Origin of the sequence: Paraburkholderia sp. BCC1886, from assembly GCF_900996245.1 — a bacterium.
Classification (GTDB): domain Bacteria; phylum Pseudomonadota; class Gammaproteobacteria; order Burkholderiales; family Burkholderiaceae; genus Paraburkholderia.
Window position 1 is genome coordinate 1 of the sequence record NZ_CAAJGK010000041.1, and the last position, 57,671, is coordinate 57,671.

45 protein-coding genes and 1 pseudogene (1 of these 46 running past the window's edge) are annotated in these 57,671 nt (G+C 63.8%); 21 read left to right on the forward strand and 25 right to left on the reverse strand.

Annotated elements, in window-relative coordinates; genetic code table 11:
• Positions 1 to 10 precede the first annotated feature (10 nt).
• The 4 genes and pseudogenes from FQ746_RS35500 to FQ746_RS09885 all read left to right on the forward strand — a co-directional run.
• A pseudogene (locus FQ746_RS35500) lies at positions 11 to 5,662 on the forward strand (hemagglutinin repeat-containing protein); the annotation flags it as partial.
• Between the two features lie 6 nt (positions 5,663 to 5,668).
• Positions 5,669 to 5,977, forward strand: a complete 309-nt coding sequence (locus FQ746_RS09875; RefSeq protein WP_144108931.1) for a hypothetical protein — start codon at positions 5,669 to 5,671, stop codon at positions 5,975 to 5,977.
• Positions 5,978 to 6,395: 418 nt separating this feature from the next.
• A complete protein-coding gene (locus FQ746_RS09880; RefSeq protein ID WP_144108933.1) occupies positions 6,396 to 7,166 on the forward strand; it encodes a hypothetical protein in 771 nt (256 codons plus the stop codon).
• 100 nt (positions 7,167 to 7,266) lie between these two features.
• Positions 7,267 to 8,163: a helix-turn-helix transcriptional regulator gene (locus FQ746_RS09885; RefSeq protein ID WP_144108935.1), complete on the forward strand. Its 897-nt coding sequence runs from the start codon at positions 7,267 to 7,269 to the stop codon at positions 8,161 to 8,163.
• On the opposite strand, the gene FQ746_RS09890 is transcribed toward FQ746_RS09885, so the two are convergent.
• Positions 8,072 to 8,863: a TetR/AcrR family transcriptional regulator gene (locus tag FQ746_RS09890; RefSeq protein ID WP_144108937.1), complete on the reverse strand. Its 792-nt coding sequence runs from the start codon at positions 8,861 to 8,863 to the stop codon at positions 8,072 to 8,074. The two genes, FQ746_RS09885 and FQ746_RS09890, sit on opposite strands and share 92 nt — an antisense overlap.
• 229 nt (positions 8,864 to 9,092) lie before the next feature.
• On the opposite strand from FQ746_RS09890, the gene FQ746_RS09895 reads away from it, so the two are divergent.
• The 4 genes from FQ746_RS09895 to FQ746_RS09910 all read left to right on the forward strand — a co-directional run bounded on the left by FQ746_RS09895 (position 9,093) and on the right by FQ746_RS09910 (position 14,852).
• Positions 9,093 to 10,274 (forward strand): isovaleryl-CoA dehydrogenase, encoded by a 1,182-nt coding sequence (locus FQ746_RS09895; RefSeq protein WP_144108939.1) that lies wholly within the window; start codon positions 9,093 to 9,095, stop codon positions 10,272 to 10,274.
• A 67-nt stretch (positions 10,275 to 10,341) separates the two neighbouring features.
• On the forward strand, positions 10,342 to 11,949 hold the full coding sequence (locus FQ746_RS09900) for a carboxyl transferase domain-containing protein (protein ID WP_144108941.1): 1,608 nt from the start codon (positions 10,342 to 10,344) through the stop codon (positions 11,947 to 11,949).
• Between the two features lie 23 nt (positions 11,950 to 11,972).
• Positions 11,973 to 12,758, forward strand: a complete 786-nt coding sequence (locus FQ746_RS09905; protein WP_144108943.1) for an enoyl-CoA hydratase/isomerase family protein — start codon at positions 11,973 to 11,975, stop codon at positions 12,756 to 12,758.
• A 39-nt stretch (positions 12,759 to 12,797) separates the two neighbouring features.
• The gene (locus tag FQ746_RS09910) at positions 12,798 to 14,852 is read left to right on the forward strand and encodes an acetyl/propionyl/methylcrotonyl-CoA carboxylase subunit alpha (RefSeq protein WP_144108944.1); all 2,055 of its coding nucleotides are present in this window, start codon (positions 12,798 to 12,800) and stop codon (positions 14,850 to 14,852) included.
• A gap of 27 nt (positions 14,853 to 14,879) precedes the next feature.
• Here FQ746_RS09910 and FQ746_RS09915 read toward each other — a convergent pair whose 3' ends face one another.
• From FQ746_RS09915 to FQ746_RS09930, 4 genes are all read right to left on the reverse strand, one after another.
• Positions 14,880 to 15,683, reverse strand: coding sequence for a phosphate/phosphite/phosphonate ABC transporter substrate-binding protein (locus FQ746_RS09915; RefSeq protein WP_144108946.1), 804 nt, complete (start codon positions 15,681 to 15,683; stop codon positions 14,880 to 14,882).
• Positions 15,684 to 15,702: 19 nt separating this feature from the next.
• A complete protein-coding gene (locus FQ746_RS09920; RefSeq protein ID WP_144108948.1) occupies positions 15,703 to 15,981 on the reverse strand; it encodes a DUF1488 family protein in 279 nt (92 codons plus the stop codon).
• Positions 15,982 to 16,116: 135 nt separating this feature from the next.
• Positions 16,117 to 18,189, reverse strand: coding sequence for a pyridoxamine 5'-phosphate oxidase family protein (locus tag FQ746_RS09925; RefSeq protein ID WP_144108950.1), 2,073 nt, complete (start codon positions 18,187 to 18,189; stop codon positions 16,117 to 16,119).
• 62 nt (positions 18,190 to 18,251) lie between these two features.
• Positions 18,252 to 18,896 carry a glutathione S-transferase family protein gene (locus FQ746_RS09930; protein ID WP_144108952.1) on the reverse strand — a complete coding sequence of 215 codons (645 nt, stop codon included), beginning with the start codon at positions 18,894 to 18,896 and terminating at the stop codon, positions 18,252 to 18,254.
• A gap of 127 nt (positions 18,897 to 19,023) precedes the next feature.
• Here FQ746_RS09930 and FQ746_RS09935 point away from each other — a divergent pair, with 127 nt between their 5' ends.
• Positions 19,024 to 19,944, forward strand: a complete 921-nt coding sequence (locus tag FQ746_RS09935) for a LysR family transcriptional regulator (RefSeq protein WP_144108954.1) — start codon at positions 19,024 to 19,026, stop codon at positions 19,942 to 19,944.
• 4 nt (positions 19,945 to 19,948) lie between these two features.
• On the opposite strand, the gene gabD is transcribed toward FQ746_RS09935, so the two are convergent.
• Together gabD and FQ746_RS09945 are read right to left on the reverse strand one after the other, a co-directional pair.
• Complete coding sequence (gene gabD, locus FQ746_RS09940; protein ID WP_144108956.1) at positions 19,949 to 21,409, reverse strand: NADP-dependent succinate-semialdehyde dehydrogenase; 1,461 nt, start codon at positions 21,407 to 21,409, stop codon at positions 19,949 to 19,951.
• A gap of 127 nt (positions 21,410 to 21,536) precedes the next feature.
• Positions 21,537 to 22,826 (reverse strand): 4-aminobutyrate--2-oxoglutarate transaminase, encoded by a 1,290-nt coding sequence (locus FQ746_RS09945; protein ID WP_144108958.1) that lies wholly within the window; start codon positions 22,824 to 22,826, stop codon positions 21,537 to 21,539.
• Positions 22,827 to 22,958: 132 nt separating this feature from the next.
• Here FQ746_RS09945 and FQ746_RS09950 point away from each other — a divergent pair, with 132 nt between their 5' ends.
• Positions 22,959 to 24,476 (forward strand): PLP-dependent aminotransferase family protein, encoded by a 1,518-nt coding sequence (locus FQ746_RS09950; RefSeq protein ID WP_144108960.1) that lies wholly within the window; start codon positions 22,959 to 22,961, stop codon positions 24,474 to 24,476.
• An 84-nt stretch (positions 24,477 to 24,560) separates the two neighbouring features.
• Here the strand turns inward: FQ746_RS09950 and FQ746_RS09955 are convergent, their stop codons facing one another.
• Together FQ746_RS09955 and FQ746_RS09960 are read right to left on the reverse strand one after the other, a co-directional pair.
• Positions 24,561 to 26,141, reverse strand: a complete 1,581-nt coding sequence (locus FQ746_RS09955) for an isocitrate lyase (protein ID WP_144108962.1) — start codon at positions 26,139 to 26,141, stop codon at positions 24,561 to 24,563.
• A 275-nt stretch (positions 26,142 to 26,416) separates the two neighbouring features.
• Positions 26,417 to 27,361, reverse strand: a complete 945-nt coding sequence (locus FQ746_RS09960) for a LysR family transcriptional regulator (protein ID WP_144108964.1) — start codon at positions 27,359 to 27,361, stop codon at positions 26,417 to 26,419.
• Between the two features lie 112 nt (positions 27,362 to 27,473).
• On the opposite strand from FQ746_RS09960, the gene FQ746_RS09965 reads away from it, so the two are divergent.
• Both FQ746_RS09965 and FQ746_RS09970 read left to right on the forward strand, forming a co-directional pair.
• Positions 27,474 to 28,793: an MFS transporter gene (locus FQ746_RS09965; RefSeq protein WP_144108966.1), complete on the forward strand. Its 1,320-nt coding sequence runs from the start codon at positions 27,474 to 27,476 to the stop codon at positions 28,791 to 28,793.
• Positions 28,794 to 28,796: 3 nt separating this feature from the next.
• The gene (locus FQ746_RS09970) at positions 28,797 to 30,098 is read left to right on the forward strand and encodes an ArgE/DapE family deacylase (RefSeq protein ID WP_144108968.1); all 1,302 of its coding nucleotides are present in this window, start codon (positions 28,797 to 28,799) and stop codon (positions 30,096 to 30,098) included.
• A gap of 148 nt (positions 30,099 to 30,246) precedes the next feature.
• On the opposite strand, the gene FQ746_RS09975 is transcribed toward FQ746_RS09970, so the two are convergent.
• From FQ746_RS09975 to FQ746_RS10010, 8 genes are all read right to left on the reverse strand, one after another.
• A complete protein-coding gene (locus FQ746_RS09975; protein ID WP_144108970.1) occupies positions 30,247 to 30,999 on the reverse strand; it encodes a class II aldolase/adducin family protein in 753 nt (250 codons plus the stop codon).
• A 13-nt stretch (positions 31,000 to 31,012) separates the two neighbouring features.
• Positions 31,013 to 31,651 (reverse strand): FMN-binding negative transcriptional regulator, encoded by a 639-nt coding sequence (locus FQ746_RS09980; protein WP_144108972.1) that lies wholly within the window; start codon positions 31,649 to 31,651, stop codon positions 31,013 to 31,015.
• A gap of 59 nt (positions 31,652 to 31,710) precedes the next feature.
• Positions 31,711 to 32,706 (reverse strand): alpha/beta hydrolase, encoded by a 996-nt coding sequence (locus FQ746_RS09985; RefSeq protein ID WP_144108974.1) that lies wholly within the window; start codon positions 32,704 to 32,706, stop codon positions 31,711 to 31,713.
• Between the two features lie 72 nt (positions 32,707 to 32,778).
• Positions 32,779 to 33,822, reverse strand: coding sequence for a porin (locus FQ746_RS09990; RefSeq protein WP_186310683.1), 1,044 nt, complete (start codon positions 33,820 to 33,822; stop codon positions 32,779 to 32,781).
• 153 nt (positions 33,823 to 33,975) lie between these two features.
• Positions 33,976 to 35,688, reverse strand: a complete 1,713-nt coding sequence (locus tag FQ746_RS09995; protein ID WP_144108978.1) for an ABC transporter ATP-binding protein — start codon at positions 35,686 to 35,688, stop codon at positions 33,976 to 33,978.
• A complete protein-coding gene (locus tag FQ746_RS10000; protein ID WP_144108980.1) occupies positions 35,685 to 36,515 on the reverse strand; it encodes an ABC transporter permease in 831 nt (276 codons plus the stop codon). The genes FQ746_RS09995 and FQ746_RS10000 overlap by 4 nt, the downstream gene beginning before the upstream one ends.
• Positions 36,516 to 36,567: 52 nt before the next feature.
• Positions 36,568 to 37,548, reverse strand: coding sequence for an ABC transporter permease (locus FQ746_RS10005; protein ID WP_144109630.1), 981 nt, complete (start codon positions 37,546 to 37,548; stop codon positions 36,568 to 36,570).
• Positions 37,549 to 37,605: 57 nt separating this feature from the next.
• On the reverse strand, positions 37,606 to 39,195 hold the full coding sequence (locus FQ746_RS10010) for an ABC transporter substrate-binding protein (RefSeq protein WP_144108982.1): 1,590 nt from the start codon (positions 39,193 to 39,195) through the stop codon (positions 37,606 to 37,608).
• 173 nt (positions 39,196 to 39,368) lie between these two features.
• On the opposite strand from FQ746_RS10010, the gene FQ746_RS10015 reads away from it, so the two are divergent.
• The gene (locus FQ746_RS10015; RefSeq protein ID WP_260853968.1) at positions 39,369 to 40,316 is read left to right on the forward strand and encodes a LysR family transcriptional regulator; all 948 of its coding nucleotides are present in this window, start codon (positions 39,369 to 39,371) and stop codon (positions 40,314 to 40,316) included.
• Between the two features lie 12 nt (positions 40,317 to 40,328).
• Here the strand turns inward: FQ746_RS10015 and FQ746_RS10020 are convergent, their stop codons facing one another.
• From FQ746_RS10020 to FQ746_RS10050, 7 genes are all read right to left on the reverse strand, one after another.
• Positions 40,329 to 41,273 (reverse strand): 2-hydroxyacid dehydrogenase, encoded by a 945-nt coding sequence (locus FQ746_RS10020; protein WP_144108986.1) that lies wholly within the window; start codon positions 41,271 to 41,273, stop codon positions 40,329 to 40,331.
• A gap of 68 nt (positions 41,274 to 41,341) precedes the next feature.
• Positions 41,342 to 42,673, reverse strand: coding sequence for an ArgE/DapE family deacylase (locus tag FQ746_RS10025; RefSeq protein WP_260853969.1), 1,332 nt, complete (start codon positions 42,671 to 42,673; stop codon positions 41,342 to 41,344).
• Between the two features lie 160 nt (positions 42,674 to 42,833).
• Entirely contained in the window at positions 42,834 to 44,030 is a 1,197-nt protein-coding gene (locus FQ746_RS10030; RefSeq protein ID WP_144108988.1) for an acyl-CoA dehydrogenase family protein, read from the reverse strand.
• 46 nt (positions 44,031 to 44,076) lie between these two features.
• The gene (locus tag FQ746_RS10035) at positions 44,077 to 44,835 is read right to left on the reverse strand and encodes an ABC transporter ATP-binding protein (protein WP_144108991.1); all 759 of its coding nucleotides are present in this window, start codon (positions 44,833 to 44,835) and stop codon (positions 44,077 to 44,079) included.
• 3 nt (positions 44,836 to 44,838) lie between these two features.
• Positions 44,839 to 45,651: an ABC transporter permease gene (locus FQ746_RS10040; RefSeq protein WP_144108993.1), complete on the reverse strand. Its 813-nt coding sequence runs from the start codon at positions 45,649 to 45,651 to the stop codon at positions 44,839 to 44,841.
• Between the two features lie 68 nt (positions 45,652 to 45,719).
• Entirely contained in the window at positions 45,720 to 46,730 is a 1,011-nt protein-coding gene (locus tag FQ746_RS10045) for an aliphatic sulfonate ABC transporter substrate-binding protein (RefSeq protein WP_144108995.1), read from the reverse strand.
• Positions 46,731 to 46,793: 63 nt separating this feature from the next.
• Entirely contained in the window at positions 46,794 to 47,576 is a 783-nt protein-coding gene (locus tag FQ746_RS10050; protein ID WP_144108997.1) for a class II aldolase/adducin family protein, read from the reverse strand.
• Between the two features lie 286 nt (positions 47,577 to 47,862).
• Between FQ746_RS10050 and FQ746_RS10055 the strand changes: the two genes are divergently transcribed.
• From FQ746_RS10055 to FQ746_RS10090, 8 genes are all read left to right on the forward strand, one after another.
• Positions 47,863 to 48,618, forward strand: coding sequence for an SDR family NAD(P)-dependent oxidoreductase (locus FQ746_RS10055; protein WP_144108999.1), 756 nt, complete (start codon positions 47,863 to 47,865; stop codon positions 48,616 to 48,618).
• An 8-nt stretch (positions 48,619 to 48,626) separates the two neighbouring features.
• Positions 48,627 to 49,721, forward strand: a complete 1,095-nt coding sequence (locus tag FQ746_RS10060) for an ABC transporter ATP-binding protein (RefSeq protein WP_144109001.1) — start codon at positions 48,627 to 48,629, stop codon at positions 49,719 to 49,721.
• A 14-nt stretch (positions 49,722 to 49,735) separates the two neighbouring features.
• Entirely contained in the window at positions 49,736 to 50,632 is an 897-nt protein-coding gene (locus FQ746_RS10065) for an ABC transporter permease (RefSeq protein ID WP_186310685.1), read from the forward strand.
• Complete coding sequence (locus FQ746_RS10070; RefSeq protein WP_144109005.1) at positions 50,629 to 51,507, forward strand: ABC transporter permease; 879 nt, start codon at positions 50,629 to 50,631, stop codon at positions 51,505 to 51,507. The genes FQ746_RS10065 and FQ746_RS10070 overlap by 4 nt, the downstream gene beginning before the upstream one ends.
• A 44-nt stretch (positions 51,508 to 51,551) precedes the next feature.
• Positions 51,552 to 52,619, forward strand: a complete 1,068-nt coding sequence (locus tag FQ746_RS10075; protein ID WP_186310686.1) for an ABC transporter substrate-binding protein — start codon at positions 51,552 to 51,554, stop codon at positions 52,617 to 52,619.
• Positions 52,616 to 53,983 (forward strand): LLM class flavin-dependent oxidoreductase, encoded by a 1,368-nt coding sequence (locus FQ746_RS10080; RefSeq protein WP_144109009.1) that lies wholly within the window; start codon positions 52,616 to 52,618, stop codon positions 53,981 to 53,983. The genes FQ746_RS10075 and FQ746_RS10080 overlap by 4 nt, the downstream gene beginning before the upstream one ends.
• A 66-nt stretch (positions 53,984 to 54,049) precedes the next feature.
• Positions 54,050 to 55,300 carry an acyl-CoA dehydrogenase family protein gene (locus FQ746_RS10085; protein WP_144109011.1) on the forward strand — a complete coding sequence of 417 codons (1,251 nt, stop codon included), beginning with the start codon at positions 54,050 to 54,052 and terminating at the stop codon, positions 55,298 to 55,300.
• 59 nt (positions 55,301 to 55,359) lie between these two features.
• A complete protein-coding gene (locus FQ746_RS10090; protein WP_144109013.1) occupies positions 55,360 to 56,703 on the forward strand; it encodes an NtaA/DmoA family FMN-dependent monooxygenase in 1,344 nt (447 codons plus the stop codon).
• Between the two features lie 69 nt (positions 56,704 to 56,772).
• Here FQ746_RS10090 and FQ746_RS10095 read toward each other — a convergent pair whose 3' ends face one another.
• Positions 56,773 to 57,671: the 3' portion of a porin gene (locus FQ746_RS10095; protein ID WP_144109015.1), read on the reverse strand. 208 nt of this gene lie beyond the right edge of the window; only the last 899 of its 1,107 coding nucleotides appear in the window; the start codon falls outside the window, past its right edge; the stop codon is at positions 56,773 to 56,775.

A 57,671-nucleotide genomic window follows, 5' to 3' on the forward strand; every position in this document is an offset into this window, starting at 1 on the left:
GAGCGGGGTCGACGTCGTGAACACGGTGGGCGGCGACATCAATTCTTCGGCGACTACCGTCAATGCCGCGGGCACACTGATCAACGCTGGCCGGATCGAAGGCGACACCGTCACGACGAACAGCGCGAGCCTTGCCAATACCGGCACGGTCATCGGCAACGACGTAACCGTGAATGCAGCCAACGTGCAGAACACCGGTATTGCTGCGGTGATCGCAGGCGCAAACAGCGTCCACCTCTACGCGCAGGACTCTGTCACCAACGCCGACGGCGCGCTGATCTACAGCGCCGGGAATCTGGAAATCGCCCGCGACGGCACGCGCGACGCGTCCGGCCTGCTGGCTCACCAGACCGGCACGCTCACAAACCGCGCCGCAACCATCGGGGCAGAGGGCGATATCGACATCGCGGCCCACGGGGTCAGCAATGTCCGCACTGGCATCCTCACCGGGGCAGGCGCACCGCAAACCACCACAACCACACTCACCGCCTGGACCGCGGGCATCCCGATCGGCGATGCGCTCGGCAGTCACTTCAGCCTCACCTTCCCGCAATGGACCTGGAAACAGGATCAGGCGTCCTACAAGGAAGAGATCGTGGACGATCTGCGGGCACCCGTCACCGTGACGGTCCCGAAGGCTCAGGTGACGAACCTGGATACGACCGCGAACACGCTGACGCTCACCCAGGGCATCACCGAACAGTTCTACGACAGCACCCACACGACGATGACGTGTGACGCCAACGGCCTGAACTGCAATCCGTTACCGGTGCTGCAGACGCGTCAGATCGGCACGAACCCGGTGCAGTGGTACACGGACCTCACCGATAACGGCGACACCTACACGATCACCCTGTGGCCGGACTTCGATCCGGCGAAGAATATCCGTCCTGATCAGCTGATCGTGAACCACAGTCTCGGCGACGATTCCCACGACTACAGCGAGATCTCACGCACGGTCACGACGACGGCTTCGACTGACCGGCTCGTGGATGCCGGCCATGCGGCGACGATCCAGGCGCAGGGGGCGATCCGTATCAATGCAGATGGCGGCAGCATCCGCAACGGATCGTCGACGATCGCGGCCGGTGGCGATCTGGTGCGGCGCGCCGAAGGCGGAAGCGTTACCGATTCAGGGACGGTGCTGCAGCAGACCCTTACCCGGGAATCTGCGTCGACGTTCTACTGGCACCAGAAGACCGGCGGTGACAGCGACACGCAGACGGTGCCGGACGGCATCACGCAATCGCGAACGACCGTGGATGCCCTCCCCGCGATCGCGAGCTCGAACCAGACCGTGCAGACCGACGCCCGGACGATCACGATCGGTTCGGTGGACCGTCAGGGGCAGACGGTGGCGGGGTCGGGGGTGACGGGTGGTAGTGCTGACGGGATGCAGGCGGGGACAATTAATGACCAGCCAGACCGGCCGCAGACGATCGGCATCGCAAACCTGACACTCCCCACGAACGGGCTCTACACCTACAGCACTGAGCCCGAGGCGTCGTACCTGGTCGTCACCGATCCACGTTTCACGCAGTATTCAGGCTTCATCAGCAGCGATTACATGCTGGGTCAGCTAGGCATCGATCCGCAGAAGACGATCAAACGGCTGGGCGACGGCGTCTATGAGCAGATGCTGATCCGCAACCAGGTCACGCAACTGACCGGGCGCACCTTCCTCGATGGCTATTCCGACAGCCTGTCCGAATACACCGCGCTGATGAACAGCGGTGTCGCGTATGCGCAGGCGTTTGGTCTGGCGCCGGGTATTGCCTTGAGCGCGTCGCAGATGGCAGAGCTGACAACCAGCATGGTGTGGCTCGTCTCGCGGGACGTGACGCTGCCGGACGGCTCGCACCAGACGGTGCTGGTGCCACAGGTGTATCTCGCGAAGCCGGACACGGTCGATCTGACGCACAGCGGCGCGCTGGTTGCAGGGAATGCGGTGAGCCTGAAGGCGACGGATGACGTGAACAGCAGCGCTCATGTCGTGAGCAGTGTGGCGACGACTGTCGTGGGCAATACCATCGTGAACAGCGGAGTGATCGGCAGTGCGGGCACGACTGTCGTGGCGGCGGTTGAGGATGTGCGTAATCTGAGCGGCCGCATCGGTGGCGGTGATGTCCTCGTGCAGGCCGGTCGCGATGTGGTCAACGGGACGCAGACGTATGGCGTGTCGAAGGCGTTCGGGTCGGAAACTGTCACGGGCAGCATAACGGGCAGCATTACGGGCACCGGCATCGATGCGGTCGGGACGATCTCGGCGACGGGAAGCGCAACGATCTTCGCGGGTCGTGATGTCACCTTAACGGGCGCGACGATCCAGGCAGGCGGCGATGTAGCCCTCGCAGCAGGGCGAGATCTGAATGCCGGTACGGCAACGCTGGCTTCGACGCAGGACGTGCAGACGCACAATGGAATGAACGGCAGTCACACGGCGATCACGCAGAATCCGGGCAGCGCGATCACGGCGGGTGGCGATCTGGCCACGCTATCGGGTCGCGATACGACGCTCACGGGCGCCACGATAAAGTCAGGCGGCGACGCGACGATGGTCGCGAGCGGCAACCTGACGGTCACAGCGGCGAAGGATACGCAGACCCAAAGCGAGCGGTCGATGGGCGGCGAACTCTCGCATCACAGCAGTTCCAGCTACGACGAATCGGTGCGGGGGTCCGCTATCAGCGCGGGCGGGAACATGACGCTCGCCGCAGGTCAGGGTGGCTGCGGCAAGCTGGCGATCACCGGTTCGTCGGTTTCGGCGAATTCCGGTGGGGTGGCACTCGTTTCAACGGGCGATATCACGCTTGGCAGCGTGAGCGAGACGCACGATTCGCAGAGCTGGTCGCAGACCCGACATACGGGCTTCCTGTCGACGGAAACGACGACCGGGACGAGCAGTTCGCATCAGGTGCTTGCAAATGGTTCGACGGTGTCGGGCGATACGGTCACCGGCGTGGCGGGGCGTGACATGACGGTGAGCGGCTCGACGCTCGCCGCGACGCACGACGTGATGCTTGCGGCTGGCAACAGCCTCGTCATCGACGCGACGCAGGACAGCAGCGAGAGCAGTCACTTCCACCAGACCATAAAAACCGGCCTGGGCAGTGCTGGCGGGGTGGGCGCGTCGTACGGCACGGTCGACACGAAGGACATGGCCCACGACCGGATGGTGAGCAACACGGGCAGTCTTATTGGCAGCACGGACGGCAGCGTATCCCTCACGGCTGGGGCAGACCTCCACGTGACAGGCAGCCATCTGATTGCCGCACAGAACGTCGTGGGGACCGGTGCGAACGTAACTCTCGACGCCGCCACCGACACCGCCCATCACGACGAGACGCACGAAGTCAGCCGGAGCGGCTTCACGCTGGCGGTCAGGGCACCGGTGCTCGATGCGGTCTCGAATGCGGTCGACCAGACGCATGCGGCAAGCCACAGTCAGGATGATCGCGCAGCGGCGCTGCACGGCATGGCGGCCGCGAGCGGTGTGTATGACGCTTATGGCGCAGCCGGGTCCGCATTGAACGACCTCACCGGCGGCAACCGGCCGGAAGCCAAGCTCGAACTGAGCTACGGCAGCAGCCACAGCCGCGACCAATTCACCGAAGATTCGATGACGGATCGCGGTTCAGGCGTGAGCGCAGGCAACACCGCTGCGTTCGTGGCGACCGGAAACGATACAGCGGCTAGCGGCAACATCACGATTGCGGGTTCGACCGTGCAAGCCGGAAACGTGATTCTCGCCGCGAAGAATCAGGTCAACCTCATCCACACCACCGATACTGACTCGACCCGCAGCACCAGTGAGTCCAGCAGCGCGAGTGTCGGCGTGTCGTATGGCACGCAGGGTTTCGGTGTGTCGGCGTCGATGGCGAAAGCGCACGGCAATGCCAGCAGCGATGCGGCGATGCAGAACAGCACGCAGGTGACGGCGACGAACACGGCGACGATCGTCTCGGGCGGCGATACGAAGATCATCGGCGCAACTGTAAGCGCCCGTCAGGTGAGTGCCGATGTCGGCGGCAACCTCAACCTCGCGAGCGTGCAGGACACGATGTCGGGCGCCGCGCATCAGGAGAGCACGGGCGGCGGATTCGCGATCAGTCAGGGCGGTGGCAGCGCGAGCTTCAGTCACACGAATGCCAATGCTACCGGCAGCTATGCGGGTGTGAACGAACAGTCCGGCATCCGGGCCGGTGACGGAGGCTTCAATATCAGCGTGCATGGCGCTACGGACCTGTTGGGCGCCGTCATCACTGGCGATGCCGATCCGTTAAAGAACCATCTGTCGACAGGCACCCTGAGCTTCAGCGATATCCAGAACCGGTCCAGCTACGACGCGCATTCCGGCGGCTTCAGCGCAGGCGCATCGACCGGTGACGGCGGCGCGAACTACAGCACCCACGGCAACACGTCGGGCAGGAACACTGGCGGCGGTTCGCCAATGCCCAGTCAGGACGACAACGGGAGCGATGGCGCCATCACGCGTAGCGGTATCAGCGCGGGCACGATCAGCGTGACCGATCCGGCGATTCAATTACAGGACATCGCAAGCCTGAACCGTGACACGTCGGACACGAACGGCACGATCGCCAGACTGCCCGACTTGAACCGCCTGCTCGATCAGCAGGCCGACAGGATGTCAGCTTCAGGCGCTGCAGGTGAAGCAGTCTCCCGACGCATTGGCGACTACGCCGATGAGCAGGCAAGGGCGACGGGCAATCCGGAGTGGGATGAGGGTGGGACGAACAGAACAGCGCTGCACATTGCGGGCGGAGCGTTGATCGGTGGGCTCGGTGGCGGTGCTTTCGGAACAGCCCTTCAGGGTGCAGCGGGCGCGGGCGTGTCGGCGGCGTTTGCGGGCAAGCTGAACGGGCTGGCTGATTTGATTGGCGATGCAACCGGCTCCATGACGCTGGGCAATATGGTGTCGAACGTGCTGGCCGGGGTGGGTGGTGCGCTGGTGGGTGGTAGTGCCGGTGCGTTCACGGCGTCGAATGCGGACCTGTACAACCGCAGCACGGGCAACGGCGATGGCAAGGGTGGCACGGGCAGCGACTTCCTCGATCGTCTGGGCGATGCGATCAGAAGCACCGCGGATGATCCGCTGGGCGCGTTGAACCATGCACTGAACAGCGTCATTCCGGCACCGTCCGCTCAGAAGCCCGATGCAGATGCCAATCCACTTGTGGATGCGAATGACAACAAAACGCCCCCCGCAACAGGTGGGGCTGTTGTGACACCACCGGCAATGGTTTGTACGCCCAACGCTGGTTGCGTAATGACACCAGCTGTCGCGACGCCGGGAATGCCCGGCTATGTGCCGAATACGGCGACGCTGAACAGCGGCGATAATGGCGTGGCTAAGAGCGGCAATGAGGCAACACAACCAATTACTGCCGATAACTTCTTTGATGGAACTACATATACGTCCAAAGTGCGTAACCAAGCGGCATCAGGTGACTATCACGGATTTCCTCAGTCAGCAGATGCATTCTCTGGCGAGGGCAATGTTCAGCCAATCACAGGAGGCGATGGTGTGACGCGCTGGAAATTGACGATTCCCGGCTCTTACAATGGAACAGCAGGGATATTTGAATACATTCGCAACCCGGACGGTACGATTAACCACCGGCTGTTCGTTCCGACTAAGTGATGAGCTATGTCAGCATCAAAAATACTTGAGTTGTATGCCCGCATGGGGCGAAGCCTCATTGGTAATGGTTTGGATGAGGCGGCACTTCCGCTCGCGGCTGCGGAGGCTGCGCTGGACCTGTTTGCTCTGCAGCGATGGCGCGTGCTAGGTGGTGACGTATATCAACTAGCGGAGGGTGATCGCTTTGAGTCGACTTACGAAAATTGGTTTTATGAGGGAGAGGATGTAGATGGGAGTATTGCTGTAGCTCGCAACTTCATAAATAGTCTAGGCGTGCGGCCCGTTTATATTGTGTTCGTTGTAGCTGCGCAATAGTAGTAGTTAGATGACAAACCCGGCCGCGGCCGGGTTTGCTGTTTATGGGTGTTGCTCAGTTGCGTGTGCTGCGTCGTTGCAGCATTGCTTCGGCTTCAGGCGCGGTCATATATCTGCTGGCGACCCTGTAGTCAGCAACAAAAATACGCGCGACATCTCCTTCGCGAGCATGACAAGATTCACACTCAATCACAGCGTGAAAACAAGCTCTACATCCCGACCAAAACCCGACCGTATCCAACGTCTCCACCACAACGCCGTCACCGCCACCACGCCCCCCCCAAAAGACTCCGTAAGGCAACCCCCTCACCACCCACCATCATTTTCCCCGCACCTCAGCCGTAATACCGTGAGCACGACACCATGATGGCCGTCGCGCATCCGGCGAGCAACGTCGCCAATTACACGGAGCCTACGCATGTCCATATCTGCAATAACCGGGAGTGTCGCCGGCCTCGACACGTGGCCGACGGGTTCTTCCCACTCGCGCCCGCCGCAAAGCGCCACCGACTCGTCGACCGACGACTCGTCCTCCACGAACCCGCTGGTCGCGGCCATCGTCGCCGCGTTGGCGCAATTAGGCCTGACCTCGACTAGCGACGCTTCAACGAGTTCGAGTTCGAGCTCCAGCACATCGTCTTCCGTCGACTCGACATCGGCGACATCGTCGAGCACGGTCAGCACTGCGCTTCAGCAATTCATCGGCGCGCTATTCCAGGCCGCCAGCCAGCAGGCATCCAGCGCAGCCGAAGGCACCAGCACCAGTACCAGCACCGCGTCATCCGCATCCGCATCCGACTCGAGCGACCTCGACGACCTCGACGACTTTGACGACTTCGACACAACCAGCACCGACGACCCCACCTCCCAATCCGCCGATGCCGACGCCTACGGCGGCGATCTGGCATCGGCCATCGAGAGCCTCGCGCAATCGCTCAAATCAGGCACCGCCTCGACTTCGAGCAGCACGGCATCGGACTCGGGCAGCACTTCGAGCGACAGCACACTCCTGAGCGATTTCAAAAACCTGCTCACCGCGCTAGGCTCGTCCGACGGCTCCTCGAGCAGCAGTACGGACTCGACAAGCAAAGCCACCGCCGACCTCGAAAAGTTTCTCACCACGCTGGCCGGCAACCTCCAGGGCGGCACGTCGGGCACGATCGGAATCTTCGTGAGCACCACCGCCTGAAGCACGCTCGATACCGCCTCCAGTGCCTGCAGACGATGAAGCCCCGCCTGCCGCGATCGGTGTAAAGTAGCAGCCTCATCGTGTGTTTAAACCGGCTCCCATGAGCGACGACGTCACCACTCCGAGTCAACTCGGCACTTATCTGAAAGACCGCCGTAGCAAGCTCGATCCCGCGGTCTTCGGCTTTTCGCCGGAACGTCGCCGCACGCCGGGTCTGCGCCGCGAAGAGGTCGCTCAGCGGGCCAATATCAGCGCGGCCTGGTACACGTGGCTCGAACAGGGCCGGGGTGGTGCGCCGTCGGCCGACGTACTCGACCGGATCGCCGGCGCGTTGATGCTCACGGGTGTCGAGCGCGAACATCTGTTTCTGCTCGGCCTCGGCCGCCCGCCCGAAGTTCACTACGAAAAAAGCGATGTGGTCGCGCCACGACTGCAGCGCGTGCTCGACGCCTTGAATCCCAGTCCGGCCCTAATCCGCACGGCCACCTGGGACGTCATTGCCTGGAACCGCGCGGCGACGGTCATGCTCCTCGACTACGCCACGTTGCCGCCGGAACAGCGCAACGTCCTGCGCATGATGTTCCTCGACCCGGGCGCGCGTGCCGCGCAATACGATTGGGAGAGCGTCGCGCGTTTCGTGGTGAGCGCTTTTCGCGTGGACGTGGCGCGTGCGGGCGCCACCGGGGCAGTCAGCGCCTTCGTCGAAGAACTGTGCGGGCTCAGTCCGGACTTCGCGAGGATGTGGCTCGATAACGACGTGCTCGCCTATAACGAGCACATCAAGCACATCCGTCACCCGGTGTTCGGCCCGTTCGCGTTCGAGTACTCGTGGTTCGCGGTGGAGGGCAGGCCGGACCTGACCATGGTGGTCTATAACCCGGCCACGCCGGAAGATCTCGCGAAAATCACCGCGGCACTGGCTTCACCGCCGCCTTCTCCTTCGCCTCCGCCGTCGCCGCGTCGAACCGACGCTGCGCTTCGAGTACCTCAGACCTGAATTGCTGCAGCGCCTTCAGGTCGGGATCAGCCGGCGTCAACGCGCTCCATAGCACGTCGATCAACTGATCGGCAGTCGCCTCGATATCGATCTGCCGATTGGTCAGCGTGGCGTCCCACAACACGTGTTCCATCGGACCGAACACCATCGAGCGCAGCAGGCGCAACGGCATATCGGCGCGAATCTGCCCGGTTTCCTGTCCTTGTGCCAACACCCGCATCAACGGCGCGGTGTAACGGCGCTGCAGCTCGGTGAGTGCTTCGCTCAATTCATGGTGACGCGCGCGTCCTTCCGACAACACCAGCGCGCATAGATCGGTGCCGTTGACCAGCATCAGCCGCAAATGTGTGCGCACGATAAAGCCGAACTGCTGCCGCACGCCGCCATCGCGCGGCAAGCCGGATTCAATCGCATCGATGATTTCGTCGTACCAGTCGCCGATCACGCGCGCACATAACTCGCGCTTCCCGCGGAAATAGCTGAACACGGTGGCCTCGGAAATACCCAGACGCTGCGCAATTTCCGCAGTGGTCGCGCGCTCGTAGCCTTTCTCCGAGAACACGTCGCGCCCGGCCTGGAGGATTTCCCTGACGCGCTGCTGCGACTTGCGCCCGGCCGGCTGGCGACGCGACGCGGGCAACTCCGCCCTGACATCGGCGTCCGGATTGTCCTGGGCGTCTTTCCTGGTGGCAACGGTCATATGAGTCAAGTTCAGATTTGAAAGGCCCGTGGCGGGGATGCGAGCCCGGTGAACGCGATCCTATCACGCCATGTCGCAGTGCGATCGGCCCGGGGAGATTTCTGAGTCTCACTCAAAATACCTATTGACGCTTACGTAAATCTGGCCTGAGAATGCACCTCGAACGCACTTAGACTCGCCGGCGGCCAACGAGGCCCACCGGCCGCCAACGAACTCTGGAGACACCGCAATGGCCAACCTGCCCGGTTTGCAATTCCCGCTCGGCGAAGAAATCGAAATGCTACGCGACAGCCTGGCGGGCTTTGCCGCGAAGGAAATCGCGCCGCGCGCCGCGGAGATCGACCGCACGGACCAGTTCCCGATGGACCTGTGGCGCAAGTTCGGCGACCTGGGCGTGCTGGGCATGACGGTGTCGGAAGAATACGGCGGGGCCAACATGGGCTACACGGCGCACATGATCGCGATGGAAGAAATCTCGCGCGCGTCGGCATCGGTCGGACTGTCGTACGGCGCGCATTCGAACCTCTGCGTCAACCAGATTCACCGCAACGGCACCGAGGCGCAGAAACAGAAATATCTGCCCAAACTCGTCTCCGGCGAACACATCGGCGCACTCGCCATGAGCGAGCCGAATGCCGGTTCGGACGTGGTCAGCATGAAGCTGCGTGCCGAGAAAAAGGGCGACCACTACGTGCTCAACGGCACCAAGATGTGGATCACCAACGGCCCGGATTGCGACACGCTGGTGGTCTATGCGAAAACCGATCCCGAAGCGAATTCGCGCGGCATTACCGCGTTTATCGTCGAAAAGGGCATGAAGGGCTTTTCGGTGGCGCAAAAGCTCGACAAGCTCGGCATGCGCGGTTCGCACACCGGCGAACTGGTCTTCGAGAACGTCGAAGTGCCGGAAGAAAACATCCTCGGTCAGTTGAACGGCGGCACGAAAGTGCTGATGAGCGGCCTCGACTACGAACGGGCGGTGCTCGCAGGCGGCCCGACCGGCATCATGGTCGCGGTCATGGACTCAGTGGTGCCGTACATTCACGACCGCAAGCAGTTCGGCCAGTCCATCGGCGAATTCCAGCTCATTCAGGGCAAGGTCGCCGACCTCTACACCACGTTGCAGGCCTGCCGGGCGTATCTGTACGCAGTGGGCCGTCAACTCGACACGCTCGGCTCCGCGCACGTGCGCCAGGTGCGTAAGGACTGCGCGGGCGTGATTCTCTACACCGCCGAAAAAGCCACGTGGATGGCCGGCGAAGCCATCCAGATTCTCGGCGGCAACGGCTATATCAACGAGTATCCGGTGGGCCGCCTGTGGCGCGACGCGAAGCTCTATGAAATCGGCGCGGGCACCAGCGAAATCCGCCGCATGCTGATCGGCCGCGAACTGTTCGCCGAGACGGCCTGAACTGACCTCATCGCGCGATCCACGCTACCAGGCCAAACGACAAGCGGCGAACAGGAGAAGCCTCGCAATGCCGATCATCGAATCGAAACTGAATCCGCGCTCGGACGATTTCCGCGCCAACACGGCAGCGCTCGAAGCGCTCGTCGCCGATCTCCGCGAGAAGATCGAGAAGCTCTCACTAGGCGGCGGTCAGGCGGCGCGCGACAAGCACACGGGACGCGGCAAACTGCTGCCGCGCGACCGTATCGCGCAACTGCTCGATCCAGGCACGCCGTTTCTGGAATTCTCGCAACTCGCGGCGTACGGCATGTATAACGACGACGCGCCGGGCGCGGGCGTGATTACCGGCATCGGCCGCATTGCCGGACAGGAATGCGTGATCGTCTGCAACGACGCGACGGTCAAAGGCGGCACTTACTATCCGGTCACGGTGAAGAAACACGTGCGGGCCCAGGAAGTCGCCGCGGAAAATCATTTGCCGTGCGTGTACTTGGTCGACTCGGGCGGCGCGAATCTGCCGAATCAGGACGACGTGTTCCCCGATCGCGACCACTTCGGCCGCATCTTCTTCAACCAGGCGAATCTGTCGGCGGCAGGCATTCCGCAAATCGCCGTGGTGATGGGCTCGTGCACCGCGGGCGGCGCCTACGTGCCGGCGATGAGCGACGAATCGATCATCGTGAAGAATCAGGGGACGATTTTTCTGGGCGGCCCGCCGCTCGTGAAAGCCGCGACGGGTGAAGTGGTGAGCGCCGAAGACCTGGGCGGTGGCGACGTGCATACGCGTCTGTCCGGCGTGGTCGATCATCTCGCGCAGAACGACGCGCATGCGCTCGGTATCGCGCGCAGCATCGTCGGCAATCTGAATCGCGCCAAGCAGGTGCCGTTGGCGTTGCAGGAACCCAAGCCGCCGCGCTACGACGTGAAGAGTCTGTACGGCGTGATTCCCGCGGATACCCGCAAGCCATTCGATATTCGCGAAGTCATCGCGCGTATCGTCGACGACTCGGCCTTCGACGAATTCAAGTCCCGTTACGGCACCACGCTCGTGACCGGCTTCGCGCATATCTGGGGACACCCGGTCGGCATCATCGCGAACAACGGCATTCTGTTTTCGGAGTCGGCGCTCAAGGGCGCGCATTTCATCGAGTTGTGCTGCCAGCGCAAGATTCCGCTGGTGTTCCTGCAGAACATCACCGGTTTCATGGTGGGCCGCAAATACGAAAACGAAGGCATTGCGCGTAACGGCGCAAAGATGGTGACGGCGGTGGCGACGGCCAGGGTGCCGAAGTTCACGGTCATCATTGGCGGCTCGTTCGGCGCGGGCAATTACGGCATGTGCGGCCGTGCGTACTCGCCGCGTTTTCTGTGGATGTGGCCGAACGCGCGCATCTCGGTGATGGGCGGCGAACAGGCGGCTTCTGTGCTGGCCACGGTGAAGCGCGACGGTATCGAAGGCAAGGGCGGCGCGTGGAGTGCGGAAGAAGAAGAGGCCTTCAAACAGCCGATCCGCGACCAGTACGAACATCAGGGTCACCCGTATTACGCGAGCGCGCGTCTGTGGGACGACGGTGTGATCGATCCGGCGCAAACGCGCGACGTGCTCGGTCTGGGCCTCTCGGCGGCGATGAACGCGCCGATCGAAGAAACACGCTTCGGCGTGTTCAGAATGTGAGCGTCGCCACAGGAGCCGTATCCATGCAATACGAAACGCTGAATCTCGACGTCGCCGGCCAGGTCGCCACGCTCACGTTGAATCGCCCGGAAGTGCGGAACGCGTTCAACGAAACCATGATCGCCGAAATCACCGCGGCGTTCGTCGCGCTCAATGAGCGAGACGACGTTCGCGCGGTGGTGCTCGCCGCGAACGGCAAGGCCTTTTGTGCCGGTGCCGACCTGAACTGGATGAAGAAAATGGCGGGCTACTCGGACGACGAGAATCGCGCCGATGCCATGTTGCTCGCCAACATGCTGTCCACCGTCTATCGCTGCAACAAGCCGGTCATCGCGCGCGTGAGCGGCGATACCTACGCAGGCGGCATGGGTCTGATCTCGGCGTGCGATGTCGTCGTGGCCGTGGAGAGCGCGCGTTTCTGTCTGTCCGAAGCGCGTCTCGGTCTGATTCCCGCGACGATCGCGCCCTACGTGATTCGCGCGTTGGGCGAGCAGGCTTCGCGCCGCTACTTCGCAAGCGCGGAGCAGTTCGATTGCACGACGGCTTTGCGTCTCGGCCTCGTCAGCGAGGCAGCGAGCGCGGAGCAACTCGATGCCACCGTCGCGCAGATTGCTGCGGCGCTGTGCGCGAACGGGCCGCAAGCGGTGCGCGCGAGCAAGCAACTCGTGCAGGACATCGCCGGAGCGCCGTTGAACGACGCGCTGATCGAAGACACCGCAGCGCGTATCGCCCGCATCCGCGCGAGCGCCGAAGGCCGCGAAGGCGTGGCCTCGTTCCTCGAGAAACGCACGCCGGCCTGGCGCGACTGATCGCCGACACCATCACGGGACCCTACACCGAGACCTCTCATGTTCAACAAGATCCTGATTGCCAACCGGGGCGAGATTGCCTGTCGCGTCGCCGCGAGTTGCAAGCGACTCGGCATTGCCAGCGTGGCCGTCTATTCCGACGCCGACGCCAACGCGAAACACGTGGCCGCCTGTGACGAAGCCGTCCATATCGGCGGCTCGACGGCGGCGGAAAGTTATCTGCGCGTCGAGCGGATCATCGAAGCCGCGCTGGCCACCGGCGCGCAGGCCGTGCATCCCGGCTACGGCTTCCTGTCGGAAAACGAAGATTTCGCACGGGCTTGCGAAGCGGTCGGCATCGTCTTCATCGGCCCGCCGGTCGAAGCCATCGCGGCGATGGGGTCGAAAGCGGCCGCGAAGGCGCTCATGCATGCCGCCGCGGTGCCGCTCGTGCCCGGCTATCACGGCGACGACCAGGACCCGCAATTGCTGCAAGGCGAAGCCGATGCGATCGGCTATCCGGTTCTGTTGAAGGCGAGTGCGGGCGGCGGGGGCAAGGGTATGCGGGTGGTGGAGCGCAGCGCCGACTTCGTTGCAGCGCTCGCGTCCTGCAAACGCGAGGCGGCCAGCAGTTTCGGCAACGACCGCGTGCTGATCGAAAAGTATCTGACGCGGCCGCGTCACGTCGAAGTGCAGGTGTTCGCGGATACGCGCGGCGGCGCGGTCTATCTGTTCGATCGCGACTGCTCGGTGCAGCGGCGTCATCAGAAGGTGCTGGAAGAAGCACCGGCGCCCGGCTTGCCCGCCGAGACCAAACGCGCGATGGGCGAGGCCGCGGTAGCGGCCGCGCGCGCGGTGAATTACGTCGGCGCGGGCACGGTCGAGTTCATCATGACCGGCAGCGGCGATTTCTATTTCATGGAAATGAACACGCGCCTGCAGGTCGAACACCCGGTCACGGAGATGGTGACGGGTCAGGACCTGGTGGAGTGGCAATTGCGGGTCGCCGCGGGCGAGCCGTTGCCGCTCACGCAGGATCAGTTGAAGATCGACGGTCATGCCATCGAAGCGCGCATTTACGCGGAGCATCCGGCGCGCGGTTTTCTGCCGTCCACGGGCACGCTCAAGCATTTGCGCATGCCGGCAGGCGTCGAGTTTTCGATCGGCGCCGAGGGTGGCGCAGGTGAAGCCTCACGCAAGGCGGCGGTGCGGATCGACAGCGGCGTGCGCGAGGGTGACACCATCACGCCGTTCTACGATCCGATGATCGCCAAGCTGATCGTGCACGGCGCGACGCGCGAGGAAGCGCTCGCGCGCATGAACCGCGCTTTGCACGCGTGCGAAGTCGTGGGGTTGCATACCAACGTCGAATTCCTGCAGCGAATCGTCACGAGCGAGCCGTTTTCTACCGGCGACCTCGATACGGGGCTGATCGAGCGGCATCACGATGCGTTGTTCGCTCCGCTCAACAAACCCTTCAAGGAAGCACTGGCGCTGGCCTGCGCGGCCTTGCTCGCGCGCGAAGGCGGCACCGCGCACGGCGCGTCGCCCTGGGATGCACTGTCGCACTGGCGTCTGAACAGCGGCTATACGCAGACGCTCGGCTGGCGTGTCGTCGACAGCAGCAGCGATTGTCCCGACGCAGCCGGCTTCACCGTGACCTTCGCGCGCGACGGCGCGACACAAACGCTCGAGCACGACGGCGTGCGCGACGGTTTCGACTGGTCGGTGGGGGCGGGGCAGCACGAGTTTCGCGCGACGATCGGTGCGGTTCGGGTGACGGGCCGCGTGTTCGTCGATGGCGATACGTTCCACGTGTTCTGCCTGGGCGAAGCGTTTGCGTTCGAGTGGCAGAATCTGCTCGCGCATGCCGCCGATGCCGAAGGCGGCGAAGGCCGTCTGACTGCGCCGATGCCGGGCAAGGTCATCGCCGTGCTGGTCGAAGCGGGCGCCGTCGTGGAGAAGGGCACGCCGCTGATCGTGATGGAAGCGATGAAGATGGAGCACACCATCGGCGCGCCGACGGCGGGGACGGTGACGGAGGTGTTGTATGCAGTCGGCGATCAGGTGGCCGACGGTGCGCAGTTGCTCGTGCTGGAAGTGAAGCAGGGATGAATCGACCAGGAAGCCTGGGTTGATGCATCAGGCGAGTCGCGGATAGCCGGCGGCTCGCGCTTCGTTTTCGAGTTGATCGATGTGCTGGTAGTCCGCCGCCGACAACCTCGAAAACCCCTGCAAACGCAGACGTTTTGCACGTTCGGGCTGGGTGACGAGCGTCTTGTCGAGCGCGTCGCGCAGCGCCTCGATCTGAATCGGGGACACCTTGGCCGAGGCGATCAACGGCAAACCCGGCGCGCTCGCCGTCATGCCGAGGCTGCGAACCCGGTGCGCTAACTCCGGCAACTCATCGCACACGAAAGCAAACGTCACGCAATCGATGGCTGCGATGTCCGCGCGATTTTCCGCCACGGCTCGCAACGAGCCGAGATGCGAGCCGGTCCACACCACCTCGCTGAAAAACGCGCCGTTCCGTGCGAGCGGCGCGACGGCGTGGCGAAACACGTTCATGCCGCTATTGGAGTCTTCCTGATTGCAGGCCGCGCGTGCGCCGCGGCAGTCGGCCAGCGTGTCGAACGGCGCGTCGGTCCGCGTGACCAGTACGCTCGAATAAGACGCGCCTTCACAACCGGGGGCGATGAAATGGGGCGTGGCAACAAGATGCACGCCATCGTTCAGCAAGCCATGCGTCAACGGATAACCGCAAGTCTGCGAGATGAGCAGATCGGGCCGGCGCCAGAATGCGTGCAGCGCCTCGTCCGGTTCGACAATGCGGCATTCCTGCATGGCTGGAGCGGCATATTGCAGAACGTCGCCGAGCCACGCATGCCATTGAGCGGCCAGCGCGGGCGTGACGTTGTACATGGGCAGAGCGGCAATCCAGGTCATGCCCGCGATTCTGACACGGCTAATGCAAGACCATGCGGAATTCGTCCAGACCGAGCCGCACCGGTTCGGCAGTTTTGAAAATCCGCTTGCGGGACGCTACCGCGAGAATATCGTGCCGCCCGTCTTCGAACGCGATCAGCAAATCACGGCGCCGTTGGCTGGCTGCTCCGCAATAGGCGATCAGCGCTTCCGCGCTCACTTCGAAAATCTGCGCCTGATCGTCGAAACACACACGGAATGCGACGCCCGCGCTTTCCGTGACACAGGGCCTGAATCCTTCGTCCAGATAGATCGGCATACCGAACTCCCGCTTTGCATCCGAAACCCCAGCATGACGAGCCGCGGCGCGTCGGTATGTGGGATATCCGTCATTCAATTGAAAGTCGCGGCGGGTTGTCGGCGCCGCCCTGCGGCTCGAGCGCCGTCAGACGAATCAAAGGTCCAGTTCGAGTGCCGATGCCTGGCCGCCGGTGTCGACGAGCGGCCGCGCCATGCAGATCAGCGCGTGGCCTGGCGCGATGGGCGCGTCGGTGGGTTCGTCGTACTCGACCTGGCCGCTCGTCAAACGGGTGGAGCAGGTGCCGCACATACCGGAACGGCAACTCGACTGCGTGGCGATCCCGCAAGCTTCTGCAAATTCGAGCAGCGTGCCGTCTTTCGGCAGCCATTGCACCGTGCGTTGCGAGCGCGCGAACGTGACGGGAACGGCCTCGGCATCGTGTTGTGCGGCTGGCGTGTCTGCCAGCTTTTCGGCGCTGCGTCGAACGGTCGCCGGACCGAACGCTTCGAAGCGGATGCGCTCGTCGGCGACGTTCAGCGCGCGCAGGCCCTCGTACAGTTCGCTCATGAATGCCGCCGGGCCGCACAGGTAAAAATCGTAATCGTCGAATGGCAATGCGTGCTTGAGTGCCGCGATGGTCACGCGGCCCGTTTGTCGTCCGGTGGAGAGGGGCATAGCTGCACCCGCAGCGCTGTCGTACAGATGCAGCGAAACCTCCGGATGACGTGCCGCGACGGCCTCCAGCTGCGGACCGAACGGCCGCTCCTCCGGACTGCGCGCGCCGTGAAAAAAGTGCAGCGGCTTGCGCGGCGTGCCCGACTCGAATGCGGCGAGCGTGTGCTGGAGCATCGCGAACATCGGTGTGATGCCGATACCGGCCGAGATGAACACGACGGGGCGCGGACTGCCGCTGTCGTAGACGAACTTGCCGCGCGGCGCCATGGCTTCGATCCGCGAGCCAGCGACGGCGTGCTCGTGCAGCCACGTGGAAGCCACCCCGTCGCGCTTCACGCTGATCCGGTAGCGCCGGGTGTCGCTGGCGGCGGACAGCGTGTAGGTGCGTGTCAACGGTGCAGCGGTCGCGTCGACCGGCACACGAATCGGCAGATACTGGCCCGGCTCGAAGGGCGGCAACGGCGCGCCGTCTGTCGATTCAAAATAGAACGAGCGGATGCCGGGCGTTTCGTCGACCACTTCGGCGATGCTCAGATGCCGCCATGACGAAGCGCTCGCTTCCTTAGCCACCTCTTTGACCGGCGCGACGAACTGCGGCGCGTACGCGACGTCCGACCACCGGAACGGCAGCGCCGCCCGGGTCCGCCGCACTTCGACAATCCGGAATCGCACCAGACGCTCGGCCAGCGGAAACGCGGCCAGTTCCGGGCCATCCCAGACGATCTCGGCCAACGCCGCCACATAAAGCAGATCGCCGTTGATGAAATCGACGAACAATAGCCCCGCACGCGGATCGTGAAGCAGGTTGCCCAGCGTGTTGAAAAAACGGTTGCCGCTGAAATCCGGCGTGGTCAGCGTGGTGGCGTCGTCCACCCGCACGAATCCGGGCAGGCCGCCGCGATGCGAGACGTCCACGCCGCGCGCCGCGCCTGCTGTTTCGTCCAGATTCGCGCTGGCGATAAAGAACGTATCGGCGCGGCCGAGCCATTCGCGGTCCGCGTCGCTCAGTTCGGAAGCTGTTTCAACCGGCGGATGCTTGCTGCCCGCGTGACGCGCATCGAACGTCGGTGTGCGGCTCTGAATGTATTTCGCGCAATTGCCGAAACTTTGCGTGACATTCAGCGTGACTGCCGCGCCGGTCACGTCCGCAATCACGCCGTTCACGCGATTGCGCCGCCTCGTCTGCGGTTGCAGCCCCAGACCGCCGATCATCATGCCCGGCTGCCACAGACCGCGCAACGGATCACCCGGCAATGCGCCGCCGTCGATGCGCAAGGTCTTCGAATCGGGCGCGGACACGAAGCCCGGTTCGCCCGCGCGCAATGTCGCCCACGGCTGACCTTGTGCGTCGATTCCCCCGAACACCATGAACGGCTGCTCGTTGAAGAACTGCCGGTGCTGATCCGGCATCGCCCGACGAATACCGCGACGGCCGGTCGCCTCCGCTTCCTGCACGACGCCAGCGCGTTGCTGCGCGAGGTGCTCGGCGGCATGAAACGGCGAGGTGGGCGCGTCCCAACCTTGCGCGGCGCTGGCGGAAACTGTCGGCATGATGAACCCGGAGAACGTTGGCTACGGCACTGGCGGAACGACGCATTACAGCGCGCGACGAATTACGCCGCGAGCAATCCCGCCTTCGTCACCGGCATCGGCACGAAGCGCGGCAACGCTTCGACTCGCCGCAGCCATGCACGAATGTTCGGATAGGGATCGAGCGACACACCGCCTTCGGGTGCGTGCGCAATGTACGTATGTGCGGCGATATCGGCGATGCTCACGCGTTCGCCCGCGGCGAACGGCTTGTTCGCCAGTTCGGCATCGAGCACGTCGAACAGCTTCGCGGCGATCTTCTGCGCGGTCTCGAGGTGCAGCGGCGCGTTGAACACGTTGACCAGACGCGCGGCACACGGACCGTAAGCAATCGGGCCGGCCGCCAGCGACAGCCAGCGTTGCACGGCGGCGGCGCCGTGCGCATCTTCCGGCAACCACGATCCATCGCCATAGCGCTTCGCCAGATAAACGAGGATCGCGTTCGAATCGAACAGCACCGTGTCGCCGTCTTCGATGGTCGGCACCTGACCGAACGGATTGAGCTTCAGATACTCGGGGCGACGATTGTCGCCTGCCGCCATATCCAGTTCGATCACTTCGAACGGCAGGTCGAGCAGGGTCAGAAACAGCTTCACCCGGTGACCATGCCCGGACAGTAGCGTGGTGTGGAGGCGAATGGGCTGACTGGGCTTCGCGGCAGCGGGCATGGTGGAACTCCTGAAGAAACGAGCCGACGGGTGCCGGCTGGAATGAGGCAAGCGTACCGGCTGGCGGCCTTGCGCATAAGCCTGTTAAGCTGGGAAACATAATCAATCGAAGATGGACAATCGGCGCATGGCGGATCTTAGAGATGTCAATCTGAACCGGCTGGCGGTGTTCGTCGCGGTGGTCGGAGCCGGCTCGCTGACCGCGGCGGCGGCGCGTCTCGGCCTGACGAAAACCATGGTCAGCACGCATATTCAGCGGCTGGAAAAAGAAGTCGGCGCCAGCTTGCTGGTGCGCACGACCCGGCGCCTCGGCGTGACGGAAAGCGGGCGCGCGTTCTACGAGGCAAGCGGCAAGATCCTGCACGCGGCCGAAGAAGCACTGGCGGCCGTATCGGGCGACTCGGCGCCGCTGCGCGGGCTGTTGCGCGTGAGCGCGCCGATCGACTACGGGTCGCTGGTGGTGGCGCCCGCGCTGGTCGACATGCGCCGTCTCTACCCGGAACTGGAACTGGAACTGGTGTGCACCGACAGTTACGTCGATCTGATCGCCGAGGGGATCGACGTCGCGATTCGTCTCGGGCAGCTGGCCGACTCGGGTCTGCGCGCGGTGACAATCGGCGGATTCGTGAAGTGGGTCGTCGCGAGTCCCGACTTCGTCGAGCGTTGGGGTAAGCCCCGCACGCCCGCGAGGCTCGCGGCGTTGCCGCTGATCGCGCTGTCGGTGTTGCCGCATCCGCTCACGCTGGATTTACAGCGGACTAAAAGCGGCAAATTGGAAAAGCAAAGTGTGCGCTTCGAAAACGCGTTGCTGGTGAATACCGCCGACGCCGCGCGCGCCGCGACGCTGGCGGGCGGCGGCTTCGGTCTGTTGACCGATTTCTCGGTTCAGGACGACGTGGCGGCGGGGCGGTTGGTGCGGCTGTTCTCCGACTGGGCGGATAAGCCGAAGGGCATTCATGCGGTGTTTCCGCCCAGCCGTTATCCTTCGGCCAAAGTGCGTTCGCTGGTCGACGTGATCCGCAGCCGGGTCGATGCAACAGCGCGGTGAGGCTTCAGATTCCCCCGACACACAGATACTTGATGACGACGTAATCGTCGATGCCGTAATGCGAGCCTTCGCGGCCGAGTCCCGATTGCTTCACGCCACCGAACGGCGCGACCTCGTTCGAGATGAGTCCGGTATTGATACCGACCATGCCATATTCGAGCGCTTCGGCCACGCGCCACACGCGTCCGATATCGCGGCTATAGAAATACGACGCCAGACCGAACTCTGTGTCGTTGGCCATGCGGATCACTTCCTCGTCCGACGTAAACCGGAATAGCGGCGCGAGCGGCCCGAAGGTTTCGTCGCGCGCGACCTTCATGGCGGGCGTGACATCGGCGAGCACGGTCGGCTCGAAGAAACCGTGACCGAGCGCATGACGCTTGCCCCCGGTGACGATGCGCGCGCCTTTGGCCAGCGCGTCTTCGATATGCGACTCGACCTTCAGCACGGCCGCTTCGTTGATCAGCGGCCCCTGGGTCACGTCGGCGTCGGTACCGGCGCCCACTTTCAGTTGTTCGACGGCGACGCGTAGTTTTTCGGCGAACGCGTTGTAGACCTTGTCGTGCACGTAGAAGCGGTTCGTACACACGCAGGTCTGTCCGCTATTGCGATACTTCGACGCGATTGCGCCCGCGACCGCCGCATCCAGATCGGCGTCGTCGAACACGATGAACGGCGCATTGCCGCCGAGTTCGAGCGAGACCTTCTTCACCGTCGGCGCGCACTGCGCCATCAACACACGGCCGACCGGCGTCGAACCGGTGAACGACAGTTTGCGCACCACGGGATTGCCGGTCAGCTCCGCGCCGATCGCTTTCGGCTCCCCGGTCACGACGTTGAACACGCCGCGCGGCACGCCCGCGCGTTCGGCCAGCACCGCGAGCGCGAGCGCCGACAGCGGCGTCGCTTCCGCCGGTTTGACGACGATCGGGCAACCCGCGGCAAGCGCCGGGCCGACCTTGCGCGTGATCATCGCGGCCGGGAAATTCCATGGCGTGATCGCGGCGCACACGCCGACCGGCTCCTTCGTGACGAGAATGCGTTTGTCGCTCGCTGGCGTGGGAATGGTGTCGCCGTAGACGCGCTTGCCTTCTTCCGCGAACCATTCGAGGAACGACGCCGCGTACAGGATTTCGCCCTTGGCTTCGGTGAGCGGCTTGCCTTGTTCCGTAGTGAGAATCGTCGCCAGGTCGTCGGCGTTCTCCAGCATCAGGTCGTGCCATTTGCGCAGGACCGTCGCGCGTTGCTTCGCGGTGGCCGCACGCCACGCAGGCCACGCGGCATTCGCGCTGTCGATCGCGCGACGGGTTTCCGCGCCGTTCATACGCGGCACGGCCGCAATCGTTTCGCCGTTGGCGGGGTTGCGGACGTCGAACGTGCTGCCGTCGTTGGCGCCTTCCCACTCACCTGCGATAAAAGCGCGGGTTTGCAAAAGCGTCGGGTCATTCAGGGTCAATGTGTTCATGGTGGGTCTTTGTTGCGTGCTGCGAGTGTGAAAAGCCGGCACGGCGAAACCGCCACTGCGTGTTTTTCACACTCGCAGCGCGGCAGCCGGGTTTTCCGTCTTCCCTGCGTTTTCTTTCAGCGGTTTTTTAAGCGGCGACGCCGACGCTGTCCTTGATCGCGGCTTCCAGTATCGTCAGCGCTTCCTCGAACACGTGTTGCTGAACCGTCAGCGGAAACAGGAAACGCACCACGTTCGAGTACACGCCGCACACCAGCAGCAACAGGCCGCGTTCGAGCGCGAGCGTCTGCACGCGCTTCGTGAATGCCGCGTCCGGTTCCGAGCCGCCCGGCTTGCAGAACTCGACGGCAACCATGCCGCCGGGGCCGCGCACGTCGGTAATCTGCGGCACGTCGGGCTGCAACGCGTGCAGCTTCGCCTTGATACGGTCGCCGAGCACGGTCGCGCGTTCGCAAAGCTTCTCTTCGTCGATGATGTCGAGCACCGCGTGCGCCGCCGCCACCGCCAGCGGATTACCCGCATACGTGCCGCCGAGGCCGCCGGGCGCGGCCGCATCCATCACGTCGGCGCGGCCCACCACGCCCGACAGCGGCATGCCGCCCGCGAGGCTCTTCGCGATCGTCATCAGATCGGGCACCACGTCGTAGTGGTGCATTGCGAACAGCTTGCCGGTGCGCGCAAAGCCCGTTTGCACTTCATCGGCGATCAGCAGGATGCCGTGCTCGTTGCACAGCTTGCGCAGTGCGCGCACGAACTCCAGCGGCGCCGGATAAAAACCGCCTTCGCCCTGAACCGGTTCGAAGATGATCGCAGCCACGCGCTTCGGATCGATATCGGCCTTGAACAGATGCTCGATGGCTTGCAACGAATCGGCGGTGCTCACGCCATGCAGCGGATTCGGGAACGGCGCGTGAAACACGTCCGCCGGGAACGGGCCGAAGCCGATCTTGTACGGCGCGACCTTGCCGGTCAGCGCCATGCCCATCATCGTGCGGCCATGAAAGCCGCCCGTGAACGCAATCACGCCGGGCCGGCCGGTCGCGGCCCGCGCGATCTTGATGGCGTTCTCGACCGCTTCGGCGCCGGTGGTGAAGAAGGCGGTCTTCTTCGGATAATCGCCGGGCGCGCGCTCGTTAATTTTTTCGGCCAGCTCGACGTAAGACGCGTACGGCACGATCTGATACGCGGTGTGCGTGAAATGCTCGAGCTGCTCGCGCAACGCGGCTACGATCTTCGGATGCCGATGACCGGTGTTGCACACCGCGATACCCGCCGCGAAGTCGATGAAGCGTCGGCCTTCCACGTCCCACAGTTCCGCGTTTTCAGCACGCTCGGCGTAGAAGTCGCACATCACGCCGACGCCGCGTGGTGTCGCGGCGTCCTTGCGGGCTTTCAGTTCTGCATTCTTCGAAGTCATGGGCTCGTTTCCAGTGGGTTGGCGGGCAAGGCCGCTGTTCGACGCCGCGCTCCAGCGCAGCACGTGCCGCGACTATAATCAGATTTGGCTCTGATTTTCAGAGCCATTCTGGTAAATAAACAGGAGCCAATTTTGCGAGCAAGCGTGTTGTCGGATTGGCTCGGCCAGCGGCTCGAGCGCGGCAACGGTCAGCCGATCTACCGTCAGTTGCACCGGTTGTTGCAGCAGGCCATTCTGTCGCGCGAATTGCCGGCGGGCAGCAAGGTGCCTTCGTCACGACTGCTCGCGGAGGAATTGGGCATCGGCCGCAATACGGTCACGCAGGTCTATGAGCAACTGGCGCTGGAAGGCTATGTGAGTTCGGCCACCGGACGCGGCACCTTCGTTGCGGACAGCGCGCCGGACGAGATCGTCGGTGCGCCCGACGCGAGCGTGCTTTCTGCGAACGGGCCGTCGATATTGCAGGGGTCGCCGGGGTTGCCGATGTTGCCATCCGGCCGGCGTGCATTGTCGGAACGAGGCGGCCGGCTGATCGCGGGCGCGGGCGTGTCGAAGCGGCAGTGGGGCGCGTTCATGCCGGGCGTGCCGGACGTGACGCGGTTTCCTGCCCGGGTCTGGAGCCGTCTGCACAACAAGTACTGGCGGCGGACGCGGCCGGACCTGCTCACCTATGCGCCGGGCGGCGGACTCGCGTCGCTGCGTCATGCGCTGACCGACTACCTGCGCAGTTCGCGCTCGGTGCGTTGCACGCCCGGGCAGATCATCATCACGACCGGCATTCACCAGTCCATCGATCTCGCGGTACGTCTGCTGTCCGATCCCGGCGACGTGATCTGGACCGAAGACCCGTGTTATTGGGGCGTGCGCAGCGTGCTGAACGTGTCGGGCCTGCAATTGCGGCCGATTCCCGTGGATGCCGAGGGCATTGCCCCATCGGCCGACGATCTCGCGCAGCCACCCAGGCTGCTGCTCGTCACGCCGTCGCATCAGTACCCGCTCGGCACGGTGATGAGCCTCGCCCGGCGCCGCATGCTGCTGGAGTACGCGCGGCAGAACCAGTGCTGGATCATCGAAGACGATTACGACAGCGAATTCCGCTATGGAAGCCGGCCGCTCGCTTCGCTGCAGGGTCTCGATACCTCGGGACAGGTGATCTACGTCGGCAGCTTCGGCAAGACGCTGTATCCGGGTTTGCGCGTGGGCTACGTGGTCGTGCCGGAAGCACTGGCGGAGAGCTTTGCGACCGCCAGTGCGGAGTTGTATCGCGAAGGGCAGTTGTTGCAGCAGGCGATGCTCGCGGAGTTCATCGCCGAAGGACATTTCACGTCGCATATCCGCAAGATGCGCACGCTGTACGGGCAGCGTCGCGAGGCTTTGCTCGATGCCGCGACGCAGCGCTATGGCGACGCGTTGCCGGCGCTAGGCGGCGATGCGGGGCTGCATCTGGTGATGCAGTTGCCGGACGGTTATGACGACCGCGTGGTGGCGGCGGCAGCGCTGGAACGCAATATCGTCGTGCGGCCGTTGTCGGGGTATTACGCGCAGCCGTCGACAGCGCCCGCGGGCTTGCTGATCGGCTACGCTTGCGTGCCGGACGAGGAGATAGCGCCGGCTTTCGGGCAACTGGCCTTGGCGATCGGCGATCTGTGATCGCCGGATAGTGCGGCCACACGCCTGCAAATAAAAAAAGCCGACCCATACGGGTCGGCTTTTTCGCTTACGGTACGACGGCTATCAGAACTGGTTCATCGTATTGTCTTTGCCCGCCGCTTTCAGCGCCGCTTCGCCGCTGAAATACTCCTTGTGATCGTCGCCGATGTCGGAGCCGGACATGTTCTGATGCTTCACGCAGGCGATGCCCTGACGGATCTCCTTACGCTGCACGTTGGCCACGTAACCGAGCATGCCCTGGTCGCCGAAGTATTCCCGGGCCAGATTGTCGGTCGACAGCGCCGCGGTGTGATAAGTCGGCAGCGTGATCAGGTGATGGAAGACGCCCGCTTCGCGTGCCGCATCGGCCTGGAACGTGCGGATTCGTTCGTCGGCGGTCGCGGCCAGTTCGGTCTGGTCGTATTCCACGCTCATCAACTGGCCGCGTTCGTAGGCCGACACGTCCTTGCCGGCCGCCGCCATCGCGTCGTACACCTGCTGGCGGAAGTTCAGCGTCCAGTTGAACGACGGGCTGTTGTTGTACACCAGCTTGGCGTTCGGGATGACCTTGCGAATCTCGCTGACCATGCCGCCGATCTGCGCGATATGCGGCTTCTCGGTTTCGATCCACAGCATGTCGGCGCCGTTTTGCAGCGACGTGATGCCGTCCAGCACGCAGCGCGCTTCGCCCGTTCCCGAGCGGAACTGGAACAAGTTGCTAGGCAGGCGCTTGGGGCGCAGCAGCTTGCCGTCGCGCTTGATGACGACGTCGCCGTTGCCGAGCGCATCGGCCGAAATTTCATCGCAATCGAGGAACGAGTTGTACTGGTCGCCCAAGTCGCCCGGCGTGGTGGTCACGGCGATCTGCTTGGTCAGGCCGGCACCCAGCGAGTCGGTACGGGCCACGATGATGCCGTCGTCCACACCCAGTTCCAGGAACGCGTAGCGAATCGCGCGAATCTTGGCGAGGAAGTCTTCGTGCGGCACGGTGACCTTGCCGTCCTGGTGGCCGCACTGCTTCTCGTCGGACACCTGATTCTCGATCTGGATGCAGCAGGCGCCCGCTTCGATGAACTGCTTGGCCAGCAGGTAGGTTGCTTCGGCGTTGCCGAAGCCCGCGTCGATGTCCGCGATGATGGGCACCACGTGCGTGACGTGGTTGTCGATCTTCTTCTGGATAGCCTCTTTGGCAGGACCGCTTGCGGCGTCCAGTTCGCGGAACAGGCCGCCCAGTTCGCGCGCATCGGCCTGACGCAGGAACGTGTAGAGCTCGCGGATCAGCGCGGTGACGGACGTCTTTTCGTGCATCGACTGGTCCGGCAGCGGTCCGAACTCGGAGCGCAACGCGGCCACCATCCAGCCGGACAGGTACAGGTAACGGCGCTCGGTGCTGTTGAAGTGCTTCTTGATGGAGATCATCTTCTGCTGGCCGATGAAGCCATGCCAGCAACCCAGCGACTGGGTGTATTGCGACGGATCGGCATCGTAGGCGGCCATATCGGCGCGCATGATGCCGGCGGTATAGCGGGCGATGTCCAGACCCGTCTTGAAGCGGTTCTGCGCGCGCATGCGGGCGGCGGATTCCGGATTGATGGCATTCCACGCGCTGCCTTGTTTTTCCTTCAAACCGGCAACGGCCTTGATGTCGTCCTGATATTGAGTCATGTGTATCTCCTAAGGGCAAAGGCGCAATTGAGTAAAGGGTTCGGCTTGCCGCTTCGTGTGTTGCGAAGCGAGCTGGTGACTCAATAGTAGCGACCTTTTGCTGCAGCGAAGCAATGTCTTATATAAGACATAAGACTTTATTTTTGCTTTGTTTTCAAGGAGATACAAAACGTGTTTTGCAATGCAAAACACGTTATCAAGCGGCGAAAAAACCGGACCGACGAAAACCGAGGGGGATTTCGCAATATGAAAAGGGCTTTCGGTGAGCGGGTAAATCAGTCTGTCCTGAGCGGCGCCACGGCTTCTCGCGCATAACGCTCGAACGACTCTCTCACGAGACTCGCGACCTTCTCGGCTAACGGCGGAAGCTGTCGGCGCCGCAACTTCACCAACCCGAAGCGGGCTCTGGATTCAACCGGCGGTTCGAGCGCAAGCTCGCGCAATTCGCCCGAGGCAATCTGCTGGACGAACACCGACCGGCTGGCCACGATGACGAGATCGGTCTGCAGCGTCGCCTGAATCATGTCGCTGAAGCTGTCGCTCTCGATGGAAATCGCCCGCGCGAAACCATCCGGCGTCGCAAACTCCTTCTGCAACAGCGCGAGCGCAAAGGGCGACAACTGCGTGCTGGCGAACTGGAACTGAATGACTTCCTGCCGCGACACTGTCTGCTGCCCCGCGAGCGGATGTCCGGCACGGACGAACAGCCCGATCGGCCATTGCGGCAGTTCTTCGATCTCGAGTTGCGCGCGATCGGACACCGTGTCGAGCGGCGCGATGTCGGCGCACATCACGTCGATCTCGCTGCTATAGAGCATTTGCAGCAGCGCGCTCGCGGGCCCCTGGCGGATGGCGATGCGGGAACCCGCCGGCAGTCCGCCACCCAGCGTCAACAAGCTCGACCCGAGCAGAGCGGCCGGCGTCGCGCCGAGCCCGATATCGACGCTGCCGAGCGCGCCGTTCTGCAACTGCTGCAAGTCGTCCCTGATCTGCTTCGCTTCGAACAGCATCCGGCGCGCGCGCCCGATCACGACGGTGCCCGCCGGCGTCGGCTCGACACCGTGCGCGTCGCGCCGGAACAGCGTGGCGCCCAATTCTTCTTCGAGACTCTGCAAGCTCCGCGAGAAAGCGGACTGACTCAGATTGACCCGCGCGCAGGCCCGGCCAAAGTGCAAAGTCTCTGCGAGTGCGACCACGTGTTCGAGTTTTCTGAGATCCATGGTGTGTCGTTATGTTGCAGAAATTGCATCGTAATTTAGCAAATTTCTCATTGGATTGCATAATTTCGGTTGCGTAGGATGGCGCCTCGGACTACAGACCAGCAGGAAAACCATGGCCAGCACCATCCAGAAACCGGGCGCCCAGCCGGCTCGCGCAGCAATCGGCGCGTTTGTCGGCACCACCATCGAGTGGTACGACTTTTATATCTTCGCGACGGCCGCGTCGCTGGTTTTCGGTCACGTGTTTTTTCCGCAGGGCAACGTGTTTCTGGCCACGCTCGGCTCGCTCGGAACCTTCGCCGTCGGCTTCTTCGCGCGACCGCTCGGCGCCGCGCTGTTCGGCTCGCTAGGCGATCGCGCGGGGCGCAAGAATATTCTCGCGATCACCTTGTTGCTGATGGGCGGCTCGACGGTGCTGATCGGCTGTCTGCCGAGCTACGCGAGCGCCGGTGTCGCCGCGCCGATCCTGCTCGTGCTGCTGCGGATCGTGCAGGGCATCGCGGTGGGCGGCGAGTGGGGCGGCGCGGTGCTGCTCTCGTCGGAACACAGCGACGCGAAGCGCAAAACTTTCTTCGCCTCGTTTCCGCAGTTGGGTAGCCCGGCCGGCATGATCCTGTCGATCCTCGCCATTCGCGCGATCTCGAGCCTGCCGAGCGATGCGATGTATAGCTGGGGCTGGCGCCTGCCGTTTCTCGCCAGCGCGCTGCTGATGATCGTGGGCCTCGTGATCCGCCACGGTGTGCACGAGACGCCCGATTTCGAAGCGGTGCGGGCGAAGGTCGCGAACCGTCCGCCTTCGGCGCTCGAAGTGATCCGCAAGATGCCGCGGCTTCTGCTGCTGGTGGCGGGCGCGAATACAGTCGGCATTTCCTCCGCGTATTTTCTCGTCGTGTTCATGCTGACTTACACGACTCAGTATCTGCATATTCCGCGAACCGTGATTCTCGACTGCGTGTTCGCCAGCACCTGCCTGCAGTTGTGCGTGAACCCGATTGCCGCGTGGCTCGCCGACAAGGTGGGCGTCGCGCGTTTCGTCCTGACCACGAGCCTGATTACCTGCGTGACGCCGTTTCTGCTTTATCCGCTGGTCAATCAGGCGACCTCGGCGTCGATCTTCACGGGTCTTGCGATTTGCGTGTTCTTCGGCGCGGCGTTCTATGCCGCCATCGCCGGGTTCTCGGCCAGCCAGTTCCCGACCGAATATCGCTACTCCGCGATTTCGATCTCCTATCAGGGCTGCGGAGCGATTGCAGGCGGCCTGACGCCCATTCTCGGGACGATCCTCGCCGAACATTTTCCGGGCAACTGGGTGCCGCTCGCGATTGCCTACTCGGCGACCGCGGCGATCTCGGCCGGCTGTATCGGCATTTTGATGCGACGCGACTCCCCCGTCGTCTTCAAGACGGCTGCAGCTTCCACCGTGAGCGACTGAACCATGAACGCCAAGACCTCTCTCCTTCCTCTGGACATTCCGACACTCAGGGCGGCCGTCGAAAGCCATCGCGACGAATCGGTCGATCTGCTGCTGAAGCTGGTTTCGTTCCCGTCGCTCGTCGGTCGCGAACAACCGGCGCAAGCGTTCGTGCGCGACACCTTCGAATCGCTCGGACTCCAACTCGACGAATTCGAGGTCGATCAAAACACACTGGAAACGCACCCCGCGTGGTCGCCCGGTTCGATGGATTACGCGGGCCGTCCGAACGTCGTCGGCATTCACCGGCCGCGTTTTGGCGAAAGCGGCCGCTCGCTGATCCTGAACGGTCATATCGATGTCGTGCCGGTCGGCGACGAACGGCTGTGGACTCGGCCGCCCTTCGAGCCCTACGTCAGCAACGGTCAGGTGTTCGGACGCGGCAGCGCGGACATGAAGGCGGGCATCACCGCGTTCATCATGGCGTGGAAAATCCTGCGTGAACTCGGTCTCGAACCGGCAGCGCCGGTGTATCTGCAATCGGTGATCGAAGAAGAGTGCACGGGCAACGGGGCGCTGTCCTGTCTGGTGCGCGGTTATACCGCCGACGCCGCCATCATCCCCGAGCCGACCTCGTTGCGCGTGATGGATGCGCAGATGGGCGTGATCTGGCTCGAACTCGAAGTAAGCGGCAAGCCCGCGCACGCGGCTTTCTCCGAGAAAGGCGGCAGCGCGATTTCGATGTCGTTCGACCTGTTCGCGGCGCTCAAAGAACTGGAGGGACGGCAGAACGCGCCGCAATGCCGTCATGCGCGTTACGCCGATCACTTCAATCCGGTCAAATTCAATCTCGGCACGATCGAGGGCGGCGAGTGGACGTCGTCCGTCGCCACCAACTGCCGCTCGACGATTCGCGTGGGCACCTATCCCGGCACGACCGTCGAACAGGCGATTGCCGCGATTCGCGAGGCGCTGGATCACGCGCTCGAACACCACGCCAATCGCGAGATTTTCAGCTACACGCTGAGCGAGGTGGGATTTCGCGCCGAAGGCTTTGCGCTCGACCACGACATTCCGCTGATTGCCGAATTGCGGCGTTGCCATCACGAGGTCCTGCACGGCGAGGCCGGCATGATGGCCTTTACCGGGACGACCGATGCGAAGTTCTTCAACCTGTACGGCGAGACACCGGCGGTGTGCTACGGACCGGGCGGAGAGAACACGCATGGCATCGACGAATCCGTCGCGATCGACGAACTGCTGGATTCGATTACGGTCATCGCGTGGTTCATCGTCAACTGGTGCAAGTGCAATCCGATCAAATAAGAACTTGACCACACGCTATAGGGCCACCCAGCCGGGCGTGAGTCAGCTCGGCGCCTCCATCGGTATCAACAAACGCTTCTGAGCTCTTCGAGTAGCGTGACGCGCATTTTGCCGCGTCACGCATGAAGCTAATCCACCTTGTTTTGCATCAAGCCGCGCAGAGACGCTGTGCCGCGGTGAACACGCGCTCGCAGTAGTCCATTGCATGCGGCCCTTCGAATTGCTTCGCGGTGTATTCGCAGGTTTCGGGGCTGGGAAACGTCAGCTTCGCGCCGCCCGACATCGCCTTGATCTGCGACTGGCATGCACGTTCGAGATAATGAATATTCACGAACGCCTCGGCAATCGTGCGGCCTCCGGCGAGCAGCCCGTGATTGCGCAGAATCATCGCATTGTGCTGGCCGAGATCGGCGATCAGGCGAGCGCGTTCGTCGAGATCGAGCGCCACCCCTTCATAGTTGTGGTACGCGATACGCCGGTAAAAACGCAGCGCGTGTTGCGTGATCGGCAGCAAACCGTCGGCCTGACACGCAACGCCGATTCCGTCTGCCGTGTGCGTGTGGACCACGCAGGCGAGATCATGGCGTGCCGAATGAACCGCCGAGTGAATCGTAAAACCGGCTGCATTCACGTACTGGCTATCGGGGTCGCCGTCTTCCATGGGATTGCCGTCCAGATCGATCTTCACCAGATCGTCCGGTGTCATTTCATGGAACATCACGCCGTAGCGGTTGATGAGGAAATGTTCCGTCTCCGGCACGCGTGCGCTGATGTGCGTGTCGATGATATCCGTCATGCGGAAATGCGCGACCAGCCGGTAAAGCGAGGCTAGTTCGATGCGGGTTTTCTGTTCGGCGGCGCTGCGCACGGGCGGGGTTTGAGTGATAGCTTGACTATTCATGGTGTCGTGAAGATCAGGAGGTGGAAGGGCCTTCTTCGCGCGCGCGCATCAGCGCAGCCAAAGCCTGAGTATCGCAGCGGCCTTGCGTTTCAAGGGCGGCAATCACGCCGTGGCGGTCGGCAGCCGAGCGGTCCTGGTTGAGTTTGAATTTGCCTTCGATCCGTGTCAATTCGATTTCGACACCGGCAATCGCTTTCAGGCGCGGCAGGATCGTGTCTTCGGGCATACCGGGAAAGCTCCACGCGCCGCCCAGCGGCGTGTCGTAGTGAGCCACCGTACGCGTGAGAATGTCGCGCACGGCTTCGGGTTCTTCAATCAGACGCAGGCGGCCGCTCGCGTGGATCGCGGCATAGTTCCAGGTCGGGAACGTATGCTGGTCTTCGTACCAGCTCGGCGAGACGAACGCATGCGGGCCGGAGAAGACCACGCGCACATCCTTGGCTTCGCGTAGCTGCTCGAAGTGTGGATTGGCGCGCGCGAGATGCGTGGTGAGCGTGCCGTGCTCGCCGCGCGTCGTATCCAGCAGAAACGGCAAATGGGTAATGCCGACTGCGCCGCGAGTCGAACTCACCAGCATGGCGAAACTCCACTCGCGCATATGCGCGTGAAGGGTCGCGAGCTGGTCTTCGGCGTAAGCCGGTTTGATATACATCCTGGTCTCCTGACATGAAAGCGCGGCGGCGATGCATGCGCCGCCGCGTGATTTGAGGCTCAGCGCGCGTCGCGCGAGGCAATCTCCGCGATCCACTCGACGGTTTCGTCGAACGCGCGGCTGGCGACGTCGGCAATGGACACCGCTTCGAGAAAGCTATGGACCGTGCCCGGATAGATGCGCGCGGTTACGTCGACGCCTGCCTGCTTGAGCCTGGCTTCGAAGTCCAGGTTGTCGTCGTACAGAGGATCGCATTCGGTGACGACCATCAACACGGGCGGCAAACCGCCGACATCGGCATTGAGCAGGTTGTAACGCGGGTCCGAATAATCTTCCACGCTTGTGAGGTAGAGGCCGCGGAACCACAGCATCATGTGCACGGACAGACCGTAATCGCCCGCGCCATAACGGATCACCGAATTGCGGTTCATGTTCGCCCCGTAGCCGCCGTAATTCAGTATCAGCCCGTCGACGATCGGCTCGTTCGCGGCGCGCAGCGCCACGCCAATGCCAGCGCTCAGATTCGCGCCGGCGGAGTCGCCGCCGAGGAACACTTTGCCCGCTTCGTAGCCGAGCGTCTGCGAGTTCGCGACGATCCAGCGCACGACTTCGAGACATTGCAACGACTGGCCGGGAAAGCGCAGTTCCGGCGCCCGCACGTATTCGACACCCACTACGACCATGCCGGCACGGTGCGCGTATTCGCGCATCAGGCGGTCGTGCGTATCGTTGCTGAACAGCACATAACCGCCGCCGTGCAGATAGATGAAGACACCGCCCTGTTTCAGCGTGTGCGGCGTGTAGACGCGCAGGCGCGCCGGCCCTTGCGCGGTCGTTATATCGTGTTCGACGGTCGACGCCATCGCGGGACCGCCTTTTGCCCAGGGCGCGCGAACCTGTTCGGCGATGGCGCGACCCTCTTCGAGAGAGACGGTGTCGCGGCGAGGAAAGCGCGACGCATCGCTCGCCATGCGTTTCGCAAACTCGGCGATCTGCGGATCGAGCGGCGCGGGAATGCCGGTCGGCGGATAGATGGCTGGGTCCAGATTGCTCATGAAGACTCCGTTCTGTTCGGGATGCAGGGAAAGGCGCGTCGTGTCGCGGCCATCCTGCGCCGCGACTGACGCTCAGAAGCGTTTGTTGATACCGATGGAGGCGCCGAGCTGACTCACGCCCGGCTGGGTGGCCGCATAGTTGTAGATGCCGATGGTGCCCACGTCCTGGTTCGACATGTAGCCGACGTTGGCGTAGAGGTACGTGGTCTTCGACAGGAAGTAGCGTGCGCTCGTCGTCAGCAGCGCCGAGTGCTGGCCCTTGCCCTGATAGTCGTAGCGGCCCGCAGTCAGGTCGAACGTGAGCGCGGGCGAAGTCCAGTACCCGGCCGTCGCCCAGTACACCGTGCCGCGCGGCGTCAGTTGCAGATCGCCGAGCACGCGCGTCGCGCCGACCGAGACGATGAATTTCGTGGGCACCGAATAGCGCGCCGACACCGTATAGCGCTCGTCGGACCGTCCCGAGTTGTCGACCGCGGTGGCAATCGTGCCGCGCGTGTTTTCATACGTGAAACCGGTGGTGAAGTAGCCGAGGTTGTATTCGAGCGCAGCGCTCATATACCGGCCGGCGACGTTGCTGCCCGGCTCCTGCTGGCCGAAGCCGTACATCGCCTCACCGGAGAATCCCGCGAAGGTGGGCGACAGGTACTTGATCGAGTTGTTCACGCGCAGCGTGGTGAGCGGCACGGATTGCAGCGAGAGCAGCGAATAGCTGGCGAGCGAGGTCGGGTCGTACGCGAGCAGACGGTCGAACTGCACGCCGTACTGACGACCGGCGCTGAGCGTGCCATACGGGCTCGACCAGCCGACCAGCGCGGTCCGGTTGAAGATCACGCCGGAAGAAATCATCGCGCCGCTGGTCGGATCGAAACCGTTTTCCAGCTGGAACAGAATCTTGTTACCGCCGCCGATATCTTCGAGGCCGCGAAAGCCGAATCGCGAAGGCCAGAAACCGGCGTTGATCAACGCAAGCTGCGAGCCCTGCGTCGTACCGCTCGCGCGATTCAGATACTGCGCGCCGACGTCCAGCATGCCGTACAGCGTGACACTGCTCTGCGCGCTGGCGAGCGCAGGGAGCAACGCAAGTGAAAGCGCTGCGATTGTTGTTTTATAACGCATTACCATTCTCCGAGCCTTTGTTTAGATTGTGATGAGGATGACTACATACGTAATCCATCACTCCTCGCGGGCGAAGAGTGACGGTGGGGAAGCAACGATCGGGGTGCTGAAGGACAGACGGTGCAGCGGTATTCCGGAAACCTGCGGACTGCTTTAACCCACGGTGCGCGGCAACTCGTAATCGGTGCCCGTGTGCGGCGCCACCAGCCAGTCGCGGCCCGGCATCGCATCGAGCAGACTGCGCGTGTAAGCGTGCGATGGCGCGCTGAAAATCTGCACGGCACTCGACTGCTCGACCACCTTGCCGCGTTGCAACACGACGACCCGATCCGAGATCTGCGCCGCGACGCGCAGGTCGTGCGTAATGAACAGCATCGTCAGGCCGAGTTCGCGCTTGAGTTCGTCGAGCAGGGCCAGGACTTGCGCCTGCACGGAAACGTCGAGCGCGGAAACCGCTTCGTCGGCAATCAGCAGGCTGGGCTTCACGGCGAGCGCACGGGCAATCGCAATGCGTTGCCGCTGCCCACCGGAGAATTCGTGCGGATAGCGGGCGAGGGCGGTCGCGCCGATTCCCACGCGTTCGAGCAGTTCCGTGGCGAGCGTCACCGCCTGTTTGCGCGGCGTGCCGGCCAGAATCGGTCCCCGCACGATCGCTTCGCCGATGGTTTGCCGCGGATTGAGCGACGCGAACGGGTCCTGAAACACGATCTGCGCGCGCCGGCGGTAAGACTGCAAATCCCGGCGCGAGAGTGTGAGCAGATCTTGCCCGTCGAGCCGGATCGATCCGGAATCGGGCTCGATCAGTCGCATGATCATACGGCCCAGCGTCGTCTTGCCCGAACCCGACTCGCCGACTACCGAGACGGTCTCGCCCTGATACACGTCGAAAGCGATATCGTCGGCGGCCGGCACGACGCGCGGCTTGCCGAAGAAGCCGTTACGCGACACGAAGGTCTTGCGCAACGCGCGGACTTCGAGCATCGGTGCGCGCCCGGTCGTGGCACGGTCCAATGCGGCGGCGCCGCGTGTCGGCACGTCGCGTCCCGGCACGGCGTCGACCAGGCGCTGCGTGTAAGCATCTCGCGGCGCGCGCAACACCTGGTCGCGTTCGCCGGCTTCGACCAGCCTGCCGTGACGCATCACGATCACGCGGTTGGCGATATCCGCGACCACGCCGAAATCGTGCGTGATGAACAGCACGCCCATCTGCCGTTCGAGTTGCAGTTCGCGGATCAGATCGAGAATCTGCCTCTGCGTGGTCACGTCGAGCGCCGTCGTCGGCTCGTCGGCAATCAGCAACTGCGGCCGGTTGACGAGCGCGATGGCGATCATTACGCGCTGCCGCTGTCCGCCGGAAAGCTGGAACGGAAAACTGCGCATGATGTGGTCGGGCGCGGGCAGGCCGACCGACGCGATCATCGCGAGGCAGCGCTCCTGAATCTCGCGGCGTCCGCTTTTGCCGTCATCGTGCAGCACGATGGCTTCGGCCAGCTGCTGGCCGATGGTCTGCAGCGGATTGAGCGCGCTCATCGGGTCCTGGAAGATCATCGCGATCTTCGAGCCGCGCAATGCACGCATGCGCTCGCCGTGCAGTTGCGCGAGTTCTTCGCCGCCGAGCTTGATGCTGCTTCCTGCGGCGATCGTCACGCCGCGCGGCAGCAGGCCGAGCACCGCATGCGCGGTCATCGACTTGCCCGAACCGGACTCGCCGACGAGGCAGACGATCTCGCCGCCGCGCACGTCGAACGACAGCGCCTCGACGGCATGGGCACGGTCCGCCTTGGCAGGCAGGGCGATGGACAGATTGCGGATGGCAAGCAAGGGAGCGACCTCGGCAGCGGGGTTGGTTGAGACGAGCTTGATCATCGGCGTGAGATCCTCGGGTTGAGCACGTCGTTGAGTCCTTCGCCGACCAGGTTGATGGCGATGACGGTGAGCAGGATCGCGAGACCCGGGAACACGCTCATCCACCACGCAACGCGGATCATCGTGCGGGCCGCGCCGATCATGAAACCCCAGCTCATCAGGTTCGGGTCGCCGAGGCCCATGAAACTCAGCGCGCTTTCGATCAGGATGGCGTTGGCGATGCTGAGTGACGCCGTGACGATGATCGGCGACAGTGCATTCGGCAGGATGTGCAGCATGACGATGCGCCACGCCGGTTCGCCCTGGCAACGTGCGGCCGTCACGAAATCGCGCTCGCGCAGCGACAGGAACTCGGCGCGCACGAGCCGGGCGAGTTGCGGCCAGCTCACGAGCGCGATGGCGATGGTCAGCGTCTTGATGGACGGCGTCAGGATCGCGACCAGCAGCAGCGCGAACAGAAAGCCGGGAATCACCTGGAACATCGACGTGAAGCGCATCAACCATGCGTCGGCGCGGCCGCCCAGATAACCGGAGATCGAGCCGATCGCGAGGCCGAGCACGAGCGCCGCGGCGGTGGAAGCGCAACCGATCAGCAGCGACACGCTCGCGCCGTGAGCGATACCGGAGGCGATATCGCGGCCGAGACTATCCGTGCCGAGCAGCGCGCCCGCGCTGTGCGGCGGCAGGAACGGATCGCCGGCGGAATCCCACGGGCTGCCGGGAAACAGCACGGGCGCGAGCGCGGCCAGCACGACGATGGCGAGCAACAGGATCAGCCCGATCATGCCGCTGGGATGGCGCGCGTAAGAGCGAAGAAAGTTTCGCATGAGAAATCCTGAGTGATGAGGCAGAAGCGAAGCAGAGGCAAGACAAAAGCAATCAGTTCGAACCGATACGCGGATCGACCACGCGGTAAAGCAGATCGGTCAGCCAGTTGAACACCACGACAATGGCCGACAGCACCAGAAACACGCCCTGCAGCACCTGATAGTCGCGTTGCAGCACCGCGTCGTAGGTCAGCCGCCCGATGCCCGGCCACGCAAACACCGTTTCGATCACCACGGAGCCGCCGATCAGCGTGCCCGCCTGCAGACCGGCCATCGTGACGACCGGCAGCAGCGCGTTACGCAACATGTGACGCCACAGAATGCGTCGCGGCGAGGCGCCTTTTGCGCGCGCCGTCTTCACGAAGTCCTGATGCGAGACCTCGATGATCGACGCGCGCATCAGTCGCGTATAAATGGCGAGATAGAGCATGCCCAGCGTGACGGCGGGCAGCACCAGATGCTTGCCGAGATCGACCATCGCCGCCCACGTGCTCAGGTTCTCGCCGATGCTGCGATAGCCGAACGCGGGCAGCCATTCGAAATGCACCGAGAACAGCAGCACCAGCATCAGACCGAGCCAGAACACCGGCGTCGCATAGATGAGCAGAGACAGAATCGTGATGGCCGAGTCGGCCCAACTCCCTGCACGAATCCCTGCGAGACAGCCGAGCAGCACGCCGCCCACCAGCGAGAGCACGAATGCGCAGCCCGCCAGCAGCAGCGTGGCCGGCAAACGCTCGGCGATCAGCGACAGCACCGGACGCTGCTGACGGTACGAATAGCCGAGGTCCAGTTGCGCGACCTTGCCCATGTAAGTGGCCAGTTGCAGCGGCAGCGGTTTGTCCAGACCGTATTCGGTCCGGATGCGGGCCACGAACTGTTCGTCCACAGCGCCCGACTGGCCCGCGATCACGAGAGCGGGGTCGCCTGGCGCGGCGCGTACCAGCAGGAAGTTGAAGACGGCGATCATCAGAATGATGCCGATCATCTTCGCGAGTTGCGCGACTGCGCTTGCGCCCAAACGCACGGCCATGCGCGTGAAGTGGGCAGGCGAGCGGGTACCGGCATGCATGACGGGAGTGCTCATCGATTAACCTTTGAAGAAAACCTTGTCGAAACTTTCGTGCACGCCGATTGCCGTCGTCACCACGTTTTGCAGCCGCTTGTCGTAGATCGTCGGGAAGTCGAGTTCGCACAACCATGCAACCGGTACATCGTCGACCAGCACTTTCTGCATCTGAGAGTAGATGGCCTGGCGTTTGGCCGGATCGGTTTCGCTGGCGCCGGCCTGGGCGAGCTTGTCGACCTCGGGGTTCGAATAGCCTTCCGTATTCGAGAACAGGATCTTGCGAATGTTGGAAGACACGTAAGCGCGCGTTACGCCAATGGCCGGATCGCCGAACTGGTACAGCGAGTTCACGGTCATCTGGTAGTCCCAGTTGGCGACGCGCTGAGCCCAGCCGCCGGCGTCGGTGGTTTGCAACGTGACCGCCACGCCGATCTTGCTGAGCGCTTCGCGCAGGAACTCGCAGGTCCGCGTGAACGACTCGCCATACGGCGGCACCAGCAGCGAGAGCCGCGCGCGAATGCCGCTCGCGTCCGGCTTCAGCCCCATCTGGTCGAGCAGCGCAGTGGCCTTGGGCACCGAGTAGTCGTACTTGCGCACGTTGGCATCGTAAAAGCGCGTGCGCGAGCTGATTGGGCCGGTGGACACGCGTCCATAGCCATAAAGGATTTTTGAGCGGATAAACTCGCGATCGACGGCATGCATCACGGCCTGACGGAAGCGTTTGTCGTCCATCGGCTTGACGCGGTTGTTCATGTCGAGCCACAGGATCGGCGCGAAGTACTCGTAGCCCTTGGTCGTCATCGTTTCGTTCGGCGCGGCTGCGAGCCGGCGTGCGTCGAACAGTTCGAGGTCGGTCCATTGCGTGAGCTGCACGGTGCCTTCTTCGAGCGCCAGCGCCCGCGAAGCGCCGTCGGGGATGATGTGATAGATCAACCCGTCCAGATACGGCTGGCCTTTACGGAAGTAATCCTCGTTACGTACGAGCTGGATATGCGAGCCGCGCACCCACTCCTTGAACTTGAACGGCCCCGTGCCGATGGGCTTCAGATTCGCCGGGTTCTTCACGACGTCGGTGCCCGCATAGATGTGCCTGGGCATGACCGGCAGGTTCGCAATGTCGAAAGCCGAGAGGAACGGGCCAAACGGCTCCTTCAGCTTGAAGACCACGGTGTTCGCATCGGGCGCGGTGATCGACGCGCAACGCCCGAAGATGTCGCGGGCGCGCGGGCTGGTTTGCGGCAGGAACTCGGTGGCCGTGTACACCACGTCGGTGGCGCTGAAAGGCTGACCGTCATGCCACTTTACGTTCGGTTCGAGATGGAACGTGTAGGTCAGCGCGTCGGCCGAGACTTCCCATGACCGTGCGAGGCTCGGCAGCGGCTTGAGGTCGAAGTCATAAGTGAGCAGGCTCAGGAAAATCTTGCCGGAGACGGTTTGCGTGGGCGTCTGCTGATTGACGGCGAGATTGAGCATGGGCGGCTCGGGCTGCAAGATCGAATTGAGTACGCCGCCTTTGGTCTGCCCGTAGGCGCGTGTAATACCCATTGGCATTTCGACGGCGCCCAGCGCAGCCATGGCGGCGATGAGCTTGTTGAACTCTCTTCTTTTCATTCGTGATCCCGTGTGCAGTAAAGGGCGTTCGGCCAGTGTGTGGAAAGCTTGGGTAAGCATTGCGCCGCGCGATGAATGCGGCAGCGAACGGTAGCAAGACTAAGCACGCACAATCATGCCGTCCAATACTGAAACAATTGCCTAACGATGCTTTTGTCTTATATGCTTTCGCCATGAACCTTCGCCGAATCGAATATTTCTTGTCCGTCGTGGATGCAGGAACCATCACGGCCGCCGCGGCGCACTGTGGAATCGCGCAACCGGCACTGAGCCGGCATATCCAGGCACTGGAAGGCGAGGTCCGGCTCAAGCTGTTCTATAACAACCGCAATCGCCTGCAATTGACGCCCGCCGGGCGTCAATTCGTTTCAATGGCACGCGCGCTCCTGACCATGTCGCGTCATGTCGAGACCGTCGTAGGCAGTCTCGCGAGCGGTCACATCACGCGCTTGCATCTGGGCGCGACGCCCAGCACGGTGCGCTATATGGTCGCGCCTTTTCTGGCGACGTTGCCCTCCACCGCGCCTACCGTATTGACGCGCGAAGTCGATCACTATCACGTGTACGACACGCTGCAGCACGGCATCGACCTGGTGATCTCGCCCACACCGTGCCCGAAGGAATACAGCTTTCGCGTGCTGGGGCATTTTCCGTTGCGGGCCTATGTGAAAGGCGACCATGCATGGGCGCAGGCGCAACGAACCCATGTCACGCTGCGCGAACTGGTGGCCGAGCGGGTGCTCGCGCACAGTACTCGCGGCGTTAGCCGCCATGTGCTGGATGCGGCGGTCGCGCGTCAGGGTTTGCGTTATGAACATCTGGACGAATGCGACGACGGCTCGACCATGGTCGCGCTATCGGCGAGCGGTCACGGCGTGGCGGTGACGACCGACCCCGCGCAGTACGGCGCCTATGGCGTGGAGATCATGGAAGTCGGCGACGCCACCGGCACGCTCATGCAGGACGAGGCGGACGCCGGGCCGCTGTCGCTCACGCTCTACGCCGCGTGGGACCCCGAGCATTACGGTGCGACGACCATCGAAGGACTGGTGGGGGAGTTGCAGGCGCATCTGAAGCGTACCCGACGCTCCATGCGTGGGAGCACCGTCGCGTACGGGTAAGCATTAAGCCGGTCAGTAGCCGCGTGTCCGGTCGATCGCATTGACCGGCGCTTCTCCCGCGAACGCGCGGCGCAAGTTCGTCACCACCTGTTCGACGATCACTTCGAAGCGCGCCGACGACGCCATATGCGGCGTGACCAGCACTTTTGGATGCGACCACAACGGACTGTCCTGCGCGAGCGGCTCGCGAGCGAACACGTCCAGCATGGCGCCACGCAAATGCCCGCTGTCGAGCGCGTCGAGCAGATGCGGCACGACCAGATGCTCGCCGCGTCCGCAGTTGATAAACGCGGCACCCGGCTGCATCGCCGCGAAGGTCTGCTGGTTGAAGATGCCGTTGGTGAGCGGCGTGAGCGGCAGCAAACACACCACCACGTCGCGATCGGCGAGAAACTCGGGCAAAGCATCGCTGCCCGCATACGTGCGCCATGCCGGATTGTCCCGTGCAGTGCGAGCCCAGCCCGTCACGTCGAAGCCGAGGTTGGCGAGATAATCCGCCACCGTGTTGCCCAGAACGCCGAGCCCCATGATGCCGACCCGTGTCTGCGGCGCGGCCTGTTGCACGGGCGTGCGCCAGCTGCGCGCCGCGCGGTCGGCGGCGACTTCGTCGAAACGGCGGTGATAGTAGAGCGTCGCCCACGCGACGTATTCGGCCATGCCGCGCGCGAGATTCGGGTCGATCACGCGGCACACCGGCACCTGCGGCAGTTCGGGATCGGCGAGCGTATTGTCGACCCCGGCGGCCACCGACGAGACGATCTGCAATTGCGGAAAACGCTTGAGCACGCCGTGCGGCGGATGCCAGCAGATGGCGCCCTTCACCGCGTCGGCGGGGACCGCTTGCGCGTCTTCGGCGTTGCGGATCAACTGGAAATCGAATTCAGGCGCTGCCTCTTCGAGCATTTCCTTCAGGCGTGAAAAATCAGTCGTCGTGCTACAAAGCAGAATCGTCGTCATGCTGAGAAATGGATTGAGACCGGCATTCGGAGCCGGTCCCGGGTGGTTGTGTCGGGCTCGACGGGGCGTCAGGCGGGCAGCGCTTCCACGCCGCACCACTCGACGATGAAGCGTGCAAAAATTTCCGTGACTTCGATCATGCTGGCGAGCGACACGCTCTCGTCGAAGCCGTGTACGCTGCGTGCAATCGGCCCGTAGTTGGTCACCGGCACGTCGAGCATCTTGCGGAAATGGCGGCCGTCGGTCGTCGCGGTCAACGCAACCCGTTCAATGGGTGCGCCGTTCACGCTCTCGTGCATCGCGCCGAGCAACTGGATCGGTTCGGCATCGAGGTCGTATTCGCAACCCGGCGCGTGGAAGCCTTCATAGCTCACGTTCACGCGAATGTCCGGCTGGTTCAGCGCGAGCCGCGCGGTTTCGATGCAGGCTTCGGCCTGGCGCTTGGCTTCGTCGATATCGGTATTCGGATAGCACGACAGGCGCAAGCCGATTTCGCATGTCGACGGCACCGACGAATTCCATTCGCCCGCATGAAGCTGGCCGATGTTGAAGTTGATCGGGTGCGGATGGTCGCGATACAACGGGTGACGGTTTTCCGGCAGGTTCAATTCCGCTTCGAGTTCCTTCAACGCCGCAATGAAATGCTGCGCGGCTTCGAGCGGGCTCACGCCGTCCTGCATATAGGCGGCGTGCGAAGGCTTGCCGACTACTTCGACCGTCATCCAGAACACGCCGAGTTGCGCGGACGAGAGCTTTTGATGCGTCGGCTCGGGAATCAGCACGGCGTCGAAGGCGGTCAGCTTGGCGGTATTGATCGCATGGCGCAGTGCCGAGACTGTCGCGAGCGTGCCGTTGCCGGTGTATTCCTCTTCGAGCACGCCGTTGAAACCGACGTTGGCGGCCGGTTGCACGCCGAGCTCGCGCAAGGCCTTGAAGGCGGCGAGCGCGCAGACGATCCCCGCTTTCATGTCGCCCGCGCCGCGGCCGTAAATCCAGCCGTCGTGCAGCTTCGATTCGAAAGGCGGCTCGCTCCAGAGTTCGGCGGGACCGGTCGGCACCACGTCGAGGTGGCCGTTGAAGAGCACCGAGCGGCCCGTGCTGCGTTCCGGGCGATGCACGGCGAGCACGTTATAACGGCCGCCGTCGGGACAGCACGGCATGGAGAACAGCGGTTCGTCGCGCAGCAGATCCGTGCGTAACATGATGCGTTCGGATTCGAGGCCGAGCGTCGCGAGTTCCTGCTCGAGAAATTCGGCGCCCGGCATTTCTTCGCCGGGCAGGCTCTTCGCTCCGACGAAGCGCGTGAGGGTTTCGGTCAGATAAGGGGTGAGTCGGCGCACGGCTTCGGCGATCTGCTCGACGCTCGGCACGCTCGACACTTCGGGTTGCTCGATTGACACGAGTTGCTCCTGGCGGTTAAGTCCAGGTGAAGGCTACAAGTTGGCACTATGAGCGTCCAATGCCGAAACAATTGGGTATGGATGCTGCCGCTGTATGGCGGCGCCCGCATGACCGCAAACTCGTAGCCCGACCGAACCACCGGGCAACCCGTTTCGTCACCTAGAAATACGACAGGTTCGGCAACGGCGTGCCGTGAGTGACCTGCTTGCCGACGGCCAGCGCCTTGTAGACCAGCGGATTATGCGCAGTCACCGTGCGCAGCGCGCGCCAGTGCCGGTCGAGCCGTTGCGAACGGCGCGTCGCCGAAGCACCGCCCAGTTCGAACAGTTCGCCGCCCGCCCGTAACGCGAGTTCGTCGACGATGATCTTGGTCTTCGCGGTGCTGGCCGCAGCCTGCTCGAACGCATGGGTCGACACCTCGCCGGCCGTCGCGCTGGCGAAGCCGGTTTCTAGCCACTGCGCCGCTTCCAGCACGCCGACGCGCGCGAGATGCGCGACGCTTTCCAGGCGGCCGAGCACCGATTGCAGCAACGGGTCGTCGGCGGGCACTTCGTCCACCGCGTGATAGAAGTTGCGCTCGCGCGATCGGAGGAGTGCCGCCGCGTCGACTACCACACGCTGCAGGATGCCCGCCACGACGGCGGACAGATACAGCTGCGCGAAGGTCGCGAAATACGGCAGACGGGTCACGTGGCGCTCGTCGGTAATCTCTTCGGGGGCCACGGCGACATTCGTATACGTGGTGGTGCCGCTGGCGGTGAACTGCTGGCCGAAGCCGTCCCAGTCGTCGGCGATGTGCACGCCCGCACGGCGCGCGGGCACGACGACCTTGATGGGACGTTGCCCGGCGTCGGCCGCGTAGACATAGATGTGATCCGCGTACAGGTTGCCGGTGCTGTAGAACTTCTGGCCGTTCAGACGTAGTCCGTCCGGGCCGGGCGTCACGGCGGTCTGATAGACGAGATTGCCGACGTTGGCGCGGCCCAGTTCGGTCGCCGATGCGCCGAAGGTCTCGCCACGTGCGATCCAGTCGAGATAGGTAACGAATTGCGGCAAGCGGCTCTGATCGATCAACAGCGTTTCCACCACGTTCAGCGGATTGCGGAACGCGTGCGCGACGTTAGGATCCGCTTGAGCCAGGTCGATGACGAACGCGAATAGCTGCGTGAGCGTAATGCCGCCGCCGCCCCGCTCGCGCGGCAGTCGCAGCGCGCCGAGGCGGGCGTCTTTCAGACGCTGCATGGTGGCGCTGAAGGCGGCCGTGTCGCGGTCGGGCTGGGCTTCCTGTTCGGCGACCCACGGTAGCAGCGCGCGCAGATCGGCGAGTTCGACAGGAGGGAGGGAAGAAGCGGTCACGGTGGGGAGATCCTTGAAGAGAGATGTTTAGCGAGAGTGGTAACGCTCAGGCCTCGTCGTCGGTATCCACGCCGAGCGTCGCCAGCAACTGCTCGCGCAGCGCCGCGAAGGCGGGATGACTCGGGCGGCGCGGCCGCGGCAGTGCGATATCGATGTCCGTGCCGATGCGGCCGTTTTCAAGCACCAGCACGCGGTCGGCGAGCAGCAATGCTTCATCGACATCGTGCGTGACCAGCAGGACGGTGGCGCCGTGCGCTTTCCAGACTTCGGCGATCAGGCGCTGCATCTGCATGCGCGTGAGTGCATCGAGTGCCGCGAACGGTTCGTCGAGCAGCCATAGTTCCGGATTGCGCACGAGGGCGCGTGCCAGCGCGACGCGTTGCGCCTCGCCGCCGGAGAGCGTCAGCGGCCAGGCATGCAGGCGATGCGCGACGCCCACTTCGCCGAGCGCCGCGGCAATCACGCCCGCCGGGTCGGGCCCGCGCAAACCGAGCGCGAGATTCTGCTCGACGGTTTTCCACGGCACGAGGCGCGGTTCCTGAAACACGACCGAGCGTCGCGCCGGCACGTCGATGCTGCCGGCGGGTGCCGCATCGAGCCCGGCCAGCGTGCGCAGAAGCGTCGACTTACCCGAGCCCGAGCGGCCCAGCAACGCGACGAACGCGCCGCGCCGGATCTGCAGATCGAGATGGTCGAGCACGGCGTGCTCGCCGAAACGCCGGGTCAGTTGCCGTACGCGAATCACGGGATCGGCGACGGTTTCGACAGCGGGCGCCGCGACGGCGCGCAGCGGAATGGCATTCATCGACTAGTCCTTGAGGTTCGACGGACGCCATACCAGCAGGCGCCGTTCGGCGGCTCGCACCAGCGCATCGGTGCCGAGACCGAGCAGCGCATAGACCAGCAGGCAAGCCATGATGATGTCGGTGCGCATGTAGTCCTGTGCGGTGATCGCGAGATAACCGATGCCGCTCGACGCGTTGATCTGTTCGCCCACCACCAGCGAGAGCCAGGAAATACTGAGCGCGTAGCGCAGCCCGACCAGAAACGAAGGCAACGCGCCCGGCAGCACGATGTGGCGAATCTGCTCGCTGCGCGTCAGATCGAGCGTGCCCGCCATCTCGACGATTTTTGCGTCGACACCGCGAATTCCCGCGAACAGGTTCAGATAAATAGGAAACAGACAGCCCAGCGCGACGAGGCCGATCTTCGGCGTCTCGCCGATGCCGAACCACAGAATGAAGAGCGGCACGAGCGCCAGATGCGGCAACGTGCGCGCCATTTGCAGGAGCGCGTCGACCGCGTCTTCGCCGCGCCGCGACAGACCCGCGCCGAGCGCGAGCACGGTGCCGAGCGTGAGACCGATGGCGAGGCCGCTCGCGGCGCGCCCGAGCGACACCAGCAGATGCCGGCCGAGTTCGCCGCTAAGCGAGAGGTGCCAGAGTGTCGTGGCGATCTGCGAGGGCGAAGAAAAGCGTCGCTCGTTGACGAGTCCTGCCAGCGCCGCGACTTCCCATATCACGAGCAACAGCAGCGGCACGGCGTAGCGCCGCACGCGCGTAAAGCCTGGACGGCGCGTACCAAGACGCGCGCCGCCAAGGGTGAGACTGGTATCAGCCATGACGCTGCTCCCGATGAGTTGAGCGCAGGCGGCCGCCGCCGTAGCCGGGCCGCCGCGCAAGGTGTCGTTCAGGCTTGCGTCGCGAAGCTGGTATCGAAGGCCGGGCTGACATCGCCGAGAGACTTCTTGAGCATGCCGTAGCGGTAAAAGCCGTCGGCTGCGTGCTGCAAGGCGGTGCGCACATCGGGCGTGAGGGCTTCGGGCGTCGGCTTGAAGTCTTTCAGCAACGAGCGGGCCGTGACGAGGTCGAGCCTGGTGTCCTGCGCGAGTGCGTTCGCAGCCGCCTCCACGTTGGCCAGTGCCCAACGTTGCGCGCGCTCGCTGCGCGCGAGAAAGTCGCGTACGTGCTCGCGTTTCGTGCGCGCGGCGTCCTGGTGGACCAGATAAAAGTTGTTGCCGCTATATAGCCACGACACGTCCCGTAGATCGGCGACCGGATACGCCTTGTTCTGCTCGATCGCCAGCGTCGAATACGGTGCCCAGGTCAGCCACGCATCCACGGCGCCGGCGGCAAACGCGGGTTTCGCCGCGGGCGGATCGAGAAACACCAGTTCCACGTCGCTCACTTTGAGACCCGCTTTATCCAGCAGGCCATAGGCCATCAGTTGCGGACCACCGCCTGCGTTGACCGCGAGCTTCTTGCCCTTCAGATCGGCCACGCGATGAATGCCGGAATTCGCCTGCGCGAGCAGCGGGACGAAACTCGGCGCGAACTTGATCGCGCTGACCGCGCGCGCCGGACAACCGGCGGCATACGCGAACAGGAACACCGTATCGCCGGTCTGGCCCACGTCGAGCGCGCCGGCATTGAAGGCTTGCAACTCCGGCTGACCCGAATGGAATTTGCTCCACTCGATCGAGTACGGCAGATTTTTCGCTTCGCCCGATGCTTCGAGAAAAGCCTTCCAGCCGATCGAATTCATGTCGCCCACGCGCAGCACGTCCTGCGCGCGCGCCGAATTGCCGAACGTGAAGGTGCTGGCCGCAGCGCCGAGTCCGGCGAGCAGCAAACGGCGTCGTCGTTGCGAATGCTCGCTGAGCGATGAGTCGACGAGGGAGGTGGGTGTCGATTGAGTCACTATGGTCAAAGTCGTCTGGGAATGGGAGGCGCGGCTTATGAAGGCCGCGCAGGCCGCTTCGCTTTAAAGCGCGTAGCCGGGATTGGACTTGTCGAGCAGGCGCTTGAGCGCGGCGAAATGCAGTTCGTGATACGGCTTGCCGGTCCACGCCGCGCCTTCTTTCGCGCCTTCGGTGTACTGCTGATGCACCTTGTCCTGCTGCGCCTGTGAGAGCAGGCGCAGCGGCTGGCCGGTCGAATAGGCGAGTACCTGAAAGCGCGCGGCGCGCTCCAGCAGATAAAGCCGGTCGTAGGCCTGCGAAACCGTGCGACCCGTGACGATCACGCCATGATTGGCCAGAAACAGAATGCTCTTGTCGCCGAGCAGGCCGGCGAGTCGCCGCCCTTCGTCGATGTCGTATGCGAGGCCGTCGTACTCGTCGTCGTAGGCGATGTGCTTGAGCAGCAGCAACTCCGCTTGTCCGATGGGCAGCAGCCGTTGATCGGCCAGTCGCGTGAGTGCCGTCGTGTACGGCATATGGGTGTGCAGCACGGCCGCATGCCGCACCGGATCGGCCTGATGAATCGGCAGATGAATACACAACGCCGACTGTTCGACGATGCCTTCGCCGGCAATACGCTGGGCTTCGTAATCGAGCACCAGAAAATCCGTCGCCTTGATCTCGGCCCAGTGCAAGCCGAACGGCGCAACCAGGAAGCGCCCGCGAGGATCGGGCAGCGCCAGCGAAAAATGATTTGCAATGCCTTCATGAAACTCGTGCATCACCGCCGCGCGATGTGCCGCGGCGAGATCGATACGGCCCGTCGTTTCGATATCGGTGAGGGTAGGGTGATCCGCTTCTGCCATGTCTTCGGAGCCTTGGTCGGTGACTGAATGGAATAGAGACGCTGCGAGTATTCTGCGGTGCGTCGAACGAGCCGGCCAAACATGAATCCTGGGTTCGCAAATGTGCGGGCGAATAATTTAGTTATCCGCTGCAGTGTGGATTGCAAATGACGTATTAGCCTTTTCGTGCGTCCCGCATGGCTCTTATGATTTTGTCCGGTTGCTTTGCCGCGACGATCGCCCGGCAAAGTTTTGCAGACAACGTCGCCCGCCAGCGGGCGACTCAACGAAGCGGCGGAACGACGGCATGTCGACAGCGGAACACGCAGGCAAGGTTTATTGGGTCTCGGGCGCATCGGGCGCGCTCGGCGGTGCGGTGGCGCGCCATCTCGCGGAACACGGCGCGCAGGTGGTGGCCAGCGCGCGCTCGGTGAACAGCGAGCAGTTCGCCGGCACGCCGAACGTGCACGTGCTGCCGCTCGACGTGACGGATGCGCACGCGGTGGACGAAGCGGCGCGCACGATCGTGAGCCGCCACGGGCGTCTGGACGGCGTCGTGGCGAGCACTAACGTTGCGGCATTCGGCGATTTCCTCGATCTCGCCGACGACGACTGGTCGCGCGTGATCGAAGCCAAACTGCTCGGCACGGTGCGCCTTGTACGCGCCGCGTTGCCGACACTGATCGAACAGCGTAGCGGTTCGATCGTCGTCATCAGCGGACGCGGCGGTATTGCTCCGCCGCCGCAGCATTTTCCCGGCGCCAGCATCAATGCGGCGCTCGATCTGCTGGTGCAGGGACTCGGCCGCCGTTACGGACAATTCGGCGTTCGAACGAACGCGGTGGCGCCCGGGCCGATCCGCTCGCCGCGTTACGACGAACTCGAGAAGGCCGACCTCGGCGACAAAAAAGGTGCGGACAGTTACGCGCAAGTGGCGCTCGGTCATCCCGGCGAGCCGCGCGATGTCGCCGATGCCGTGGCCTATCTGCTCTCCGATGCGGCGCGCTTCGTCAACGGCTCGCGGCTCGCGGTCGATGGCGGCGGCCCCGGCTACGCAAGTTAGGCCACGTCATGGCAACCGTTCAGTTGCAGAGTGTCGTGAAGCGCTATGGCGGCGCGCCGGTCGTCGATACGGTGTCGCTCTCGGTCCGTGATGGCGAATTTCTCACGCTGCTCGGTCCGAGCGGTTGCGGCAAGACGACCTGCTTGCGAATGATCGCGGGTTTCGTGACGCCCGACGCGGGCTCCGTGCATATCGGCGGCGAAGACGTCACGCGGGTGCCCGCGTATCGGCGCGATACCGGCATGGTGTTTCAGCAATACGCGTTGTTCCCGCATCTGACGGTCGCGCAGAATCTCGCATTCGGTTTGCGGGTGCGCAAGCTGCGTGCGAACGAAATCAAAGCCCGCGTGGCGGAAGCGCTGGAACGCGTACGGCTCGGCGACTATGCCGGGCGTTACCCCGAACAGTTGTCCGGCGGTCAGAAGCAGCGGGTCGCGTTGGCGCGTGCGCTGGTCATCAATCCGCGCGTGTTGCTGCTCGACGAGCCGCTCGGTGCGCTCGACCAGCAGTTGCGCGAGGAATTGCAGGCGGAGATCAAGCGGATTCAGCGCGAGGTCGGTATCACGACGATCTTCGTGACGCACGATCAGGCGGAAGCGGTCAGCCTGTCGGATCGTATCGTCGTGATGCGCGCGGGCGGCATCAGCCAGATCGGTTCGCCGCAAACGCTGTATGACCGGCCCGCGAACCGTTATGTCGCGAGTTTCATCGGCAAGATCAATCTGCTGGAGGTGAGGGCGAGTGGCGCCGTAGCGCCCGGCGCTTCCGGGGCCGGTCTCGTTCCCGTCAGCACGCCGGATGGGTTGCGCCACTGGGACGCCGCGTTCGATCACGCGCGCGCGCCGAGCGCCGGCGAACCGCTTTTGCTCGCGCTGCGTCCCGAGCGGATTCAACTCGCTGCGAATCTGCCGAACCGTATCGAAGGCCGCGTCGAACTCGCGACGTATGCGGGCGACGGCTGGTATCTGGACGTCGCGACAGGGGGCGACACTCGCCTGCTGGTGAAAACCAGCGGCCGCGCGGCACCGTCTGCCGGCGAGCACGTAACGCTCGGCTGGCATGGCGAAGACGCGGTGCTGCTGCGCGACGAGGTGGCCGCATGAGTCACGAGGCTGCCATGGCTCATACCGCAACGGGCGTGGCGACATCGACCCGTTCCGGCTTGCAGGTCCGCTTGCGCGTCGGCGCGGCCTATGGCGCGTTGCTCGCGCCCGGGCTCGCGTTTCTCGGGGTGTTCTTCGTGGTGCCGCTCGGCTATCTGCTGGTGTTGTCGCTGCATTCGGGCGGCGGCATGGGACAGGTGGACGCGACGTGGACGCTCTCCAATTACGTGCGCTTTCTGACCGACCGCTACTACTTCGGCATCATGGCCGACACGCTCGGTTTCGGCGCCGCGACCGCGGCAATCTGTGCGATCGCGGGATTTCCATTCAGTTATTTTCTTGCGCGTACCCGCTCGCGCTGGCGCACGCCGCTGCTGTTCGTCACCGTGCTGCCGCTGCTGATCAGCGCGGTCATCCGCAATCTCGGCTGGATTCCGGTGTTGAGCGAGCACGGCATGCTCAATCACGTGCTGCTGAAAACCGGCCTCGTGAGCCAACCGGTGCAATGGATTTTCAACTACACGGGCGCGCTGATCGGCATGGCGCACGTCGAGTTTCCGTTCATGGTGCTGATGCTGATGGGCGCGATCCAGAAGATCGACCCCGCGCTCGAAGAAGCCGCGATCAATCTCGGCGCGACGCCTACGCAAGCCTTTTTCCGCGTGGTGTTGCCGATGTGCCGGCCGGGTCTCGCCGGCGGCGCGGCGATGGTGTTCATGGGTGCGATCAGCGCGCTCGTCACGCCTGCGATTCTCGGCGGTAATCGCGTGATGCTGATGGCGCTGTACATCGATCAACAGATTCACGGCGTGCTGAACTACCCGATCGGCTCGACCGCCGCGATTCTCACCATGGCGGCGGCGCTCGCGTCGATGCTGATTGCCGTACGGGTCGGCGGAGCGCGCACATGAGCGCGCGCATCGAGACCCGGCGTTCGGGCACGACCGCACTCGCGCTGCATGGCCCGCTGCGCGTGCTCGGCGCGCACGCGGTGAAGTGGCTGCTGCGCGCGCTGATCGTGGCGGTGCCCGTGTTTCTGCTGCTGCCGTTCATCGGCATCGTGAGCGCGTCGTTTTCGCGTAGCGGTGCGCTCGCGTTTCCGCCCGACGACTGGACGCTGCACTGGTATCGCGCGATCGATCCGTCGTATTACGACGCACTGCGCTACAGCGTCGAACTCGGCTTCGGCACGACGGCGCTGTCTACGTTGCTCGGCGTGCCGCTGGCGCTCGCGATCGTGCGCGGCCGGGCGCCGTTCACCGCGGCGCTGGGTGCGCTCTGCGTGGCGCCGTTGAGCGTGCCGACCATCGTCATCGCGGTGGCGGGGTTCAAATTCCTGCTGCTGGTGTCCGACTGGCGCGATCTCGGCCTCGTCGGCACACCGCCCGCAGTCGTGCTGCTGCAGACCGTCTTCACGCTGCCGTTGACGGTGCGCGCGGTCGTCGCCAGTTTCGCGCATTACGACGGCACGCTCGACGAAGCCGCGCAGAACCTGGGCGCTTCGCCCTGGCAGGTATTCCGCCGCGTGACGGCACCGCTGATCGCGCCCGGCGTGCTGGCCGGCATGCTGTTCGCGTTCGTGCTCTCGTTCGACGACGTGGTGGTCGCGTGGTTTCTCGGCGACCCGAGCACGCCGACGCTGCCCGTCAAGCTGTTCAACGCGATGGAAGTCGACTTCGACAATGCAGTGACCGCGCTGAGCACGCTGATCGTCGCGTTCTGGTGCGCGCTCACCTTGCTGATCAACCGCTTTTTCCGGCTCGAACGGCTCGTCTCGCGCCGTTGATGTATGACGCCGCAAGCCGTTTTCCCCTTTATATCGAGGTCAATTTGAAAGCCTTTGCATTTCTCGCCACGGCGCTCTTCGCCGTGGCTGCAAGCGTCGCGCATGCCGACACGACGGACCCGAAGGACATCGTGTTGCGCGTGTCGTCGTGGGGCGGCAAGTCCACGCAGACGCAGATCAAATACGCCGGCGATATTTTTACCAACAAGACCGGTGTGAAAGTGCAGTTCATCGACGGCGCGTCGATCGATCATCTGACCAAGGTCGTGGCCGCGCACGGTCACAACGTGCCGTACGACGTCGTGCTGCTCGACGGCGACGTACGCGCACAGGCGATCAAGGCCGGGGTGCTGGAGAAGCTGGATCTCGCGAAAGTGCCCAACGCGCGCTACGCGTTCGACGATTCGAAAAACCCGCAAGGCTACGGGCCGGACTTCGATTTCGTCTCGGTCATTCTGGTCTATAACGCCGACAAGTTCGCACAAGCCGGCATTCCCGCGCCGACCTCGTGGAAAGATCTGTGGAATCCGCGCATCGCGGATCACATCGCCTTGCCGACTTTGCAGAACGCGGCCGGCCGCGCGCTGCTGATCGAAACCTCGCGGCTCAACGGCGGCGACGAAGGCAATCTCGACCGCGCCGTGGCCGAGGTCGCGAAGATTCATGCACGCAGTTACTGGTCCACTTCCCAACAAGCCGAGCAGTTGATCAAATCAGGCGACATCTGGCTGACGGCGATTGCGGACGGCCGCGCGTACGCATTGCAGGACGCGTATAAACCGGCCCGCGCGGTGCGGCCGAAAGAAGGCTCCATCGCGTTTCCGTCCACCGCCGATATCGTGAAGGGCACGCCGCATCCGGAACTGGCGGCGCAATTCGTCAACGAGATATACGGCGCGCTGTATCAGCTCGGCAATGCGGTCGACTTCTATTACGGGCCGACCAACCGTCTGCTCGAACCGGTCATTGCCGCGGACCCGGTGCTTGCGCAGAAAGTGATCTACACGCCGCAGCAGGCGAAGACGCTTTATCACCCGGACTGGAACAAATATTGGGCTGCGCACGAACGCGCGCAGGACCTCTGGAACCGCACCATCACGTCAGCGAAATGAGCCAGCACATCCATCTGAACGCGTTCCACATGAACACGCCCGCGCATTCGTGGGCGGGTTTGTGGCGCCATCCGCGCGACCGCTCGGTCGAGCATCGTAGTCTCGACTATTGGGTCGATCTGGCCGTGACCGCCGAACGCGGTCTGTTCGACGGCGTGTTTCTCGCCGACGTGTTCGGCATTTACGACGTGTACGGCGGCGGCGTCGACGCGACGCTGTTCGCGGGTTCGCAGGCGCCGTCGCACGATCCCATGCTGACCGTCCCGGCGATGGCGCACGCAACGAAGCATCTCGGCTTCGGCGTGACCGCGAACCTGACGTACGAGCATCCGTACCAGTTCACGCGGCGCTTCTCGACGCTCGATCATCTGACCGGCGGGCGCGCAGGGTGGAACGTGGTCACCGGTTATCTGGAAAGCACCGCGCGCGGGATGGGGCAAACCCAGGCACGCGAACACGACGCACGCTATGCGGCCGGCGAGGATTTTCTCGAAGCGGCGTACAAGCTGTGGGAAGGCAGCTGGGCCGAAGGCGCAGTGCGGCGCGACCGTCGCGCGGGCCAGCCTTACACCGATCCGACGCGGATCCGCCGCGTGGTCCACAACGGACCGTACTACCAGGTGGACGGTTTCAATCTCGCCGATCCTTCGCCGCAGCGCACGCCGGTGTTGTATCAGGCGGGCGCGTCCGGCCGGGGCAAGGCGTTCGCGGGCAAGCATGCCGAGTGCGTGTTTCTGGAAGGACAGACGCCGGCCATCGTCGCACAGGCCGCGCGCGATATTCGCCAGCATGCCGTCGATGCCGGTCGCGGCGCGCATGACGTGCTGCTGTATCTCGGCGCGACCGTGATCGTTGCGCCGACCTCAGCCGAGGCGCGCGACCTGCAGGCCGAATACGCGCAATACGTCGATGTTCAGGGGCAACTGGCGCTGCTGTCCGGCTGGACGGGCATCGACTTTTCGAAGCTCGATCTCGACCAGCCGATCGAGTACGTGAAAAGCAACGCCCTGCAATCGACCGTCGAGAATCTGACCCGCCGCGCGGGCCGCCCGATTACGCCGCGCGACATGACGCGCTTCGACCAGACCGGCGGACGCGGGCCGTTCATCGTCGGCGATCCGCGCGAGGTCGCCGATCAACTGATTGCCTGGGTGGACGAAACGGGGGTGGACGGCTTCAATCTGCGCCGTCTCGTGGTGCCGGAAACCTTGCAGGGGTTCGTCGATCTGGTGGTGCCCGAGTTGCAGAACCGCGGCCGCTATCGCACGGAATACGCGCCGGGAACCTTGCGCGAAAAGCTGTTCGCCGGGCGCGGTCCGTATCTGGAAGCGTCGCATCCGGGCGCGCAATATCGCGCGCTTTGAGTCGCTCGGGTCCCTCGATTCGCGCCAGTTTTCCGCCATTTCAAGTTCTTTTTTCTGGCCACAACCATGACCGATTCCGTTCTCGACGCGGCTCCCGTCGTCCACCGTTCTGCCGCCGATGCCGCCGCGCATTTGCGCACCGCTTTGCAACGCGTCACGCCCGTGCTCAAACAGCGCGCGGCCGAAGTGGACGAACACGCCCGTTTCCCGTTCGACAATCTGCGCACGCTGCACGAGGCCGGCTTGCTGAGCGCCGGCCTGTCGCTCGCGCGCGGCGGAGTGGGCTTCGGCCGCGATCTGCCGTTCACGCATTTCTTCAACGCGGTCATCGACATCGCGCGCGCTTGCAGCAACACCGCGCAGCTTTACACCGTGCAGACGGGCGCATTGTTCACGCTGGAACTGCTGGGCGCGAGCGATCTGCTCGACGAGATCGCGGCCGACGTGCGCAAGCATGGCAAGACGTTCTGCTTCACGGCGGCCGAGCCCGACGAGCGCTTTACGTACGACAACAAGCGTACCAACCTCAAATCGTTTGCCGAACCGCTCGCCGACGGACGGTGGCGCGTGAAAGCGGAAAAAGCCTTCGCCACCGGCTCGCCCGGTTGCGGTTACGCGCTGTTCCAATGCTCGACCGTGCAGGACGACGGCGGCAAGCCGCCCGAGTCGGTGCTGGTGCTATTGCCGCGCGATCATCCGGCGGTGCAGGTGTACGACACGTGGGACGGCATTGGCCAGCGCGCGACGGGAAGCGGCAAGCTGGTGGTCGAAGAGAGCATCGTCGAGCCGCGCTGGATCATCGGCAACCCGGCCAGCGTGCCGGCTGCCGCGATACTCGCGCCGCTCTATCAACTCGGTTTCGCAGCGATTCTGACGGGGATAGGCGAGGCGGCGCTCGACGATACGCTCGAATTCGTTCACACCACGCTCAAGCCGACCAACGGCTACGCGCGCGCCGCCGAAGAACCCGCCTTGCAGGCACACGTGGCCGACGTGCGGATCGCGCTGTCGGCGAGCCGCGCGTTGATTGGCGAAGCGGCGCGCGCGATGGATGCGTTCACGCGCGGCGAAGCCGATATCGCCGAGGTGCTGATTGCCGTCTATCAGGCGAAGGTGCATGCGAGCGGCAGTTCGCTCGAAGCGGGTTCGCGGCTGTTCCAGATCGGCGGCGCGCGATCGGCGACACGGCGGGTCGCCGCCGACCGTCACTGGCGCAACGCGCGCACGCTGACCTTGCACGATTCGGTCGACAAGCAGAAGGGCGTAGTCGCGCGGCACGTGCTGGGCGTCGAGCGTCCGAACGTATCGACCCGCTAGGCCGCGGTCTGGTTTGCGGTCTACCCCATTGAACCGCACCGTAACGGAGTACGTCTTTCATGTTGCTGGCCTATTTCCTGTCGCATTCCGCTTCCCCGCATACGGTGGGTCAGTGGCGTCTGCCGCGCTCCTACCAGGGGCTTCGTTACGACCGCCCGGAGTATTGGGAGCACGTGGCGCGCACCGCCGAGCGTGGCGGCATCGACACGATCTTTCTTTCCGACTCGTATTCGATCTACGAGACCTTTCGCGGCAGCAGCGACGATACGCTGCGTTACGCCGTGCAGTGTCCGCGACACGATCCGCTGCCGTTGATTCCGATCATGGCGCGCGTTACGCAGTCGGTGGGATTCGTCACCACGCTCAGCACGGCGTTTTTGCCGCCGTTCTGGACCGCGCGTACGTTCGCGACGCTCGATCATCTGACCGAAGGGCGGGTCGGCTGGAATCTCGTGACCACGGCGGGCGAGCAGGAAGGACGTCAGTTCGGCCAGCCGCTCGACGATCACGATACGCGCTACCGGCGTGCCGCCGAATATCTCGCGCTGTGTCAGACGTTGTGGGATAGCTGGGCGCCGGACGCCGTGCTCGCCGATCGCGAGTCGGGCGAGTTCGCCGATCCCGGGAAGATTGCGAAGATCGACTTTCAGGGCGAGTACTTTTCCAGTCAGGGCCGCTTTACGGTGCCGCATTCCCCGCAAGGGCGACCGCTGATCGCACAGGCGGGATCGTCGGGCACGGGCGCTGCATTTGCGGGCCGGCATGCGGAGCTCGTTTTCGGTCTGCGTCATTCGACCCGCGGAATGCGCGAGTTCGTCGCCAGGGTGCGCCATGAAGCGATTGCCGCGGGGCGCGCGCCGGATGCGGTGAGAGTGCTGTGGGGCGTCGTGCCGATCGTCGCCGAGACGCGTGAGGAGGCGTTGCGCAAGCAACAGGCGATTCGCGACAACGTCACCGTCGAAGCGGGGCTCACGATGCTGTCGGCGTTTCTGAACGTCGATCTGTCGCGCTACGATCCCGCCGCACCGTTTCCCGATATCGGCGGCACGAGCGGGATACGCGGGCACCTCGCCACCATCACCGAAGACTTCGCGGCCGACACGCCGCTCGCCGTGATTGCCCGGCATTTCGCGGCAGGTCAGGGCCCGCACGTGGTCGGCACGCCCGCCGAGGTGGCGGACCAGTTGCAAAGCTTGCTGGAAGAAGGCGGTGGCGACGGCTTCATTCTCATCACGCATGCGTTGCCGACCTGCATGGACGAGTTCACCGATCTGGTCGTGCCGGAGTTGCGCCGACGCGGTCTGCGCCCGCCGGGTTACGCGCACAAGACGTTGCGCGAGCGCGTGCAGGCCGGGCCATTGCGCGTGTATCGTGCGGCGGAGCAGGCGGCTCGGGTCGCGTAGCGCCGGTTTCTTCCAGCGGTCATCCATGCGCTGCATGAATGACCGCTCGTTCTCCAGCCCAATAGTCCGTCAGAACTTCTTGCGCAATCCCACTACCGCGATAACCTGCTGACCGCTGCTCGACGCCGACGCGCTGCCCTGGAACCAGGCCTTCGCACCGGACGCGCGTTGCAGGCCGACGTTGGCATAAAGATCGGTCGTCTTCGACAGGAAGTACTGGGCTCCGCCGACGATCTGGTTGTAGTGCGCGTTCGTGATCGACGACGTCGTGCTCTGCTGGTTCGTGTAGGTGTAGTCGGCCGAGATCAGCAGCGCCGGCGTCACGAAGTAGCGCAAGCTCGCATCGTAGTTGGCAAAGCGCAGACTGCCGCCTGCGATCAGATCGAAGCGCGAATGCGTGTACAGGAAAGCCGCGGTCGCCGCGCCGATCTTGTAGCTGCCGCCCGCGCCGTAGATTTCGCTGCGCAGCACGTTCGAAATGATCGACGACGAAGCCGAGTAGTACGTCGCGACCGAGCCCGTCGTATTGGCCGTCGGGTGATCGACCAGCGAATAGCCCGCATCCAGACGCAACGCGCCGTTGATGTAGTCGAGCCCCGCGCTCCACGAGCGGTTCGCGTCGAACTGACCCGGCGCGTTCGAAAAGCCGTACTGCGCACCCGCTGTCAAACCGGCGACGGTCGGGCTCACGTATTTGACGGAATTGTTGATCCGGTAAGTGTTGTTCAGGTTGTTGTTGTCGTAGACCGTCAGGGCAATCTGGCTAAGAGAAGGAATGCCGGCGGGCTGGTCGTTCCACAGCGCGTCGCTGGCGCTGCTGTACTGGCGACCCAGCGTCACGGTCCCCCAACGGTCGTTGGATAGGCCCACGTACGCCTGACGTCCGAATTCGGCGCCGCCGTTGCCCAACGCACCCGTCTCGACATTGAAGCCGTTCTCGAGCCGGAAGATCGCCTTGGTGCCGCCGC

Coding starts and splice junctions, on each gene's coding strand:
- FQ746_RS09945 (WP_144108958.1), bottom strand. CDS start 22,826: ATGACTTCGAAGAATGCAGAACTGAAAGCCCGCAAGGACGCCGCGACA.
- FQ746_RS09905 (WP_144108943.1), top strand. CDS start 11,973: ATGCAATACGAAACGCTGAATCTCGACGTCGCCGGCCAGGTCGCCACG.
- FQ746_RS10080 (WP_144109009.1), top strand. CDS start 52,616: ATGAGCCAGCACATCCATCTGAACGCGTTCCACATGAACACGCCCGCG.
- FQ746_RS10000 (WP_144108980.1), bottom strand. CDS start 36,515: ATGCGAAACTTTCTTCGCTCTTACGCGCGCCATCCCAGCGGCATGATC.
- FQ746_RS09895 (WP_144108939.1), top strand. CDS start 9,093: ATGGCCAACCTGCCCGGTTTGCAATTCCCGCTCGGCGAAGAAATCGAA.
- FQ746_RS09975 (WP_144108970.1), bottom strand. CDS start 30,999: ATGAATAGTCAAGCTATCACTCAAACCCCGCCCGTGCGCAGCGCCGCC.
- FQ746_RS10060 (WP_144109001.1), top strand. CDS start 48,627: ATGGCAACCGTTCAGTTGCAGAGTGTCGTGAAGCGCTATGGCGGCGCG.
- FQ746_RS09930 (WP_144108952.1), bottom strand. CDS start 18,896: ATGCCCGCTGCCGCGAAGCCCAGTCAGCCCATTCGCCTCCACACCACG.
- FQ746_RS09880 (WP_144108933.1), top strand. CDS start 6,396: ATGTCCATATCTGCAATAACCGGGAGTGTCGCCGGCCTCGACACGTGG.
- FQ746_RS10020 (WP_144108986.1), bottom strand. CDS start 41,273: ATGACGACGATTCTGCTTTGTAGCACGACGACTGATTTTTCACGCCTG.
- FQ746_RS09960 (WP_144108964.1), bottom strand. CDS start 27,361: ATGGATCTCAGAAAACTCGAACACGTGGTCGCACTCGCAGAGACTTTG.
- FQ746_RS10035 (WP_144108991.1), bottom strand. CDS start 44,835: ATGAATGCCATTCCGCTGCGCGCCGTCGCGGCGCCCGCTGTCGAAACC.
- FQ746_RS09915 (WP_144108946.1), bottom strand. CDS start 15,683: ATGACCTGGATTGCCGCTCTGCCCATGTACAACGTCACGCCCGCGCTG.
- FQ746_RS09965 (WP_144108966.1), top strand. CDS start 27,474: ATGGCCAGCACCATCCAGAAACCGGGCGCCCAGCCGGCTCGCGCAGCA.
- FQ746_RS09890 (WP_144108937.1), bottom strand. CDS start 8,863: ATGACCGTTGCCACCAGGAAAGACGCCCAGGACAATCCGGACGCCGAT.
- FQ746_RS10055 (WP_144108999.1), top strand. CDS start 47,863: ATGTCGACAGCGGAACACGCAGGCAAGGTTTATTGGGTCTCGGGCGCA.
- FQ746_RS10050 (WP_144108997.1), bottom strand. CDS start 47,576: ATGGCAGAAGCGGATCACCCTACCCTCACCGATATCGAAACGACGGGC.
- FQ746_RS10010 (WP_144108982.1), bottom strand. CDS start 39,195: ATGAAAAGAAGAGAGTTCAACAAGCTCATCGCCGCCATGGCTGCGCTG.
- FQ746_RS09885 (WP_144108935.1), top strand. CDS start 7,267: ATGAGCGACGACGTCACCACTCCGAGTCAACTCGGCACTTATCTGAAA.
- FQ746_RS10090 (WP_144109013.1), top strand. CDS start 55,360: ATGTTGCTGGCCTATTTCCTGTCGCATTCCGCTTCCCCGCATACGGTG.
- FQ746_RS09925 (WP_144108950.1), bottom strand. CDS start 18,189: ATGCCGACAGTTTCCGCCAGCGCCGCGCAAGGTTGGGACGCGCCCACC.
- FQ746_RS09910 (WP_144108944.1), top strand. CDS start 12,798: ATGTTCAACAAGATCCTGATTGCCAACCGGGGCGAGATTGCCTGTCGC.
- FQ746_RS10070 (WP_144109005.1), top strand. CDS start 50,629: ATGAGCGCGCGCATCGAGACCCGGCGTTCGGGCACGACCGCACTCGCG.
- FQ746_RS10085 (WP_144109011.1), top strand. CDS start 54,050: ATGACCGATTCCGTTCTCGACGCGGCTCCCGTCGTCCACCGTTCTGCC.
- FQ746_RS09955 (WP_144108962.1), bottom strand. CDS start 26,141: ATGACTCAATATCAGGACGACATCAAGGCCGTTGCCGGTTTGAAGGAA.
- FQ746_RS09995 (WP_144108978.1), bottom strand. CDS start 35,688: ATGATCAAGCTCGTCTCAACCAACCCCGCTGCCGAGGTCGCTCCCTTG.
- FQ746_RS09900 (WP_144108941.1), top strand. CDS start 10,342: ATGCCGATCATCGAATCGAAACTGAATCCGCGCTCGGACGATTTCCGC.
- FQ746_RS09920 (WP_144108948.1), bottom strand. CDS start 15,981: ATGCCGATCTATCTGGACGAAGGATTCAGGCCCTGTGTCACGGAAAGC.
- FQ746_RS09970 (WP_144108968.1), top strand. CDS start 28,797: ATGAACGCCAAGACCTCTCTCCTTCCTCTGGACATTCCGACACTCAGG.
- FQ746_RS10015 (WP_260853968.1), top strand. CDS start 39,369: ATGAACCTTCGCCGAATCGAATATTTCTTGTCCGTCGTGGATGCAGGA.
- FQ746_RS10005 (WP_144109630.1), bottom strand. CDS start 37,548: ATGGCCGTGCGTTTGGGCGCAAGCGCAGTCGCGCAACTCGCGAAGATG.
- FQ746_RS09980 (WP_144108972.1), bottom strand. CDS start 31,651: ATGTATATCAAACCGGCTTACGCCGAAGACCAGCTCGCGACCCTTCAC.
- FQ746_RS09875 (WP_144108931.1), top strand. CDS start 5,669: ATGTCAGCATCAAAAATACTTGAGTTGTATGCCCGCATGGGGCGAAGC.
- FQ746_RS09935 (WP_144108954.1), top strand. CDS start 19,024: ATGGCGGATCTTAGAGATGTCAATCTGAACCGGCTGGCGGTGTTCGTC.
- gabD (WP_144108956.1), bottom strand. CDS start 21,409: ATGAACACATTGACCCTGAATGACCCGACGCTTTTGCAAACCCGCGCT.
- FQ746_RS10040 (WP_144108993.1), bottom strand. CDS start 45,651: ATGGCTGATACCAGTCTCACCCTTGGCGGCGCGCGTCTTGGTACGCGC.
- FQ746_RS09985 (WP_144108974.1), bottom strand. CDS start 32,706: ATGAGCAATCTGGACCCAGCCATCTATCCGCCGACCGGCATTCCCGCG.
- FQ746_RS10065 (WP_186310685.1), top strand. CDS start 49,736: ATGGCTCATACCGCAACGGGCGTGGCGACATCGACCCGTTCCGGCTTG.
- FQ746_RS09990 (WP_186310683.1), bottom strand. CDS start 33,822: ATGCGTTATAAAACAACAATCGCAGCGCTTTCACTTGCGTTGCTCCCT.